The sequence below is a fragment of the Synergistota bacterium genome (genome assembly GCA_021159885.1).
Taxonomy (GTDB): Bacteria; Synergistota; GBS-1; order GBS-1; family GBS-1; genus AUK310.
The window spans coordinates 1-57671 of the sequence record JAGHDO010000033.1 but is presented as its reverse complement, the minus strand read 5'-3'; the positions used below and the strand labels follow the sequence as shown (position 1 = coordinate 57671).

General features: G+C 44.2%; 60 protein-coding genes and 2 other RNA genes (1 of these 62 running past the window's edge). 57 read left to right on the top strand and 5 right to left on the bottom strand.

Translation table 11 applies throughout. From position 1 onward, the window contains the following. Positions 1-530, top strand: the 3' portion of a protein-coding gene (locus J7M13_03310) for a transporter substrate-binding domain-containing protein (protein MCD6363014.1). 238 nt of this gene lie to the left of the window's left edge; 530 of the gene's 768 nt are visible here — the last part of the coding sequence; its start codon lies beyond the left edge, outside the window; it ends in the stop codon at positions 528-530. Between the two features lie 37 nt (positions 531-567). On the opposite strand, the gene J7M13_03305 is transcribed toward J7M13_03310, so the two are convergent. The 5 genes from J7M13_03305 to J7M13_03285 all read right to left on the bottom strand — a co-directional run bounded on the left by J7M13_03305 (position 568) and on the right by J7M13_03285 (position 6049). Further along, positions 568-1710 carry a pyridoxal phosphate-dependent aminotransferase gene (locus tag J7M13_03305; GenBank protein MCD6363013.1) on the bottom strand — a complete coding sequence of 381 codons (1143 nt, stop codon included), beginning with the start codon at positions 1708-1710 and terminating at the stop codon, positions 568-570. Then, complete coding sequence (locus tag J7M13_03300) at positions 1695-2348, bottom strand: amino acid ABC transporter permease (GenBank protein MCD6363012.1); 654 nt, start codon at positions 2346-2348, stop codon at positions 1695-1697. Before J7M13_03300 ends, J7M13_03305 begins: the two co-directional genes overlap by 16 nt. After that, positions 2345-3112, bottom strand: coding sequence for an amino acid ABC transporter ATP-binding protein (locus J7M13_03295; protein MCD6363011.1), 768 nt, complete (start codon positions 3110-3112; stop codon positions 2345-2347). The genes J7M13_03300 and J7M13_03295 overlap by 4 nt, the downstream gene beginning before the upstream one ends. Next, positions 3100-4947: a TRAP transporter permease gene (locus J7M13_03290; GenBank protein ID MCD6363010.1), complete on the bottom strand. Its 1848-nt coding sequence runs from the start codon at positions 4945-4947 to the stop codon at positions 3100-3102. The genes J7M13_03295 and J7M13_03290 overlap by 13 nt, the downstream gene beginning before the upstream one ends. Before the next feature lie 100 nt (positions 4948-5047). Next, positions 5048-6049, bottom strand: a complete 1002-nt coding sequence (locus J7M13_03285) for a TAXI family TRAP transporter solute-binding subunit (GenBank protein ID MCD6363009.1) — start codon at positions 6047-6049, stop codon at positions 5048-5050. A gap of 176 nt (positions 6050-6225) precedes the next feature. On the opposite strand from J7M13_03285, the gene fapR reads away from it, so the two are divergent. The 56 genes from fapR to J7M13_03005 form a co-directional block, all read left to right on the top strand. Next, a complete protein-coding gene (gene fapR / locus J7M13_03280; GenBank protein ID MCD6363008.1) occupies positions 6226-6819 on the top strand; it encodes a transcription factor FapR in 594 nt (197 codons plus the stop codon). Next, positions 6819-7817: a phosphate acyltransferase PlsX gene (gene plsX, locus J7M13_03275; GenBank protein ID MCD6363007.1), complete on the top strand. Its 999-nt coding sequence runs from the start codon at positions 6819-6821 to the stop codon at positions 7815-7817. The genes fapR and plsX overlap by 1 nt, the downstream gene beginning before the upstream one ends. A 1-nt stretch (position 7818) precedes the next feature. Then, complete coding sequence (locus J7M13_03270; GenBank protein ID MCD6363006.1) at positions 7819-8796, top strand: ketoacyl-ACP synthase III; 978 nt, start codon at positions 7819-7821, stop codon at positions 8794-8796. Beyond that, the gene (gene fabK / locus J7M13_03265) at positions 8790-9749 is read left to right on the top strand and encodes an enoyl-[acyl-carrier-protein] reductase FabK (GenBank protein ID MCD6363005.1); all 960 of its coding nucleotides are present in this window, start codon (positions 8790-8792) and stop codon (positions 9747-9749) included. The genes J7M13_03270 and fabK overlap by 7 nt, the downstream gene beginning before the upstream one ends. 6 nt (positions 9750-9755) lie before the next feature. Next, positions 9756-10700 carry an ACP S-malonyltransferase gene (fabD, locus tag J7M13_03260; protein MCD6363004.1) on the top strand — a complete coding sequence of 315 codons (945 nt, stop codon included), beginning with the start codon at positions 9756-9758 and terminating at the stop codon, positions 10698-10700. A gap of 1 nt (position 10701) precedes the next feature. Then, the gene (gene fabG, locus J7M13_03255) at positions 10702-11445 is read left to right on the top strand and encodes a 3-oxoacyl-[acyl-carrier-protein] reductase (protein MCD6363003.1); all 744 of its coding nucleotides are present in this window, start codon (positions 10702-10704) and stop codon (positions 11443-11445) included. Positions 11446-11462: 17 nt separating this feature from the next. Continuing rightward, positions 11463-11708 (top strand): acyl carrier protein, encoded by a 246-nt coding sequence (gene acpP / locus J7M13_03250; protein MCD6363002.1) that lies wholly within the window; start codon positions 11463-11465, stop codon positions 11706-11708. A gap of 7 nt (positions 11709-11715) precedes the next feature. Then, positions 11716-12957: a beta-ketoacyl-ACP synthase II gene (gene fabF, locus J7M13_03245; GenBank protein ID MCD6363001.1), complete on the top strand. Its 1242-nt coding sequence runs from the start codon at positions 11716-11718 to the stop codon at positions 12955-12957. Next, the gene (gene rnc, locus J7M13_03240; protein ID MCD6363000.1) at positions 12954-13634 is read left to right on the top strand and encodes a ribonuclease III; all 681 of its coding nucleotides are present in this window, start codon (positions 12954-12956) and stop codon (positions 13632-13634) included. The genes fabF and rnc overlap by 4 nt, the downstream gene beginning before the upstream one ends. A gap of 59 nt (positions 13635-13693) precedes the next feature. Continuing rightward, positions 13694-14896 carry a tyrosine--tRNA ligase gene (locus J7M13_03235; GenBank protein ID MCD6362999.1) on the top strand — a complete coding sequence of 401 codons (1203 nt, stop codon included), beginning with the start codon at positions 13694-13696 and terminating at the stop codon, positions 14894-14896. Between the two features lie 3 nt (positions 14897-14899). After that, positions 14900-15430: a biotin transporter BioY gene (locus tag J7M13_03230; protein MCD6362998.1), complete on the top strand. Its 531-nt coding sequence runs from the start codon at positions 14900-14902 to the stop codon at positions 15428-15430. 46 nt (positions 15431-15476) lie between these two features. Further along, positions 15477-15646: non-coding RNA, 6S RNA (ssrS, locus tag J7M13_03225), on the top strand. Between the two features lie 27 nt (positions 15647-15673). Beyond that, complete coding sequence (locus J7M13_03220; GenBank protein ID MCD6362997.1) at positions 15674-16864, top strand: replication-associated recombination protein A; 1191 nt, start codon at positions 15674-15676, stop codon at positions 16862-16864. After that, positions 16861-17910 (top strand): low-specificity L-threonine aldolase, encoded by a 1050-nt coding sequence (gene ltaE / locus J7M13_03215; GenBank protein ID MCD6362996.1) that lies wholly within the window; start codon positions 16861-16863, stop codon positions 17908-17910. The genes J7M13_03220 and ltaE overlap by 4 nt, the downstream gene beginning before the upstream one ends. Continuing rightward, positions 17895-19241, top strand: a complete 1347-nt coding sequence (locus tag J7M13_03210; GenBank protein MCD6362995.1) for a TldD/PmbA family protein — start codon at positions 17895-17897, stop codon at positions 19239-19241. Before ltaE ends, J7M13_03210 begins: the two co-directional genes overlap by 16 nt. 5 nt (positions 19242-19246) lie before the next feature. After that, entirely contained in the window at positions 19247-20869 is a 1623-nt protein-coding gene (locus J7M13_03205) for an N-acetylmuramoyl-L-alanine amidase (protein MCD6362994.1), read from the top strand. 15 nt (positions 20870-20884) lie between these two features. After that, on the top strand, positions 20885-21508 hold the full coding sequence (locus J7M13_03200) for a GerMN domain-containing protein (protein MCD6362993.1): 624 nt from the start codon (positions 20885-20887) through the stop codon (positions 21506-21508). 7 nt (positions 21509-21515) lie between these two features. Then, a complete protein-coding gene (rph, locus tag J7M13_03195; GenBank protein ID MCD6362992.1) occupies positions 21516-22259 on the top strand; it encodes a ribonuclease PH in 744 nt (247 codons plus the stop codon). Between the two features lie 77 nt (positions 22260-22336). Beyond that, an RNA gene (rnpB, locus tag J7M13_03190) (RNase P RNA component class A) lies at positions 22337-22686 on the top strand. Between the two features lie 54 nt (positions 22687-22740). After that, on the top strand, positions 22741-23169 hold the full coding sequence (mraZ, locus tag J7M13_03185) for a division/cell wall cluster transcriptional repressor MraZ (protein ID MCD6362991.1): 429 nt from the start codon (positions 22741-22743) through the stop codon (positions 23167-23169). Further along, complete coding sequence (gene rsmH / locus J7M13_03180) at positions 23160-24053, top strand: 16S rRNA (cytosine(1402)-N(4))-methyltransferase RsmH (GenBank protein ID MCD6362990.1); 894 nt, start codon at positions 23160-23162, stop codon at positions 24051-24053. Before mraZ ends, rsmH begins: the two co-directional genes overlap by 10 nt. Further along, a complete protein-coding gene (locus J7M13_03175) occupies positions 24050-24349 on the top strand; it encodes a hypothetical protein (protein MCD6362989.1) in 300 nt (99 codons plus the stop codon). The genes rsmH and J7M13_03175 overlap by 4 nt, the downstream gene beginning before the upstream one ends. A gap of 4 nt (positions 24350-24353) precedes the next feature. Beyond that, positions 24354-26012 (top strand): penicillin-binding protein 2, encoded by a 1659-nt coding sequence (locus tag J7M13_03170; GenBank protein MCD6362988.1) that lies wholly within the window; start codon positions 24354-24356, stop codon positions 26010-26012. Next, entirely contained in the window at positions 26009-27451 is a 1443-nt protein-coding gene (locus tag J7M13_03165) for a UDP-N-acetylmuramoyl-L-alanyl-D-glutamate--2,6-diaminopimelate ligase (protein MCD6362987.1), read from the top strand. The genes J7M13_03170 and J7M13_03165 overlap by 4 nt, the downstream gene beginning before the upstream one ends. Then, a complete protein-coding gene (murF, locus tag J7M13_03160) occupies positions 27448-28833 on the top strand; it encodes a UDP-N-acetylmuramoyl-tripeptide--D-alanyl-D-alanine ligase (protein ID MCD6362986.1) in 1386 nt (461 codons plus the stop codon). Before J7M13_03165 ends, murF begins: the two co-directional genes overlap by 4 nt. After that, the gene (locus tag J7M13_03155) at positions 28806-29753 is read left to right on the top strand and encodes a phospho-N-acetylmuramoyl-pentapeptide-transferase (GenBank protein MCD6362985.1); all 948 of its coding nucleotides are present in this window, start codon (positions 28806-28808) and stop codon (positions 29751-29753) included. Before murF ends, J7M13_03155 begins: the two co-directional genes overlap by 28 nt. A gap of 5 nt (positions 29754-29758) precedes the next feature. Continuing rightward, positions 29759-31117: a UDP-N-acetylmuramoyl-L-alanine--D-glutamate ligase gene (murD, locus tag J7M13_03150; protein ID MCD6362984.1), complete on the top strand. Its 1359-nt coding sequence runs from the start codon at positions 29759-29761 to the stop codon at positions 31115-31117. A gap of 5 nt (positions 31118-31122) precedes the next feature. Further along, complete coding sequence (gene ftsW / locus J7M13_03145; GenBank protein MCD6362983.1) at positions 31123-32196, top strand: putative lipid II flippase FtsW; 1074 nt, start codon at positions 31123-31125, stop codon at positions 32194-32196. Further along, entirely contained in the window at positions 32193-33260 is a 1068-nt protein-coding gene (murG, locus tag J7M13_03140) for an undecaprenyldiphospho-muramoylpentapeptide beta-N-acetylglucosaminyltransferase (GenBank protein MCD6362982.1), read from the top strand. The genes ftsW and murG overlap by 4 nt, the downstream gene beginning before the upstream one ends. Next, positions 33244-34581 (top strand): UDP-N-acetylmuramate--L-alanine ligase, encoded by a 1338-nt coding sequence (gene murC / locus J7M13_03135; GenBank protein ID MCD6362981.1) that lies wholly within the window; start codon positions 33244-33246, stop codon positions 34579-34581. Before murG ends, murC begins: the two co-directional genes overlap by 17 nt. Further along, on the top strand, positions 34578-35477 hold the full coding sequence (gene murB / locus J7M13_03130; protein ID MCD6362980.1) for a UDP-N-acetylmuramate dehydrogenase: 900 nt from the start codon (positions 34578-34580) through the stop codon (positions 35475-35477). The genes murC and murB overlap by 4 nt, the downstream gene beginning before the upstream one ends. After that, positions 35449-36159, top strand: a complete 711-nt coding sequence (locus tag J7M13_03125) for an FtsQ-type POTRA domain-containing protein (protein MCD6362979.1) — start codon at positions 35449-35451, stop codon at positions 36157-36159. Before murB ends, J7M13_03125 begins: the two co-directional genes overlap by 29 nt. Further along, entirely contained in the window at positions 36156-37412 is a 1257-nt protein-coding gene (gene ftsA, locus J7M13_03120; protein MCD6362978.1) for a cell division protein FtsA, read from the top strand. Before J7M13_03125 ends, ftsA begins: the two co-directional genes overlap by 4 nt. A gap of 21 nt (positions 37413-37433) precedes the next feature. Then, on the top strand, positions 37434-38531 hold the full coding sequence (gene ftsZ, locus J7M13_03115; protein MCD6362977.1) for a cell division protein FtsZ: 1098 nt from the start codon (positions 37434-37436) through the stop codon (positions 38529-38531). A gap of 185 nt (positions 38532-38716) precedes the next feature. Beyond that, on the top strand, positions 38717-39241 hold the full coding sequence (locus tag J7M13_03110; GenBank protein MCD6362976.1) for a hypothetical protein: 525 nt from the start codon (positions 38717-38719) through the stop codon (positions 39239-39241). A gap of 17 nt (positions 39242-39258) precedes the next feature. Further along, positions 39259-40017 carry a hypothetical protein gene (locus tag J7M13_03105; protein MCD6362975.1) on the top strand — a complete coding sequence of 253 codons (759 nt, stop codon included), beginning with the start codon at positions 39259-39261 and terminating at the stop codon, positions 40015-40017. 18 nt (positions 40018-40035) lie between these two features. Then, positions 40036-41478, top strand: coding sequence for an RtcB family protein (locus J7M13_03100; GenBank protein ID MCD6362974.1), 1443 nt, complete (start codon positions 40036-40038; stop codon positions 41476-41478). A 97-nt stretch (positions 41479-41575) separates the two neighbouring features. Beyond that, a complete protein-coding gene (locus J7M13_03095; protein ID MCD6362973.1) occupies positions 41576-43261 on the top strand; it encodes a methylmalonyl-CoA mutase family protein in 1686 nt (561 codons plus the stop codon). A 23-nt stretch (positions 43262-43284) separates the two neighbouring features. Further along, a complete protein-coding gene (locus tag J7M13_03090; protein MCD6362972.1) occupies positions 43285-43683 on the top strand; it encodes a cobalamin B12-binding domain-containing protein in 399 nt (132 codons plus the stop codon). After that, complete coding sequence (meaB, locus tag J7M13_03085; GenBank protein ID MCD6362971.1) at positions 43680-44633, top strand: methylmalonyl Co-A mutase-associated GTPase MeaB; 954 nt, start codon at positions 43680-43682, stop codon at positions 44631-44633. The genes J7M13_03090 and meaB overlap by 4 nt, the downstream gene beginning before the upstream one ends. Then, complete coding sequence (mce, locus tag J7M13_03080) at positions 44630-45034, top strand: methylmalonyl-CoA epimerase (protein MCD6362970.1); 405 nt, start codon at positions 44630-44632, stop codon at positions 45032-45034. Before meaB ends, mce begins: the two co-directional genes overlap by 4 nt. A gap of 6 nt (positions 45035-45040) precedes the next feature. Beyond that, positions 45041-46600: a methylmalonyl-CoA carboxyltransferase gene (locus J7M13_03075; GenBank protein ID MCD6362969.1), complete on the top strand. Its 1560-nt coding sequence runs from the start codon at positions 45041-45043 to the stop codon at positions 46598-46600. A gap of 14 nt (positions 46601-46614) precedes the next feature. Next, positions 46615-47013 carry an OadG family protein gene (locus J7M13_03070; protein ID MCD6362968.1) on the top strand — a complete coding sequence of 133 codons (399 nt, stop codon included), beginning with the start codon at positions 46615-46617 and terminating at the stop codon, positions 47011-47013. Then, the gene (locus J7M13_03065; GenBank protein ID MCD6362967.1) at positions 47006-47467 is read left to right on the top strand and encodes a biotin/lipoyl-binding protein; all 462 of its coding nucleotides are present in this window, start codon (positions 47006-47008) and stop codon (positions 47465-47467) included. The genes J7M13_03070 and J7M13_03065 overlap by 8 nt, the downstream gene beginning before the upstream one ends. Before the next feature lie 14 nt (positions 47468-47481). After that, positions 47482-48603: a sodium ion-translocating decarboxylase subunit beta gene (locus tag J7M13_03060; GenBank protein ID MCD6362966.1), complete on the top strand. Its 1122-nt coding sequence runs from the start codon at positions 47482-47484 to the stop codon at positions 48601-48603. A gap of 75 nt (positions 48604-48678) precedes the next feature. Next, positions 48679-49773: a uracil phosphoribosyltransferase gene (upp, locus tag J7M13_03055; protein ID MCD6362965.1), complete on the top strand. Its 1095-nt coding sequence runs from the start codon at positions 48679-48681 to the stop codon at positions 49771-49773. Continuing rightward, positions 49748-50605 (top strand): undecaprenyl/decaprenyl-phosphate alpha-N-acetylglucosaminyl 1-phosphate transferase, encoded by an 858-nt coding sequence (locus J7M13_03050; protein MCD6362964.1) that lies wholly within the window; start codon positions 49748-49750, stop codon positions 50603-50605. Before upp ends, J7M13_03050 begins: the two co-directional genes overlap by 26 nt. After that, a complete protein-coding gene (wecB, locus tag J7M13_03045; protein ID MCD6362963.1) occupies positions 50602-51714 on the top strand; it encodes a UDP-N-acetylglucosamine 2-epimerase (non-hydrolyzing) in 1113 nt (370 codons plus the stop codon). The genes J7M13_03050 and wecB overlap by 4 nt, the downstream gene beginning before the upstream one ends. Before the next feature lie 13 nt (positions 51715-51727). Beyond that, positions 51728-52984: a UDP-N-acetylglucosamine 1-carboxyvinyltransferase gene (murA, locus tag J7M13_03040; GenBank protein MCD6362962.1), complete on the top strand. Its 1257-nt coding sequence runs from the start codon at positions 51728-51730 to the stop codon at positions 52982-52984. A gap of 18 nt (positions 52985-53002) precedes the next feature. Beyond that, positions 53003-53851 carry an Asp23/Gls24 family envelope stress response protein gene (locus tag J7M13_03035; GenBank protein ID MCD6362961.1) on the top strand — a complete coding sequence of 283 codons (849 nt, stop codon included), beginning with the start codon at positions 53003-53005 and terminating at the stop codon, positions 53849-53851. Next, positions 53838-54404, top strand: a complete 567-nt coding sequence (locus J7M13_03030) for a uracil-DNA glycosylase (GenBank protein ID MCD6362960.1) — start codon at positions 53838-53840, stop codon at positions 54402-54404. The genes J7M13_03035 and J7M13_03030 overlap by 14 nt, the downstream gene beginning before the upstream one ends. Continuing rightward, entirely contained in the window at positions 54344-54784 is a 441-nt protein-coding gene (locus J7M13_03025) for a YjbQ family protein (protein MCD6362959.1), read from the top strand. The genes J7M13_03030 and J7M13_03025 overlap by 61 nt, the downstream gene beginning before the upstream one ends. Before the next feature lie 23 nt (positions 54785-54807). Further along, the gene (gene uppS / locus J7M13_03020) at positions 54808-55464 is read left to right on the top strand and encodes a di-trans,poly-cis-decaprenylcistransferase (GenBank protein ID MCD6362958.1); all 657 of its coding nucleotides are present in this window, start codon (positions 54808-54810) and stop codon (positions 55462-55464) included. Next, on the top strand, positions 55461-56258 hold the full coding sequence (locus tag J7M13_03015; GenBank protein MCD6362957.1) for a phosphatidate cytidylyltransferase: 798 nt from the start codon (positions 55461-55463) through the stop codon (positions 56256-56258). Before uppS ends, J7M13_03015 begins: the two co-directional genes overlap by 4 nt. A 35-nt stretch (positions 56259-56293) precedes the next feature. Continuing rightward, positions 56294-56887, top strand: coding sequence for a septal ring lytic transglycosylase RlpA family protein (locus J7M13_03010; GenBank protein ID MCD6362956.1), 594 nt, complete (start codon positions 56294-56296; stop codon positions 56885-56887). Next, positions 56827-57671 (top strand): 1-deoxy-D-xylulose-5-phosphate reductoisomerase (locus tag J7M13_03005; GenBank protein MCD6362955.1); only part of this gene is annotated, 845 nt, incomplete at its 3' end. The genes J7M13_03010 and J7M13_03005, both read left to right, overlap by 61 nt.

Sequence of the window (57671 nt, the reverse complement as noted above, 5' to 3'; positions counted from 1 at the left end):
CGTTTGATTCTCTCATCCCCGCGCTTCTCGCAGGTAAGATAGACGTGATAGCAGCTGGTATGTCTGCTACCAAGGAGAGGGCAAAGAGAGTTGCTTTTTCTATTCCTTACTATATAAGCCTTAGCTCGTTTTTGGTAAGGGCAGACGATAATTCTATAAAGAGCCTTAAAGATCTTGAGGGAAAAACCATAGCTGTTCAGCTCGGAACGGTTCAGGATACCTTCTGTTCATCCATACCCGGCGTTAAGATGAAGAGGTTTCAGAAATTCGATGATTGTGTTAGAGAGGTAGTTCTCGGTAGAGCCGATGCAACTCTTATGGATAAAGTTGTAGCTCTCAAATACTGTAAGAGCAAGGATTTTAAGGGAAAGGTGAAGATAGCCTTCGATCAGGTCATTACAGAGGCAGGTAAGGCTCTTGCTGTAAGAAAGGAGGATAAAGAGCTTCTCAAAGCTATCAATAAGGCTATAGAGGATATGAAGAAAAGCGGGGAACTTCAAGATTTGCTTGATAAGTGGTTTAAACAGTGAGTTTTAAAGGGGGAGGAGCCTCCCCCTTTTTTTATTTTTATAGCGCTTTAACCATTCTTTCTAAAGCTTTCCTAAGCTCCTCTTCTGATCGAGTTAGGGCTATTCTAAGATGCCCCTTTCCATCTGGTCCAAAGAACGGGAATCCTGGAACGGTTAAAACTCCTGCTTTTCTTATAAACTTTGTAGCTCTTTCCTTGTCTGTTATTTCATTTCCAAAGAATGGGAAAAGGAAAAAGCCCCCCTCCGGTTTAGCAAAGTTCAGGCCGCCTTTCTTAAGAGTTTGGTAAGCTGTATTTCGTCTCCTTTTGAACTCTTCTCTGAGCCTGGGAAGATACGGGTTTCCTTTCTTAAAGGCGTTTAAAACTCCGTACTGGGTTATAGAATTGGCACAGAAGCTAAAAGTGGATACCGCCTTCTTTGCTCCATGCGCGATTTCCTTAGGTGCTGCGATGAAACCGATTCGTAAACCTGTTATGCAATAGCATTTTGAAAAGGAACCTATAAGAACGGTTCTTTTCTTTCCTCCCTTGAGTTCTACAGGTAGGGGTATCTTCCCCTCATCAGTCAAAGCTTCATACGCTATATCCACTAAAATTATAAGATCGTTTTTCTCAGAAAAATGAAGAATTTTTTCAAAATCTTCGTGTTTTAAAACTGCTCCTGTCGGGTTATTTGGAGAGCATAGAAGTATAACCTTAGCATCCCTGGGAAGGTTGTTTAAGTTCGGCTCTATTGGAAATCCTTTATCGTATGTCTTAAAAGGGAAAGTTTTAGCTCTCAAAAGGTTTAAGGCTCTCAGATGTCCAGGATACCAGGGTGATTGGAGTATGGCTTTGTCTCCCTCGTTTAATAATGCTATGAGGCTTGCAAATATGGCTCCTGCTCCTCCAGGGGTGATTATTATCTCGTCCGGTGTATAGCTTACGCCATAGCGATGCTTTAGGTCCTCTGCTATAGCTTCTCTCAGCTCGAGGATTCCCTCGTCAGGGGTATACTTTGTTAGATCCCTCTCGAGAGCTCCTGAAATTCCTTCCTTAACACAGGGATCTGGTGGGAGATCTGGATCTCCCACGGTTAGATCAGTAGTCTCGGGGGTTGCTTCCATAGCAACTTCTAAAATGGAATGCGTTTCAAGCTCATTTATTCTTTTAGAAAGCAATTCTTTTATCTTACCTGCCACCTCCTTTCTACGTGCCTTACAAGCGTGCTAACCACGGTGGTTAAGGCGAGATATATTAAAGCTACCGTTATGAAAACTTCAAAAGAGGCAAAAGTTACGCTTCTAACTTGCTGTCCAACCATGGTGAGTTCCGTTATGGCAAGGGTTGACAGAAGAGCGGATTGCTTTACGAGCGTTACAAACTCATTTCCGAGTGCAGGAAGCATATTTCTTATGGCTTGAGGTAGAACTATATACCACATAGTTTGGAAGTAGCTTAATCCCAAGACCTTTGCTGCTTCAAGCTGTCCTTTAGGAACCGCTTCTATTCCTCCACGAACGATTTCAGCTACATATCCTCCGCTATTGATTCCCAAGCCTATAACGCCTGCTGGGAATGCCTCAAGCTCAATACCGAGGGATGGAAGTCCAAAGTAGATCAAAAAGAGCTGAACTAAAAGAGGTGTTCCCCTTATTACGTATACATATAGCCATGCTATGAAGTTTATGGGCTTAAGGGGTATAACTCGTCCTATGCCTACGATCGTTCCTATCGCAAGTCCAATGAGGATTGCCATTACGCTTGCCTCTATGGTTACCTTTGTACCCTTGAGAAACATCGGCAGATAGGGAATAACTATGGAAAAATCTAACTTCACTCCACATCCTCCTTGATCAAGGATTTTCCGAAATGGGGTAAGAGCCTGCTTAGGAAGGCTCTGGTTCTGGGATTCGATGGGTGGATGAATATGTGTTCTGGTGATCCTTCTTCTACTATAACGCCATCTGCCATAAAGATCACGCGATTAGAAATTTCCTTGGCAAAGAGCATTTCATGAGTTACTATTATCATGGTCATCCCTTCTTTAGCGAGCTTGGCTATAACATCAAGAACCTCTCCAACGAGCTCTGGATCAAGAGCAGATGTTGGCTCATCAAATAGCATTATATCGGGTTGCATTGCCAAGGCTCTTGCAATAGCCACTCTCTGTTGTTGACCTCCAGATAGCTGTGAAGGGCGGTGATCTATCTTATCACCGAGTCCCACTCGTTCAAGGAGATCCTTAGCAAGTCTTTCAGCCTCACTTCTTTTCATACCCTTAACCTTCATAGGAGCTAAGATGACGTTCTCCAGTGCCGTCATGTGTGGAAATAGATTAAAGCTTTGAAAAATCATGCCTATCTTAGTTGCGAGATGCCTATGGCTGAACTTACCTAGCGTGAGCTTCTCCCCATTTATATATATTTCTCCCGCGTCTATTTTTTCCAATCCGCAAAGGCATCTTAGCAAGGTGCTTTTCCCCGACCCGCTTGGTCCTATAATTGAGAGAACCTCGCCCTTTCTCACAGAGAGACTTATTCCTCTGAGAACCTGTAGCTTTCCAAAGCCTTTATATATTCCTATTGCCCTCAGCGCTTCCATCTTTCCTTAAACATTAAGGTGATAAGTAAAATTATTCCGTATATAGAGGACATCTTTATCGGTAAAAGAAGCAAAACAGCAGCGATTATAAATAAAGTTCTTTCCCATAAAGGAATTTCTTTCCAGAGATAGCCAGAAGCTCCTATAGCAAGAGCCCATACTCCTATAATACACTCTCCTATCGATTTAAGGAAGGGGAGAAGAGAAATATTTTGAGCCAATAGCATGGGATTGAACGTGTATATAAACGGAATAATGAATCCCGCAAGAGTTAATCTCAGGGCGGCTAAAGCAGTTTTTGCGGGTTCAGAGCCTGCTATTCCCGCTGCCGTATATGAAGCAAGGGCTACTGGGGGAGTTACATTGGACAAGGCCCCGAAATAGAAAACGAAGAAGTGAGCTGCTAACGGCAGGAACTTCAGCTTTATTAAAGCTGGTGCTGCAACTGTAGCTACCACTATATAAAGTGCTGTTGAGGGTAACCCCATGCTCAAGATTATTGCCGTTGCCATAACCATGAAAAGGGAAATGAGAGGTATGCCACCGGAAAGCTCTATAAGGTGATACGCTATTACGGAGCCTATACCTGTAACTGCTGCGACTCCTACGATTATTCCACAAGCTGCACAAGCGATTCCCACCTGTATAGCTGAATATGCGCCTCGCTCAAGGGCTCTTAAGAGTTTTCTGGGGGTAAACATTGTTTCCTTTCTCAGGAAACTCACAAGTACAGTGGTTATAATTCCTGCGAAACCTGCCATTAGAGGAGTTCTTCCTGTGAGTAGATAATATATTATAACTATAAGCGGAGCTATCATCTGGCCTCTCTTTAAAAGAACCTCTCTAAGTGATGGGAGTTCCTCTTTCGGTAAGCCTTTGAGCCCAAGCTTTTTCGCTTCGAGGTATATGTTAGCTGCTATCGCCAGGTAGTATAAGAATGCGGGAATAAGACCCGCTATCATTATTTGAACATAGGATATCTGAAGAAATGAAGCCATGACAAACGCAGCAGCTCCCATTATAGGAGGCATGATTTGCCCTCCCGTTGAGGAGGCGGCTTCAACTGCGCCTGCAAAATATGGTCTATAGCCGACTCTCTTCATTAGAGGAATTGTAAAACTTCCTGTCGTTGCTACGTTTGCCACCGCACTTCCGCTTAGGGTTCCCATAAGAGCGCTTGCTATCACTGCGACGAAGGCGGGACCTCCACGCTTTGATCCCGCTATGGCTAAGGCTAGATCGTTAAAGAAGTCTGCTGCGCCTCCGGCTTCGAGAAAAGCGCTAAAGAGAATGAACAAATATATAAAGGTAGATGATACTGACAGTGTTATCCCAAAAATTCCCTCAGATGTTAGATACATTCTGTAAAGCACTCTCGTCCAGTGAACGCCTGGTTGCTGGAAAAGCCCTGGAAAAATATAACCGTATCTCACATAAAACAGAAAGAAGAGAACCAATCCCGTGAAAACCCATCCTACGCTTCTTCTTGCTGCTTCAATCAGTAGAACGATGCATATTACAGCGAATATATAGTCTCTTGTTATAGCTATTCCCATTCTGTTAAAGAGATCGTCGTAAAAGAAGAGGATATAAAGTCCCGTTGATAAGCCAAGGGCGGCTAATATTATGTCCAGCTTGCTGGGCTTTTGAGTATCTGACCTTTTCGTCGCAGGGTGGAGTAGGAATACCAGCATAAAAAGAAAAGCTAAATGAATAGCGTTTCTCTTTATATCAAGCATTATTCCAAAGCTGTTTACCCACAGCTCAAATACTGAAAAAGATATTGCTATTAAGGCTACGATGGTTTTGTATTTGCCCTCGAGCTCTCTTCTCATGGTTTATCTCCTCCAATCCTTAAAGGGAATTTAAAAGAGGACGGGTATATTATAACCCGTCCTCTTTTAAAAAGCGAAGGTGCTTTTAAGATTTTAGGGGCTATTTCTTCAGCTCTGGTGGAACGAGATAATCAGGTATCTTCAAGCCCTTCTCTTTGTAGTACTTGTAAGCCCCGGGGTGAAGGGGAACCGTTAAACCGCTAAGAGCATTCTCAAGCTTGAGGAACTTACAAGCTTTATGTACCTTGAGCATATAATCAAGGTTTTCCCACAGGGTCTTGGTAAGCTTATAAACGACATCTGCGGGAACGTCCTTTCTGGCGGCGAGCCAGTTCGGCTGAGCGGCTGTTCTTATCGGCTCTTTCTGATTTGGATAGGTTCCTGGCTCTATGATATAGCGGAAATAGAACGGAAGAAGCTTCTGAATCTTCTTTAACTGTTCATCTGAGAATTCAAGAACTTTGATTTTAACGCCGCCGGGAGCTGCGAAAAGCTGGGTTACGGCAGATACGGGTGGCCCACCAACTATGGAAGCGCCATCAAGCCTTCCATCCAGTATAGCTCTTGCTGCTTCGTTGTATCTCACGAACTCGGGTTTAATGTCTTTTAAGGTTAAGCCAAGGGCTTTCATTATGTATGTGGTAGACATGAGGGTTCCGCTTCCCGTTGCTCCTGGACAGAAGTGTGTTCCCTTTATGTCAATTACGGTTCCGGTCTTAACCTTGCTCTTTACGAGAATGAAGTGCTCAACATTGGGCCATAGGGCAGTTATGGATCTTAGCTCCTTGTAGGGATGTCCCTTGAACATGCCTTTCCCTTCCCACGCGAGAACTTGCGCCAATCCCTGCATGATTCCAAGCTCTGCCTCGTGCTTCCTCATTATATCGACATTTTCGACCCATCCGGCGGAAGACATCGCCCTTGCTTTGATGCCCTGGCTTGCAAGCTTTTCAGTCCAGAGCGTAGCCATTCCGACTCCTACAGGATAGTAAGTTCCACCTGTCGTAGCGGTGGTAATCCTTATGAACGTTACGGCTCCCGCTACGCTACATATACCAATGATCAGAGCTACAGTAACTATAAGCCACCCCCACTTCCGCATACCGCGACCACCTCCTGGTTAGATTTAGTATACTTAGTATACCTTTATAACCTGATTATATCAGAAAAGGTTTCTTAAGTTAAGTCCCAAATGCACGAGCAGCTTGAAAAAAGGGGGGTGGTCTGTTATAATTTGGGAGCAGTTAATAACACCTGCTATTATGAGGTGCTTTTAGGTTGAAGAAAACATCTGCAGGTCTTTTAAGAAGAACGAGAAAAATTGAGAGGGAAAAAAGCCTGAAAAGGTTGATATCGGAGAATCCTCTTCTTACTGATGAGGAACTTGCAGAGAGGCTTAATGTCAGTGTTTCCACGATAAGGCTGGATAGAGCGAGGTTGGGCATTCCCGAGGTTAGAGAGCGTATGAGAAAAATGGCTGAGGAAGCGCGTTATAGACTTAGGTCTATAACTCCTGATGAGATGATGGGAGAGCTTGTCGAGCTTGAGATAAATGAGAGAGGAATCTCTGTCCTTGAGACGACAAAAGGGATGGCTTTTAAGAATAGCGATATTATAAGGGAAAGCTATACTTTCGCTCAGGCAAGCTCTCTTGCTATCGCTTTAATAGGTTCTGAGGAAGTACTTATAGGCAGAGCGCGAGTGAGCTTTAAATCTCCTGTAAGAGTCGGAGATAGGATAGTAGCACGGGGTAGAGTGGCTAAGAGAAAGGGAAATAAATTTTTGATATCAGTTCATTCATTTGTGGATGATAGAGAGGTATTTGTGGGACACTTTATAGTTGTTTCCCTTAAAAGGGGGGGAGTTAAATAATGAGAATAGCTCTTGATGCTATGGGTGGAGATTATGCTCCTGAGGAGATCATAAAGGGGGCTTTTATGGCATTAAGGGAGTTAAACGAAAACATAATTCTCATTGGAAATGAGTCCTCTATAAGAGAAGCGATGAAAAGGATGGATTTATCTTTAGAGGAAGGAATTGAGATATACCATGCTCCGGAGAGCGTGGGAATGGGAGAATCTCCGGTAGATGCCATACGGAAGAAAAAGCGATCGTCAATATGGGAGGCGATGAGGCTTCTTAAAGGTAGGGAGATCGATGCTTTCGTTTCCGCAGGTAATACTGGCGCTATCGTAGCGGCTTCCCTGCTTGGCGTTGGAAGGCTTAAGGGAATAGATCGTCCCGCGTTAGGAGTGGCTATCCCCACGCTTGAGGGAAGAACTCTCCTTATAGATGTAGGAGCTACGATAGGCTGTAAGCCTAAGAATCTTTATCAATTTGCTTTAATGGGAAGCGTGTATATGTCTGTGATCCTCAATATAGAGAATCCGAGGGTTGGGCTTCTAACGGTTGGGGAAGAAAGGGGAAAGGGAGACGAGATAATAAAGGAAGCCTATGAAATTCTTGCTTCTTCACCTCAGGTCAATTTTATCGGAAACGTGGAAGGAAAAGATATCCCTTTTGGGGTAGCTGATGTAGTGGTATGCGATGGTTTTGTTGGAAACGTGATGCTCAAATTTATAGAAGGCGTGGCTGAAGCGGTTTTTAAGCTTCTTCATGAGGAGATAAGTAAGAGGCTCCTTCCGCGAGTTGGGATTTTGTTTATGCTTCCCATGCTTAAGGAACTGTGGCAGAAGTTTGATTATGAAGCTTATGGAGGAACACCCCTTCTGGGTATAGATGGGGTTATTATAGTTGCTCACGGAAGGTCTAGGGCAAGAGCCATATTTAATGCGGTGAAAGTTGCAAGGGAATTTGTCTTGCAGGAAGGACTTGACAGGATAAAGAAAAAGCTTAAAGGTGGTGATTAGCTTGACTCGGGTTGGCGTTGTCGGGGTTGGAGCATATTTACCAGAGAAGATCCTTACAAACGAGGATCTTGAGAAAATGGTGGATACGTCAGATGAATGGATAGTAACGAGAACAGGCATAAGAGAAAGGAGGATAGCCCCTCCGGGAGTCTCTTCTTCTCATCTTGCATATGAGGCTGCTAAGAGAGCTTTGGATGATGCTGGGATCTCAGCTGAGGAAATAGACATGATAGCGGTTGCTACAAACTCGCCTGACACTCTGTTTCCTGCCACTGCCTGTAGGGTTCAGGCGATGCTTGGGGCTTCTCGTGCTTGTGCTTTCGATCTTCAGGCAGGTTGCACGAGTCCGATTTACGCCATGGCGCTCGTTGAGCCGGGAATAATGAGTGATCACTGGAAGAATGTTCTCGTGATAGGGGTAGAAACGCTATCTCGCGTGGTAAACTGGGAAGATCGCAACACTTGCGTTATTTTCGGGGACGGAGCGGGTGCGATCGTTATGAGGAAAGTTGAAACCGGGGGAATTATAGATTTTGATCTAAGAGCAGATGGAACCAAGGCGGATTATATCGAGCTCCCTGCTGGATTGGCAGCCATGCCTGCTTCTGAGGAGACAGTGAGGAAAAAACTCCACTCCGTTCATATGAAGGGAAATGATGTCTTTAAATTTGTGGTCAGGGTTATCCCTCCGTTTATGAAAGCTTTGCTTGAGAGGAACTCTATGTCGCCTGAGGACATAGATTGGTATATATTCCATCAAGCGAATATAAGGATAATGGATGCCGTTTTGCAAAGATTTGGTATAGGAAGGGAGCGGGCGATAATCAACATAGATAAGTATGGGAATACCTCAGCGGCTACTATTTTTATCGCTCTTGATGAGGCGGTCAAGGATGGAAGAATTAAGAAGGGAGATAAGCTCATGCTCGTTAGTTTCGGATCAGGAATGACCTATGGGGCGGTGATTTTGGAATGGTAAGGAGGTTTAAGACGCGCATCACTGAAATGCTGGAGATAGAGCATCCTATTTTTCAGGGTGGAATGGCTTGGGTGGCGAATGCTGATCTCGCTGCTGCAGTTTCTAACGCTGGAGGATTGGGAATAATAGGCGCTGGAAACGCTCCTCCAGAATGGCTTGAAAAGGAGATAAAGAGGCTGAAGGAGCTTACGGATAAGCCTTTTGGCGTTAACATAATGCTTCTTTCGCCGTTCGTTGATGATATCATAGAGCTCCTTAAGAAGGAGAGGGTCCCTGTGGTTACTACTGGAGCGGGTAGCCCTCAAAAGGTAATAGATGCCTTGAAACCTCTTGGGACAAAGGTTATTCCTGTTATAGCTTGTGTGGCTCACGCTAAGAGGGTTGAGAAGCAAGGTGCGGATGCAGTTGTGGCGGAGGGAACAGAATCTGGAGGGCATATAGGAGAGCTTACTACTATGGTGCTAATTCCTCAGATAGTTGATGCGGTGAACATTCCAGTTGTGGCTGCTGGGGGAATAGCTGATGGAAGAGGTTTCGCTGCGGCTTTGGCTCTCGGTGCGGAAGGGGTTCAGATGGGGACGAGATTTGTCTGTGCAGAGGAAAGTCCTGCTCATGTAAAGTACAAAGAAAGAATAGTAAAAGCTGGGGACAGGGATACGGTTGTTACAGCGAGGATTACAGGGCATCCTGTAAGGTGTCTTAAGAATAAACTATCCCGTGAGTTTGACAAACTTGAGGCTGAAAGGGCGCCTATTGAGGAATTTGAAAAGCTTGGAACTGGGAGACTTAAGGCTGCGGTGGTAGACGGTGATGTGGAGTGGGGATCAGTGATGGCGGGGCAGATAGCCGGGCTTGTCAAAGATATAAAGCCCGCTAAGGAAATAATTGAGGAAATAATCGAAGAAGCGTATGAGATATTGAGGAAACTTTCCGTTAAATATCTTGAGGGGTGAGATTGGATGAAGTATGCCGTGGTATTTCCGGGACAGGCTTCTCAATATGTGGGTATGGGAAAGGAACTTGCTGAGAAGTTTGAGATAGTGGATAAGACTTTAAGCGAGGCGGATGAGGCTCTTGGAATACCCATAAAAAAGCTTTGTTTTGAAGGGCCTGAGGATGAGCTTAAAAAGACTTATAATACTCAACCTGCTATAATGGCGGTTTCAATCGCGTTTTGGAGACTGCTGGAAGAGCTCAGGCTGGGGATAAAGCCTTCATTCTTTGCGGGACATAGCCTGGGGGAATACACAGCTTTAGTGGCATCTTCTTCTTTAAATTTTGCTGATGCGCTCAGACTTGTTCGGAAAAGGGGAGAGTGGATGCAGGAAGCGGTGCCGATAGGCGTTGGAGCAATGGGGGCTATTATAGGTCTTCCTCTTGAGGTTGTGGAGAATATATGCTCCGAGGCTTCAGAGGGAGAGGTTTTAACTTGTGCCAATATAAACTCCCCCAAGCAGATAGTCGTTTCCGGCCATAGATCTGCTGTCGAGAGGGCTCTTAAGATGGCTAAGGAACGCGGAGCTAAAAAGGTCGTGGAGCTTAAGGTGAGCGCTCCCTTTCACTGTGAGCTTATGAGAAGCGTGGGAGATAAGCTGTTTGAGGAGTTTCAAAAGGTTGAATTTAAGGACGCTGAAATACCTATTATAGCTAACGTGGATGCTGAACCCACGGTTAGGGCAGAAGACATAAAGAGGAAGCTTAAGGAGCAGACCTTCTCTCCAGTAAGATGGGTAGAGTCGGTTCAGAAAATGATATTTGAGGGCGTGGAAGCGTTTATAGAGGTCGGACCTGGAAAGGTTCTAAGTGGGCTTATAAGGTCGATAGACAGGAAGGTAAAGATATTGAGAATCGAAGATGAAAAAACGCTTAAAGAAACCCTTGATTTTTTAGAGGGGGTTATTTAAAATGAGCTTGCTTCAGAAGGTAGCTCTCGTTACGGGTGGATCTCGCGGTATAGGAAGAGCTATAGCCATAGAGCTTGCTCGAAGGGGAGCCAGGGTAGCTATTAACTATGCGAGAAATCGCGAGCTCGCGGAGAATGTCGCTAAGGAAATTGCTGAATTTGGTGGGACGGCGATCGTGGTGAAGGCTAACGTAGCTTCAGAATCTGAGGTTAAAGCCATGTTTAAGGAAATTTCTTCTAAATTGGGAGATGTCGAAATTCTCGTTAACAATGCCGGGATAGTTAGGGATACGCTTCTTTTAAGGATGAAGCTCTCTGATTGGATTGAGGTCATCGATGTGGACTTAAATGGCGTATTCCTGTGCTCGAGAGAAGCTGTAAGAGGGATGCTTAGGAAGAGATGGGGCAGGATAATAAATATATCTTCGATTATTGGTGAGATAGGAAACGTTGGACAGGCTAATTATGCTGCTGCTAAAGCGGGGGTGATAGGTTTTACCAAAGCTCTCGCCAAAGAGGTCGGTGCACGAGGAATCACGGTTAACGCTGTTGCTCCCGGTTTTATAGAGACGGACATGACCGCTAATTTGCCTGCGGAGATAAAGGAGCGCTTTCTTGAAGGAACCGCTTTAAGAAGAGCGGGTAAGCCGGAAGATGTAGCGAAGCTGGTGGCATTTCTCGCTTCGGAAGAAGCGAGTTATATAACGGGGCAAGTAATAAATATCGATGGAGGACTGGCAATGTAAGAAGGGGGGTGAACATGGTGGAGGATATCCTTGAAAGGCTGAAGAACATAGTTGTTGAAAAGCTTGGAGTGGATGAGGCTGAGATTAAGCCTGAAGCTTCCTTTGTGGATGACCTTGGAGCAGATTCCCTTGACATAGTGGAGCTCATCATGGCTATAGAGGAGGAATTTGACATTGAGATTCCCGATGAAGACGCGGAGAAGCTAACTACCATTGGAGCGGCTATAGAGTATATCAAGAATAAGTTGGGTATAGAAGAGTAAAAGAGGGGTGAAGCTCTTGCGAAGAGTCGCTATAACTGGCGCGGGTGTTGTTTCCCCAATAGGTATAGGAGTAGAGGAGTTCTGGCGAGGATTAAAAGAGGGGAAAAACGGTATAGATAGAATAAGCTCCTTTGATCCTTCCAACTATGACTCTCAGATGGCTGGAGAAGTTAGAGATTTCGATCCCTCTCCTTATCTTGAAAGAAAGGAAATAAAGCGCTTGGATAGGGTAATACAGTTTGCATATGTTGCTTCTGAACTCGCGATGAAGGATGCAGGTTTGGAGCCAGACAACCTTGAGCCAGAGAGATTCGGCGTATGTATAGGAAGTGGACAGGGTGGGATAATCACTTCCTTTAATCAGATTAGAGTTCTTCTTGACAGAGGACCGAGTAGAATTAGTCCCTTTTTCATACCAATGATGATAGTTAATATGTCTGGTGCATATGTGGCTATAAAATATAATGCTAAGGGGCCAAACTATGCGATAGTAAGCGCATGTGCATCTGCAGCGCATTCGATAGGAGAAGCTTTCGAGATAATTCGTAGAGGAGATGCGGATGTTATACTTGCCGGGGGAACTGAAGCTGCTGTCACGCCGATAGGCCTTGCTGGTTTTTGTGCTATGAAGGCTCTCTCTGTTAGGAATGACGAGCCATCCAAGGCCTCCAGACCCTTTGATAAGTTGAGGGATGGTTTCGTTATGGGGGAGGGAGCTGGTGTAATCGTCCTTGAGGAAATGGAGAGGGCAAAGGCGCGAGGTGCTAAAATATACGCTGAGCTGGTAGGATACGCTGCGAACTGCGATGCTTATCATATAACCGCTCCCCCTCCGGGTGGAGAAGGAGCGGCGCGTGCTATGCTGAGGGCTCTTGAGAAAGCAGGCGTTTCTCCTGACGAGGTTGACTATATAAATGCTCATGGTACATCAACGCCGCTGAATGATAAGACGGAGACAATGGCGATAAAGAAGGTTTTCGGAGAAAGGGCTTATGAGATTCCCATAAGCTCCACGAAGTCAATGATAGGGCATCTGTTGGGAGCAGCGGCATCTGTTGAGGTCATAGCTACTCTTCTTGCTCTCTATGAGGGTGTTGTCCATCCGACCATAAACTATGAGGTTCCCGATCCAGAATGCGACTTGGACTATGTGCCCAACGAGGCACGCGAGATGGACGTTAAAGTTGCAATAAAGAACTCCTTTGGCTTTGGAGGGCATAACGCGGTTCTGGTTCTCAAGAGGGCATGATTGAAGATCTCGAGCAGAAGATATCTTACAGCTTTTCTAAGAAGGAGCTTTTAAGGGAGGCTCTTACACATCCTTCCTATGCTCATGAGAAAGGTAGCGTGAGACATAGCGAGAGACTGGAGTTTCTGGGAGATGCTGTAATTGGACTGGTCATTACTGATTATCTTTTGCGAAAATATCCTGATAAGCGTGAAGGGGAGCTTGCGAGAATAAAGGGACATTTGGTCAGCAAAGGGACCCTTGCCTATCTTGCGAGGAAGATAGGCTTGGGTCCTTTTATTTTCTTGGGGAGCGGAGATGAAAAACATGGGCTCAGGGAGAGGGAATCCACATTAGCGAACGCTTTTGAAGCGTTGATAGGTGCTATATACTTAGATGGGGGATTTGAGGAAGCTAAGGGCTTTCTTCTTAACCAGTTTGAGTCGATTTTAAGCGAGATGGAAAAGTGTGTGTTTAGGAGAAAGGATCCAAAGACAGAGCTACAAGAAATTCTTCAGAAGAGGCATAAAGCGCTTCCCAAGTATGAGATCGTCTCGGTGAATGGTCCTGAGCATGAGCCTATCTTCAAAGTAAGAATCGTTTTTAAGGGAAAGGTTCTCGGCATGGGAACGGGTAGGAATAAGAAGGAGGCAGAGAAAAACGCTGCGAAGGAGGCTTTGAGTACACTGGATAGGTAAAATCCTGAGGTTGGTGCTATAATAAACTTAAAAATTTCTTGAAGGGAGTGGGAATTGCCGTGCTTGGCATTGAGGAACAGTTAAAGCTTATAAGAAGAGGGACAGTAGAAATAATAAACGAGGAAGAGCTTATAAAGAAGCTTGAGAGGGGAGAGCCTCTCGTGGTTAAAACCGGCTTCGATCCTACCGCTCCGGATCTTCATCTGGGACATACAGTTCTACTTAGGAAGATGATGCACTTTCAGGAATTAGGACATAAGGTCATTTTCCTCATAGGCGATTTTACGGCGCGCATAGGTGACCCCTCAGGGAGATCTGAGATGAGAAAACCTTTAACTCCGGAGCAGATAGAGGAGAACGCTGCGACTTACAAGAAGCAGTTCTTCAAGGTTCTTGATCCCGAAAAAACGATAGTTGCTTACAACAGCGAATGGCTTGGTAAGCTTTCATTTGCGGATATAATAAAGCTCGCGGGAAGGTTCACTGTCGCTCAATTTTTGGAGAGAGAGGACTTTGCTAAGCGCTTCTCAGAGGGTAGACCTATAGGCATCCATGAGCTTTTATATCCGATTGCCCAAGCTTATGACTCCGTTGCTCTAAAAGCTGATGTTGAGCTTGGCGGAACGGACCAGAAATTTAATCTTCTCGTTGGTAGAGAGCTTCAAAGGTATTTTGGTCAGGAGCCACAGGTTGCTATATTAATGCCTATCCTTGAAGGGCTTGATGGGGTTCAGAAGATGAGTAAAAGTCTTGGGAACTATGTAGGGATAGATGAACCACCTTTTGAGATGTTTGGGAAACTTATGTCCATTCCGGATTCCCTTATGATGAAGTACTTCGAACTCCTTACGGATTTTACGATGGAGGAAATAGAAACCTTCAAAAAGAATCTTGAAGCTGGTAGAGTGCATCCGAAAGATCTTAAGGCTAAGCTTGCTTTCAATATTGTCAAAACATACCACTCTGAGGAAGATGCTATCAAGGCAAAGGAGGAATTTGAAAGAGTATTTTCCAAGAAGGAGCACCCAAGCGATGTTCCACTAAAGGTTTTTCCCGAGGATGAGAAAAGGATAGTAGATCTTCTCGTTGAAGGAGGGCTGGTTTCAAGCAGAAGCGAGGCAAAGAGGCTGATATCTCAGGGAGGGGTTAAGGTAGACGGTTTGAGAGTGGAAGATATCGGTCAAGTAATAGACTTAGGCAAGGAGAGATTTATTCAAGTTGGAAAAAGAAGGTTTTTAAGAGTGAAGGGGGGCAAGGTCTGAGAGATGAGGTCGCGAGATATCACCTATGTGGCTCTCTTTACCGCCCTTACAGCTTTGGGAGCTCAGATATCTATACCTATAGGTGAGGTTCCTATAACGCTTCAGGTTCTATTTGTTCTTCTATCTGGTATGATGTTATCTCCTAAGTTGGCTTTTTTGAGTCAATTCTTTTATCTTCTGCTCGGTGCTATTGGTTTTCCTGTTTTCGCCGGGTTTAAAGGAGGAATAGCTCATCTTTATGGTCCTACGGCGGGGTATCTTTGGGGCTTTCCGCTTTCTGCACTTTTCGTAAGCTATCTTTTTGCGAGAAGCGAGGGGTATGGACGCAAACTGATTTCAGCCATGAGTGGTGTAGGAATCATATATTTCTTAGGCTGGCTTAGACTTGGCTTCTTCTTGAACGGTGATTTCTTTAGCGCCCTTAAGATAGGGGTTTTGCCCTTTGTGGGGATAGACATTCTAAAGGCTATTATAGCTGTGGGAGTGGCTGAAAAGGTTCTCGTTCTGCTACGTGTAAAAAGCAATAGGATTTAATTTACTTGCTATATTTTAGTTTTTGTGATAAAATTCTAAGTGAAGATTATCCCTGCGGTGTGCGTGTGTAAAGCTTGAGGGTTTTGAGCCAACACCAGAACCAAAGGGAGCTCTGCTTCCATCGTGGAAGCGTTCCGGCGCGGAAGCGATGGAGGGGGCACCCACCATGATGGGGCTGGGTTCAAAACCTCGGGCATGCGGCACCGCGGGGTTTTTAGTTTAGGCTTATGGGGTTGATATCTTATGGAAAGGTCTCTTTCCTGTAGGCTTGCACCAAGAAACTTAGATGAAATTGTGGGGCAGGAGCGTGTTATTAAAGCCCTCCGTAGCTTCATAGCGGAGGGCTTTTTGCCTTCCATGATTTTCTATGGACCGCCAGGGGTTGGAAAAACCGCTGTTGCGAGGGCGCTTGCTCGTGAGATCAAGGCTCAGCTTTTCGAGCTTAACGCTGCAGTTGTTGGAATAAAAGAGCTTCGGGAGGCTATAGGTAAGGCTATATCGACTCGTAAAATGGGGCTTAAAGCAATCTTGTTTATAGATGAGATATATCACTTTAACAAGCTACAGCAGGATATCCTTATGCCTTATCTTGAGAGAGGAGATATAACTCTGATAGCCACGACGGTTTATAATCCTTTCTTTGAAATAAACGCTCCCATAATATCCCGAGTTCTCGTGCTAAATTTTGAGCGTTTGGCGCCAAGCGATCTTAAGAAGGTGATATCCAAAGCGATGACGGACCCCCGAGGTCTTGGTGGGCGAGGCATAGGTATCTCTGAAGAGGCTATCGATCTTCTTATCAGGTTCTCTGGAGGTGACGTGCGTGCTTTATTGCAGAGATTAGAAGCATCTTTTTACATAGCAAAAGCGCAGAAAAAGCGCTTAATAGAGAGGGATCATGTTGAGCTTGCGTCAGACGTTAATATAGTCTATGATAAAGATGCGGATATGCATTATAGGATTATATCTGCCTTTATAAAAAGCATGCGTGGTAGCGATCCCGATGCTACACTGTATTGGCTGGCGAGACTTATATCATCTGGTGAAGATCCACGTTTCATTGCAAGGAGAATAGCCATATGTGCTTCGGAAGATGTGGGTAATGCAGATCCGATGGCTTTGCTTGTGGCTACCGCTGCAATGGAAGCGGTCGAAAGAATAGGAATGCCGGAGGCTAAAATTCCCTTAGCTCAAGCGGCGCTCTATGTGGCTCTTGCTCCCAAGAGTAACTCAGCTTATATGGGAATAAAGAAAGCACTTGAGGATATAAAAAGCGGTGAAATACAGGATGTTCCTAAGCATCTTCACCCGGGTTCTGAGGATTACAAATATCCGCATGATTATCCCGAAGGCTGGGTGGATCAGGAATATATGATAGAGGGAAAAAAGTATTATTACCCATCTGAGTGGGAGAAGGGTGGTGTGAAAAAGTGAAGGTCATAGACTTAAGGAGTGATACGGTTACGGTTCCTACGGAGGAGATGAGGGAAGCCATGATGAGGGCTGAGGTTGGGGATGATGTTTATAGAGAGGATCCAACTGTAAGGGAGCTGGAGGAGCTTGCTGCTTCTATATTTGCGAAGGAAGCGGCTTTGTTTGTCGTTTCTGGAACCATGGCTAATCAAGTTGCAATTATGACTTATACTCAACCTGGAGATGAGGTTATAGTTGGAAGACACTCTCATGTCTATAATTATGAAGTTGGAGCCATGGCTGCTCTTTCGGGAGTTCAGGCTATGCCCATAGATGATGAGAATGGAACTTTTAACTTGGAGGAGCTTGAAGATGCCATAAGAGGTGAGAATATCCATTTCCCGAGAACAGCGCTTATAACCTTGGAGAACACCCATAACAGAGCGGGAGGAACGGCCTTATCGAAAGAGTACATAGATGAGGTAGCGGATATAGCTGATAAGTATGGAATACCCGTTTATTTGGATGGTGCCAGAATATTCAACGCTTGTATTGCTCTTGGGGTGAAACCCTCCAAGATGGTAGAGAGGGTAGATGCTCTTATGTTTTGTCTATCCAAGGGGTTATCCGCTCCCATAGGTTCCGTTATAGTAGGTAGAAAGAACTTTATAGAGCGAGCGAGGAAGATGAGAAAGCGCGTGGGAGGCGGTATGAGACAGGCTGGAGTCATAGCTGCGTGTGGAATAGTGGCTCTTACTAAGATGATCGATAGATTGAGGGAGGATCATGAGAACGCAGAGCTTCTTGCGAGAGAATTATCTGATGTAAAAGGCATAATTGTGGAACCAGTGCCCGTGCGTACCAATATGGTATACTTTATGTTGTTGCCTGGTTCCCTGGATGCATATGAGCTTGGTAGAAGGCTTGCAGAGAAGGGCGTTAAGGTTAGCATAGTTTCTAAAAGAAGGATAAGACTTGTTACTCATAAGGATGTTTCGAGAGAGGATGTCATTACCGCTGCGCGGTTGATAAAAGAGGTGATTGAATCCACATGGCAGGAAAGATAGATCTTGATCTCTTAGATGAGCTGTTAAACTATCTTAAGAGGAAGGGAGCTCCCATAGTTGAGTTATATGCCGCTTGGGGTGAGGATTTTTCCGTATCAATGAGTGAAGGTGAGCTTGAATATCTTGAGAGATCTGAAGGTGGGGGAGTGGGGATAAGAATTCTCGATGAGGAAGGAAGAATGGGATTCGCACATGCTAATAATTTGGATTTAACGGAGCTTAAGAAGGCAGGGGAGGAGGCTTTAAGCAAGATGCCTCTTTCCTCTTCAGATAGATTTCGAAAGGTTCTCCCACCGAAGGGAGATTATCCGGATCCCCAGGTTTTTGATGATGGCATATTCTCCATATCTGAGGGAGAAAGACTCTCGTTTGTTAAGGAAATACATGAAAAAGCGAAAGAGGCTCATCCTCTTGTCCAAAAGGTACGAAGAGCAGAGTATAGCGATGGATGGTATGAGACCGCGCTTCTTAATAGCTTTGGAACGAGGCTTCTTAAGAAGGGGACCTATTTTTCCTGTGATCTCGCTGTTTTGGCTTCAAAGGGTAAGGACAGGGAAATGGGGTATTACTCTCAGGAAAGAAGGTTTCTTAGAGAGCTTGATGTTGAAACCGTAATTCACAAAGCGGTGGATAGAGCAGTCAGCCTGATAGGTGGTAAACGTTTGAAAACGCGAAAGGCCTCTCTTGTTTTCTCGCCTGAAGCTACAGCTGATTTTATCTCTCTTCTTTCATCTCTTATTTCTGCTGAAAACGTTCAGAAGGGGAAATCCCTTCTTATTGGAAAACTTGGTAAGAGAGTTGCCTCAGAATGTGTTTCCATCGTTGATGATGGCACACTTGATGGTGGTATCGGGAGTGCCCCCTTTGACGGAGAAGGCTTCCCTACAAGAAGGAAAATGGTCATAGATAGGGGAGTTCTGATGACTTATCTTCACAATACTTATACTGCTGCTAAAGACGGCGTTGAAACAACGGGGAATGCGGTTAGGGGATATTCTTCTGTTCCCGCAGTTGGATCCACAAATCTCTTTATTATGCCTGGTGAGAGGAATTCAGCGGATATCCTTGGAGACGTTAAGGAGGGATTGTATGTTCTTAGCGTAATGGGGCTTCACACGGTGAATCTGATTTCCGGGGATTTCTCTCTGGGCGTTTCTGGTTTATGGATAGATAATGGAGAAAAGGTTTTTCCTGTGAGAGGGATGACCATTGCGGGGAATCTTCTTGAATTTTTTAATAGCGTTGAAGAGGTGGGCAATGATCTTCAGTTTTTCAGAAGCGTTGGAGGAGCTACTCTGAAGGTAGGTGATTTGACGATTGGAGGAGAGTGAAGATAGTGAGAAAAAAGCGGTGTGTCATTGTCTTTTTGTCTCTCTTCTTGGTTTTGCTTCTTTCCTCGGTGGGGATTGCAGCAAACACACCAATTTTCATTAACGGGAAAAGGAAAGGAGCAGTTCCTACCTTTACCGTTAAGGGGATAAGATACGTCGCTATTAAGGATCTCGTTCAGACTTTGGGAGGAAAGTTTAAGTATAAGCCTGAAACTGGGGCTTTTAGCTTTGTACTTGGCGGTAAGCTTTATCAGCTTCAGCTGAATAATCCTACTGCTCTGGTTAATGGAAAGATAAGGCTACTTGACTATTTTCCCAAAGCGGTCGGAAACAAGATCTGCATTCCTCTTAACTTTATTCTATCGAATACATCTTTAAGGTTTGATCCCAAGCAGAACGTTTTATATGTGGGAGCGAAGCCTGCCGTACGTCAAGTTCCTTCTCTGCCAGGCAAGCCACCTTCCACTCCTGTCTCAACTCCAGCTATAGAAGTAAAGCCGGCGAAACCACTTGTTGTCGTTCCTCCGGCGAAAAAAGAGCCCCTTGTTTTTCTATCCCGGGTCAGGTATTACTCTTCCAAAACATATACGCGCATAGTTCTCGATCTTTCAAAGGTACCGAATTATAAGATAAAGGGAAACAGGGACCTTATAATAGTTGATTTGAGTTCTACGAAAGCACCAAGGAGAGAAACCTACAAGATAAGGGATGGCTTGGTTGGGGACGTTGAGGTCATTCCGGGGGAGAGGAACTCGCAGATAAGGATAAAAGTAAAAGGTTTTCCTCCTTACAGGGATTTTACTCTCAAACAGCCACCGAGACTTGTGATAGATGTTTTAAGAAAGGCTCCTCAAAAACCTCCTACTCCGGTGGTTCCTGAAACACCGTCTCGGCCTCAGAAGCTCTCTCCGCGGGGAGAAAAGGAGACCATTAAGATACGTCCTCAGGGTAAAGGGAAGTTTTTAATTGTTGTAGACCCGGGACACGGTGGCAAGGACCCTGGAGCCGTAGGTCCTCGAGGGACGAAGGAAAAAGATATAGCCTTAAGGGTGGCACTGTATCTGAAGAATGAGCTCATTAAGAGGGGCTACAGGGTGATATTGACTCGTAATAAGGATGTTTATCTATCCTTAAAGGAAAGAACATACATTGCTAATAGATCTCGGGCTGATGTTTTTATAAGCATACATTGCAATGCAAGCTTCTCTCCATCAGCGAGAGGAAGCGAAGTTTATTATATGGCTCTCCCGAGCGACTCGAGCGCTATGAGTGTTGCTCTTAGGGAGAATATGGAGATCGGATTGACGGGAGAGGAAGTAAAGCGCAAGACAGATATGCTTGTTCGAATACTTGCTGATATGATGAAGAACGCGAAAATAGACGAGAGTGCGAAATTTGCTGAGAGTCTTTATAGATCGCTTAAGAGAGGTTTAAGAATCCCCGTTAGAAGAATAGCGCAAGCACCGTTTTTCGTTCTGAGGGGAGCTGTTATGCCTGCCGTCTTGGTTGAGCTTGCTTTTATCACCAATCCTCGGGAGGAGACCCTGTTGAGAAGAGCCTCTTGGCAGAGGAAGGTGGCTATTTTGCTTGCTAAGGGTGTGGAGAACTACCTTTCCTCTGTGAGATGATGGGAGGATCTCGGTATGAAAAGATCTGAAAGGAGAAAGTATAGAAAACGAATATTGTGGGGAAGGGTTATATTAGCCATAATAATAGTTTCTTTAGCAGGTTGGGGAGGATATCATCTCGTTGGCTATCTTATGAAACGTACCCTTTTCTTAGGAGAGGAAGGGGGAGCATCGCATCCGTCGGTGGGGAAAGCGAAGCCGGCTGAGATTTCTCAAAAGCCTGAGCTTGCCAAGAGGCTTATTTATCTTTATCTTCCTGATCCTCAGAGAACGAGATTGATTAAGAAGGAAAAAGAGATAGTGGAAGGAAGCTTAGAAGACATGGTTAAGGAGGTTTTCAAGGATCTTGCGTCCGCTAAAGAGCAAGTTATTCCCTCAGGTACTGAGCTTAAGCATATCTTCATAGGGCGAGGAGTACTCTTTCTTGATTTTTCTAAGGAGATGGTTAGGAATCACCCTGGAGGTAGCAATGCGGAGATGATGACGATCTATAGCATAGTTAATTCTATTTGTGGGAGCTTCCCAGAAATAAAGATGGTCCAGTTTCTTATAGAAGGTAGGATTATGGATACTCTGAAGGGGCATATAGATATCTCTCTTCCTCTTGAGCCTTCCTGGAAGCTTAGGACGAGGGAGTGATCTTAAGTTGGATAGGATCGATGGAAGAAGCCCGGATCAGCTTAGACCCATAAGGATAGAGAGAGATTATTTAATTTATCCAGAGGGCTCAGTAAGGATAGAAATGGGCAAGACTCAGGTGATATGCACTGCGAGTGTGGAGGACAAGGTGCCGCCTTTCCTTAGGGGGACAGGACAGGGATGGGTTACTGCAGAGTACGCTATGCTTCCGAGAGCAACGCAGACTCGAACTCCCCGAGATTCAATGGTGAGGGGAAGACCTGCAGGGAGGTCCTTTGAGATCCAGCGAATGATAGGTAGATCTCTCAGAGCAGCAGTGGATCTCTCTAAACTTGGGGAAAGAACGGTTTGGATAGACTGTGATGTCATTCAGGCGGATGGTGGCACGAGAACTGCTGCTATAACTGGAGGCTTTGTAGCTCTGGTTGAAGCTATATACAAGCTTTATGAGGAAGGAATTATAGAGGACTTTCCCGTGAATTCTTTTGTTGCAGCGGTGAGTGTAGGAATAGTCGATGGAGTGAAGCTTTTGGATCTCTGCTTCGATGAAGATTTTAAGGCTGATGTGGACTTAAATGTGGTCATGAATGATAGAAGCGAGTATATAGAGATACAGGGGTGTGCAGAGCACAAACCGTTTTCGAAGAGGGATCTTGATGAGCTTCTTGAATTAGCATGGAAGGGAATAAAGAAGGTCATCGGGATTCAAAAGGCCGTTTTGGGCAGTATATCCAGGAAAATAAGCTCCTGATAGATGGGGACAGGTGTCCCTTGCAAGTCGGCCCCTTGGAGATATACAATTTTAATGGAACCTTGAAAGCATGGGGTGGAAGCAACTGGGTAGCCGCGGGGGAGACCTCACTCCCCTGAGGAAAGTCCGAGCTCCACAGAGCGGGATGCTGGGTAACACCCAGTGGGGGTGACCCCAAGGAAAGTGCCACAGAAAACGGACCGCCTCGCTGAGAAGCGGGGTAAGGGTGAAAAGGTGGGGTAAGAGCCCACCAGCTATCAGGGCGACCTGATAGGCTTGGCAAACCCCATCCGGAGCAAGACCAAATAGGAGGGATAAGGGGTTGCTCGCCTCTCCCTCGGGTAGGTCGCTTGAGGAGTGGAGCAATCCGCTCCCCAGATAGATGGCTACCTATAAACAGAACTCGGCTTACGGGTTGCTTCCGCCCCATATTTTTTTACCCACATGTGGATAACTCTGTGGGTAAAAGTGGTGAGAAGTGGTGAAAACCTTTGTGGGAACTTATTTCTTCAATGTGGATAATAAGGGGAGGGTCTTTATCCCTTCCAATATGAGAGAGAGCCTTGGGAAACAGGCAGTTTTGACACGGGGGCTCGATAAGTGCCTGTTTCTTTTCCCTTTGGAAGAATGGCAGGGGGTTCTCGAGAGTTTTAATTCTCTTTCCTTTACTAAGAAAGAAGTAAGAGCATTCTTAAGAATGCTTATGGCTGGGGCTTCGATGGTAAATTTAGATTCCCAGGGGAGAATTCAAATTCCATCGATGCTCCGAGAGTATGCAAAGCTGGAAAAGGAAGTCGCTATAATAGGCGTTGGAAATAGAATAGAGATCTGGGCTAAGGATAGATGGATCACGTATGAAAAGGATGTACTCCCAAAGTTTGAGGAAGTGGCGGAGGAGATATTTGCTTGATTCATACACCTGTTATGCTTAATGAGGTTTTAAAGGCATTTGAACCAAATCCTGGGGAAATCTATGTGGACGCTACTGTGGGGCTGGGAGGACATGCTAAAGCGATATGGGAACGAATCTTACCGGGTGGTATGGTAATAGGGTTGGATAGAGATAAGAAGGCGCTTGAAATCGCGAGAAAGGTTCTTGGGGAAAAGGGTGTGAAGCTCGTGAGAGCTAACTTCAGAGATATAAAAAGCGTTTTAGAGTCGCTAAAGGTTAAGAGTGTAGATGGAGTGCTTTTTGATCTGGGTGTTTCGTCTTTACAGCTTGAGGATGAGGAAAGAGGCTTCAGTTTTATGATGGATGGACCGCTTGATATGAGAATGGGAGAGGATGGGAAGATTAAAGCCAGGGATCTTGTGAATAGAATGAGCTTAGAGGAGCTTTCATACATATTTAAGGTTTATGGGGAGGAGAGAAATGCCCGTTTAATAGCGAAGGCTATAGTTGATCATAGAAAAAAAGGAGAGATAAGGAGCACATTAGAGCTCGTTGGTATCATAAGAAGAGCTTTACCAAAGCCGGTGCAGAGAAAAATGGGTAAGCATCCTGCAAGAAGGGTATTTCAGGCGTTGAGAATAGCGGTTAATGATGAATTAAGATCTCTCACAGAGGGCTTAAAAGAAGCTTTTGAGGTCTTAAAAATTGGGGGAGTAATTTGTGTGATTTCATATCATTCTCTTGAAGATAGGATAGTTAAACACTATTTTAGAGAGCTGTGCGATGCTGGGAAGGCAGAACCCATATTTAAGAAAGCTTTACGTCCTTGTCGCGAGGAGATTGCCCGGAACCCGCGCTCGCGAAGCGCTCGGTTAAGGGCTATAAGGAGGATAGCGAGATGAGGTGGATCAGGGTAATTTTTCTCGTCTTTATCTTAGGAGGAATAGGGGTCGTCTTCTTTCAAATAATGAGTCTTAAGGCCGGATATGAGGTTGATTTTCTACAAAAGAGATTAGATAGGCTCGCAAATGAGCGTCAAGATCTGCTTCTAAAGCTCAGCGAGCTTACCTCTATAGAAAGGATTCGAGATTATGCTAGAAAAAACGGCTTTGATTTTCCTAAAAAAGTGATGTTTATAGATATCGATAGAGAGGTTAAGGACCTTATAAAAGCGGAAGCTTTCACACTTTTGAGATAGCTCGATGGATGATAGATCTATAGTAAAAAGGGGTATTGTCTTATTACTGCTTCTATTTTTTGCTTTTGGAATAATAGGAGCACATCTTTTTACCCTTCAGATAGTAGAGGCAGATAAGCTAAGGTCTTATGCTTGGAAGGAGCATAATGCCGTTGTAGTTTTCTCCCCCCGAAGGGGAGAAATTCTTGATGTGAGAGGTAGGCTTCTTGCTTTGAGCGTGCCGAGTTATTCTATTTATTATTTTCCCGCTGGGGGGCAGCTCAGCGAAGAGAAGCTTAAAAAGGTTGCTTCTCTTCTTTCGGTTTCACTTAAGAATCTTGAAAAGAGAATAGGGAAAGGAAACCACTTCGTGTGGATTAAAAGGCGTATGCCCAAGGAGGAAGCTCAAAGGATAAGAGCAGAGCTAAAAAGGCTTAAGCTTAGATGCTTTGGTTTTGTGGAAGAAGATAGAAGATTTTACCCTAACGGGAAGCTTGCTTCTGCAGTTTTGGGATTTACGGGCATAGATGATCAAGGTCTTGCAGGCGTAGAATATGTGTACGATGATTTTCTAAAGGGAGGAAGAAAAGACATATTTCTGAGAAGGGACGCTGGAGGAGGAACTATACCCGATGAAAAGCTACTTGAGCTTCCTATAAAATCCTCGAAGAGAGAGCTGTTTCTAACGCTCGATTCAAGGCTTCAGGTGTTTTGTGAGGATATTCTGGAAAAAAGCGTGCTTAGAAATAGGGCTAAAGGAGGGTGCTTAATAGTTCTTGGAGCTAAAACTGGTGAGGTTAAGGCAATGGCGGTTTACCCCCCTTCACGAGAAAGAAATCGTGCTATTTCTTGGATATTTGAGCCAGGATCTACCCTAAAACCATTTCTCGCTTCAGCGGCTTTGGAGGAGGGGCTTGCATATCCTTCTATGAGGTTTAAGTGCCCGGGATACATAGTTTACGCTGGTAAGCGTGTGAGAGATGTTCATGCTCACGGTTTGCTGGATCTAACCGGCGTTATAAGAGAATCATGTAATGTTGGAATGATAACCCTTGCATTAAAAATGCCAGCTGAGATTATATACGAATATTTGAGGGGCTTTGGTTTTGGAGATTATACTGGAATAGATCTACCTGGTGAGGAGAAGGGATTATTGAGGGAGCCGGATAAATGGTATGGTTTAACGAGAGCTGTAATAGCCATAGGTCAGGGTATCTCGGTTACTGCAATACAGCTTGCTTCTGCCATGGGAGCTATAGCCAATAATGGTGTTTTGCTCAAACCCTTCGTGGTGAAGGAGTTAAGAAGCGATGATAAGGTGGTTTATAAAGCTCGCGTTAGGATAGTAAGAAAGGTCATATCTTCGGATACGGCTAAGATGATGAAAAAGATGTTAGTGGAAGTTGTAGAAAAAGGAACGGGAAAGAAGGCAGCAATTCCTGGAATCAAGGTGGCGGGTAAAACCGGTACTGCTCAGATACCTGGAAAAGGAGGATATGAGAAGGGAAAATATCTTTCTCTATTTTTGGGATACATGCCTGCTGAGAATCCTCGTTGGGTAATACTTGTGGTTATAGAGGCTCCTTCTGCTGGTAAATACTATGGTGGAGAGGTAGCTGCCCCCGTTTTTTCAAAGGTGGGGCAGGTTTTAGCTAAGCTATATGGCTTGGAGGTGGGAGATTGAAGTTAAGCGAGATTGTAAATAGACTAAGGGATGTCGAAGTTAAAGGTGAGGGGCTTGATGCTGATATCACTGGAATAACATACGACTCGAGGAAAGTAAAAAGTGGCTACCTTTTCGCATGTGTTCCTGGTTTTTCCACAGATGGACATCTCTATATAAACGATGCGAAAATGAACGGGGCAGTAGCTGCCTTAGTAGAAAGGTTTTGCGACTCGAGTATAACGCAGCTTAGGGTTGAATCTGTTAGAAAAGTCCTGTCATTCGTAGCATCATGGATCTATGGAAATCCCGCTGAGAAAACGTTTAATGTTGGTATAACTGGAACCAACGGGAAAACGACGACTACCTTTCTGATCAGATCCATCTTGGAGAATGCTGGGTACAAACCTATGCTTTTTGGAACCATCCTCTATAGCTTTGGAGCCAAAACTATCCCCGCCTCAAGAACTACGCCTGAGGGACCGGATATAATGGAGTTTATCAGAGAGGGAGTCCTTGCTGGAAGTGATAGCTTGGTTATGGAAATTTCCTCTCACTCATTGGAGCTTCATAGAGTTGATGCTATAGAGTTTAATATAGGAGTTCTTACTAATATTACTCCGGAGCATCTTGATTTCCACGGCACGTTTGAAAGTTATAGAGAGGCTAAGGCAAAGCTGTTCAGAAGGTTGAAAGATGTGGCGATTCTTAACGCTGATGATGAAAATTACTCTTATTTTAAGAGTGCTTCCTCAGTTCCGGTGATATCGTATGGAGTAAAGGTATCAGAAGCAGATATTAAGCTTATTGAGAGTAGTCTTAGGGTAGATGGTATGAGCTTAAAGATAGCGACGTCATCTGGGATTCTGAAAATAAATAGCGAACTAATAGGACAGTTTAACGTTTATAACATACTGGCTGCGGTTTCCTTTGGAATAGCCAAAGGGATTGATCTTGAGATCATAAAGCGAGGCATAGAGAGCATTCGTGGCGTACCAGGAAGAATGGAGGTCTTTAAGAGGAAGGGATTTCCCATAGTTATCGTTGATTATGCTCATACTCCTGATGCACTCAAGAATGTGTTGTACACAGTTAAGAAGCTCAAGCCGAGGCGTATTTTCAGCGTGTTTGGGCTTGGGGGAAATAGGTATGCTGGGAATCGCCCAGCCATGGGTAGAATAGCTGGATCTATAGCCTATAAGGTTTTTATAACTTCCGATAACGCTCGATGGGAAAATCCACTGGAGATAGCGCATCAAATAGCGAAGGGATGTGAGGAGGTAAAAGGAAGGTATGAAATCGTCTTGAATAGAAAGCGGGCTATAGAGAGAGCTATAGAGGAGGCTTCTTCTAAAGATGTAGTGTTAATAACAGGTAAGGGGCATGAAGATTACTTTGAGATCCGAGGAAAAAGAAGGCACTTTTCTGACAGAGAGGTTGTGGAGGAGATAATGGGTTGAAAGTTTCTGAAATAATAAAAGGATTAAGGGCGGGATACAGAGGGAATGTTGACCTCAGTTATGAGGTAAAGGGTTTCTGCACGGATTCAAGGGATGCAAAAGAGGGGTACATATTCTTTGCGCTTAAAGGAAGTAAGCTTGATGGGCATGATTTCGTTAAAGATGCCCTTGATAGAGGAGCTATAGCTGCTGTGGTTAATGTCTCTCGGTTCGCTTGGGAAGAGGAACTGCCCATTATAACGGTGAATGACACCTTTAATGCATTAAAGTCCCTTGCTAAGATCAAGTTAAGTAGGTTGAGTGCCAAAACTGTAGGAGTTACGGGAAGCTGTGGTAAAACCACGACGAAGAATGCTATAAGGCATTTTTTAAGCGGGAGATATTTGGTTCACTCTTCCCCCAAAAGCTATAATACTGAGGTTGGCATATCTCTTACGATACTTAACGCACCAGAGGATACAGAGATCATCGCTCTGGAATTGGGAATGAATCATCGGGGTGAAATATCTAAACTGGTAAGTATTGCCCCTCTCGATATTGGGGTTATCACTAACATCAGACCGGTTCATATAGGGAATTTTGCTTCCTTTGAGGAGTTGAAGGAAGCAAAAGCGGAGATCGTAGGGGGATTGCGAGAAAAAGCTTATCTTGTTTTTAACGCTGATGATAAAAACTGCCGTTTTTTGAACGATAGATGGGAAAGAAAGCTTCTTTTTGGAATAGAGATGGGAGATTGCAGAGCAATTGACTTGGCGATTCTTAGGGAGGAAATATCCTTTGCTATAAGCTTTCGCGGGAAGAAGCTTGGAAGGATAAACTTAAAGATCCCTGGAAAGCATAATGTTTATAACATTCTTGGAGCTTTAAGCGTTGCTTTGCTTTTAGAAGTCCCTTTTGATGAGATACGTGAGCTGGCGGGCTCATTTAGGCTTCCTCCTATGAGGCTTGAAACGCATAATTTGAATAATGGCGTGATTTTGATAAACGATGCTTATAATGCGAATCCATTTTCGATGAAGGAGGCTATAGATTATCTATCTCGCTTCAAGGGTAGAAAAATAGCGGTTTTGGGAGATATGCTCGAGTTGGGAGATTATTCTCACCAGGCGCACTTTGAGGTTGGTAGACAAGTCGCTGAATCCGAGGTGGATCTTCTTCTCGCTCTTGGAAAATATGCAGATGATTATGCCAATGGAGCTTTAAGCGCTGGCATGGGAGCAGATCAGATTGTAAAATTTGGTTCTCGCGAGCTGCTTGCAGATTTTCTCAAAGATGAGATTTCGCAGGGAGATATCGTCCTTTTTAAGGCTTCAAGAGCATGTGGTTTTGATGAAATATTTAAGGAGGTTAAAAGGTGCTTGGAGCTTTCCTGCTCTCGCTGAGTTTAGCCCTGCTTTTGGGCTATCCCGTGTTGATTTTACTTAGAAAAGTGCGTGTCTTTCAGCCGATAAGAGATGATGGACCTAAGAGGCATATGGAGAAATGGGGTACTCCGACAATGGGGGGTATCGTTATACTATTTTCTTTCTTCATATCAGCATTTCTCCTCTCAGAGAAAATTTCAAGGGAAATAGCATTTATCATGCTCTCCTCGAGTCTCTGCGCTTTAGTAGGGCTTATAGATGATATAAACAAGCTTAAGGTTGGTGATAGAGGGCTGAGGGCGAGGAATAAGTTCATCCTGCAAATTGGTGTAGCTTTCCTTATAGTCCTTCTTCTTTTCAAGCTTGATCTATATGATTCGCGTGTATGGTTTCCCTTCATATCGAGTGTAGAGTTCTCGACTTTCTATGCTATTTTTGTTGTTTTCCTATTTGTTGCTTCTATGAACGCGGTTAACATTACGGATGGTCTTGATGGTTTGGCTTCTGGGAGCTCTGCTATAGCTCTTTTCTCTCTTTTCTTAATAGCGCTGTGGCGGGATGAAAAAGATGTAGCAGTTTTAACTTTAGCCATTATAGGAGCGGTAATGGGTTTCCTTTACTATAATCGTTATCCTGCCAGAATGTTTATGGGAGATACCGGTGCTATGTTTCTAGGAGGCTTTATAGCAGGAGTTAGCGTAATTCTGAAAGTAGAAATGCTTATGCCGTTCATATGTGGAATATTCCTTATAGACACTCTTAGCGTGATAATTCAGGTGGTTAGTTACAAAACGAGAAGAAAGAGGGTCTTTCTGATGAGCCCTCTTCATCATCACTTTGAGTTAAAGGGCTGGGATGAGCCTAAGGTTGTGAAATTTTTCTGGGGAATTGAAGGATTGCTTTCCAGTTTGGGCTTGATTCTTTATAAGATAGGGTGATGATCATGTTTGATTCTCTCTGTGGAAGAAAGGTATCGGTGGTAGGAGCTTCTCGTAGCGGGCTTGCTGTTTCTGCTTTACTTAAGCTGAAGGGAGCGCAAGTTTTCGTTAGTGAAATTTCCCCCGCTGATGAGAAAAAGGAGGCGGTAGAGGAACTCAAAAGGCTTGATATATCATTTGAGTTTGGAGAACATAGTGAGCGCGTTTTAAACTCAGACTTTATAGTGGTCAGTCCTGGAGTTGCGCTTGATATTCCGATTCTCCTTGAGGCGAAAAAGCAAGGAATTCCAGTATATAGTGAGATAGAAGTTGCTTCTTGGTTTGTCAAGGTTCCGATATACGCTATAACAGGCACGAATGGGAAAAGCACCACGGTTAATTTGCTTCATAGAATGCTCCTTAAGTCGGGACTTAAATCTGTTCTTGCGGGAAACATAGGATATCCATTTTCTAAGGCGATACTGGAGAATAAGGAGGTAGACTGTTTTGTTCTTGAGGTTTCGAGCTATCAGCTCGAAACGATATATAAGTTTCGCCCAAGGATAGGAGCGATCTTGAATTTGACTCCTGATCATCTTGATAGACATAAAACGATGGATAGTTATGTTAATGCTAAGCTTAGAATAGCTATGAACCAGAGGGAAGACGACACAATTTGGGTTAACGCTCACGATAGGGCACTTCGTGAAGCTCGCTTTATCTCACGCAGATATTTCTTCGATAGAGAAGGAATTCCTCTGGAAGGAGCAGGTGTTGAAAATGGAAGGATGATCGTCTTAGGTATGGACATTATAGGAGTGAATGAGATTAAGCTTAAGGGTCCTCATAATCTTGAAAACTCTCTTTGTGCTTCTGGAATGGCGTTTCAAGCCGGAGCTTCTCCGAAGGCGATAGCGGATGTCTTAAGGGAGTTTAAAGGACTTGAACATAGAATGGAATTTGTAGCTGAAATAGATGGCGTGAAGTATATAAACGATTCCAAAGGAACTAATGTTGTTTCTACGCTCATGGCTTTGGATTCTTTCAAAGAGCCCATCATACTTATAGCGGGTGGCAGAGGAAAGCGAGCTGGGTATGATAAGCTCGCGAGAAGGATAGTGGAAAAGGTTAGATTTCTCATAGTTCTCGGAGAAGATGGTCCCCTTATAAGAGAGGCAGCGTTGAAAGAAGGATTTAAGGAAGAGAATATAGTGAGTGTCTCAAGTATGAAAGAAGCCGTTGAAACTGCCAGGAACTTGGCAAAAAAGGGGGATTGTGTGCTTCTTTCTCCCGCGTGTGCGAGTTTTGACATGTTTTCGAACTTTGAGGAAAGGGGGAGGGTCTTTAAACGAGAAGTGTTGAAGCTTCAACAAAGTTCCTTATAGGAAGCGTGTTGATTCTAATAGCTATTGGTACGCTTGAGGTTCTTAGTTCTACCGCTCCTCCGGGATACAAAGGAGGAGAAGGTTTATTCCTGTTCAGAAAGCATATTCTTTCTATACTTTTAGGTTTTGGGGTCTTGTTGGTTTTAAGGAAGGTCGATTATGAGGTATTCTTCAGGCTAAGTAAGCCTATCTTTTTCGGCTCACTGGTGCTTCTTTTGATGGTTTTTCTCAAGGGCATAGGAGTGAGAGGAGGAGGAGCCAGTAGGTGGATAAGAATTGCACCTGGCTTCGCTTTTCAACCTGCGGAGCTCTTAAAGCTTTCAATGATAATCTATACGGCTTCTTTCCTATGTAGAAAGAGGAATTTGCTCGATGATTTTGGAAGAGGTTTCCTCCCTCTTGCGCTGTTAACCTTTGGAACTGCGGCTTTGCTTCTGGCTCAACCCGACATGGGGACAGCGGTAGTGATAATAGGGGTTGGGGTAATGCTATGGTGGGTTGGTGGCATGAAAACCATGAGAATAGTGAAAGTTCTACTTCTTCTAATAGCTCTGGGCGCTTTATTCATATGGATCGAGCCATATCGAAGGGAAAGAATATTGGCTTTTTTAAATCCTTGGGCTGCACCTCATGGTTTTGGATATCAGATAATTCAGGCTTTGCTTGCCTTTGGTGTAGGTGGTTTCTGGGGGGTTGGTTTGGGAAGGGGATTGCAAAAGTTTTACTATCTTCCAGCTCCCCATACGGACTTCATCTTCGCGGTTATAGGAGAAGAGCTTGGCTTCCTTGGAAGCATTGCAGTTTTGGTACTTTACATGGCTTTAGGATGGGCTTCTTTTTCTATATCTAAGCGGGCGCCAACCTGTTTTGGCAAGCTTCTTGGCATGGGTATAACCTTTCTTATACTGCTTCAGGCTCTTATTAATTTAGGTGGGGTGACGAACTTTATTCCTTCTACGGGTATACCATTACCCTTCGTTAGTTATGGAGGAACTTCAATGGTTGTAAGTCTCTCATGTGTTGGAATACTGCTTAACATAGCTTCTAAAGTAGGGGGAGAGGAAGGATCAGAGTTTTGATTGCTGCAGCTGGGACGGGAGGACATATTTATCCTGCGATAGCCTTGGCAGATTTCCTGAGGGAGAGGAGCGTCGAGGTCTTCTTTATGACCTCCGATAGAGGAGAGGGAGAAATTATTAGGAATCATGGATATAAATGTGAGGAGTTTTCATACAGAGGATTCTATAGAAGATTCACGCTTGAAAATTTCAGGAGATCTATTAAGATATGTGTGGTTACCTTTAGAAGCATGTCTTTAATAAGTAGACTTAAGCCTCGGGTGATCATTGGAATGGGAGGGTATGGGCAAGTTCCTGCGGTTTTATCTGCGAAATTTTACGGGATTCCCGTCTTGATCCACGAGCAGGATGTGAAGCCTGGGCTCTCAACGCGAATTTTGTCGATTTTTGCGAGTAAGATAACTCTTTCCTATGAGAAAACTTTAGATTTTCTTCCTCGATGGATGAGGAAGAAATGTCATATTACCGGAAATCCCGTTAGAAGGTCCGTTTTAAGCGTTGTCCCTGGAAGCCTTAAGAGCGTATGGGGATTCAATAGGGATAAAAAGATTCTACTTGTATTTGGGGGAAGCTTGGGAGCGAGAAAGATCAATGATGTTATCGTTGATCTTATCAGCAAGAGAGAAGAATGGGAACGAACGCTTAGGGATTGGGGTATCCTTCTTATAACTGGTAAGCAGGACTTTTCCAGAGTCATGAGGGAAGTAAAGAGCGTGGGTTTTAGATCTATCGTTATTCTTCCGTATCTGGAGCACATGGAGAAAGCTTATGGAGCTGCTGATCTCGTCTTGTCTCGAGCTGGCGCGAGCACGGTAGCTGAGCTGAGAGCCCTTGGTTTGCCTGCTATTTTAGTTCCATATCCGTACAGTACAGGTAATCATCAATGGTATAATGCAAAGCTTTTAGAGCAAGAGGGACAGGCAGTGGTCGTTGAGGATAGCGAACTTACTTCTGCTAAGATCTTGGAAATTCTTAAAACGGGGCTTTCAAAGGGCTCTGCGAGGGGAAAAGATGCCTCAGAGCGCGTTGGGAAGGTGGTTTTGGAGCTTGCTCAGATTGGATGATAAATATCACTTCATAGGAATTGGTGGGGTTGGAATGAGCGCTTTGGCATTTCTCTTGCTTGAAATGGGGGTTGAGGTATCTGGTTCTGATATAGGAGAATCGGTTTTCATTAATCGTTTGCTTGAAAGAGGCGTTAAGGTATTTCGTAGGCACGATCCTTCTAACCTAAATGGGGCAACATATGTTGTTTATTCTTCGGCCATAAGCGGGGAAAATCCGGAGCTCAGAGAAGCTTTAAGAAGAGGTCTTAAAGTTATGCATAGAGCGGATCTTCTTGGAATGCTGATGAGGCCATATAAGGGTATAGGCATTACCGGAACGCATGGTAAGACAACCACATCTGCTATGGCAATTAAGGCTCTAAGCGATGTGGGGTTAGACCCTGTGGGAGTGGTTGGTGGAGATTATCCCTATATAGGTGGCAATTATAGATGGGGAAAGGGAGATTTCTTCATTGCTGAGATAGATGAAAGCGATGGAAGTTTTCTTAAATTACCCCGTCTTTATTGCTTGTTAATCACGAATCTTGAAGAAGAACATATGGAGCATTACGCTGATTTTAATGAACTTAAGAATAAGGTTAAGGAGCTCGCAAGCCTCGCAGAAGTCGTCGTATTTAACGCGGATGATCCCGTTATCGGAAATATGGACTTGGAAGGGTTGTCTTATGGATTTGATTATGGCATGATTAGAGGTAGAGTTATTGATCTTTCATCTCTGCGTATAGAAGGGTATGGGGATTTAAGACTGAAGGTTGTGGGAAAGCATAATCTTTATAATGCTTTAGGTATAGTAGCGTTAAGTAAAGCTATAGGTTTGAATGTGGATATGGTTGCACAGTCTCTTGCGGAGTTTAATGGAGTTAAGAGGAGAATGGAAGTTATAGGGGAAGCTCAGGGAATAGTCTTTATGGATGATTACGCTCATCACCCTACGGAGATAAAGGCGGTCCTGGAGACGATTCGCTCAATGGAAGGGAAGAAAAGATTGGTAGTGCTTTTTCAGCCTCATCGCTACTCACGCACTGCTCGCATGTATGGAGAAATAGCGAATTCCTTGAAGCTCGCTGACTGGATTGGAATAACCGAGATATATCCCGCTGCGGAAACGCCCATAGAAGGCGTAAGTGGAAGATTGATCTACGAAGTTTTGTTCCAAAAGAGAAAGGACGCTGTTTTTTTCTTCAAAACACTTGATCAAGCTAAAGAGGCTTTAAAGAGTGAGCTGAAAAGAGGAGACCTTTTTCTTACAATGGGAGCGGGTGATGTGTATAAGATTGGAGAAACCCTATTTGCCGAGTTTAAGGAGGGTTGTTCATGAAGATTAGGCGTCTTCTTAGTAAGATAAAGGGAACCGTTTTAAGGGAGGAACCTTTAAGTAATCATACTTCTATAGGTATAGGAGGGCCTGCGGATTACCTGATTATTCCTGAAGATGTGGACGATGTGCGAAGGGTTATCTCGTTCTCGGCCGAGGAGGGGCTTAAGCTTCTCTTCCTTGGCCAAGGAAGTAATGTCTTAATAGGTGATGATGGATTTCGAGGTATAGTTCTTAAATTTGCGGAAGTAGGGAACTTTCAGTGTGTGCGTCTTCTTAACGGCTGTAAGCTGGAAGCGCAAGTGGGTACCTCCTTAAAGAGATTAATAAATCTGTCCCAAGAAAAGGGGTTGTCTGGGCTTGAGTTTGCTATAGGTATTCCAGGATCTCTTGGAGGAGCTATATGGACCAATGCGGGGGCAAACTCTCATGCTATAGGAGACCTTGTTGAGAGAATATTTGTCGTTAAAGAAGATGGGGAAGTAAGCGAGCTTAATGGGAATGATGTAAAGTTTTCCTATAGGTATTCTACTTTTCAGCAAAGAAAATGGTTTATATGGAAAGCGGTTTTAAAGCTTCAGCCTTCCACGCCTGCGAATATCGCGAAAAAGATTAGAGCGTTTTGGGAGAGAAGGAGAAAACAGCCCTTCGCTTACCCAAGCGCTGGATGTATATTTAAGAATCCACCCGGTGATTTCGCGGGGAGATTGATAGAAAAAGCGGGATGCAAAGGTCTCGTTATAGGAGGAGCTAAGGTTTCTGAGAGTCACGCAAACTTCATAATAAATATCGGTGGAGCCAAAGCAAGCGATGTTCTTCAACTTATGGAACTGATAAAAAATAGAGTTCGCGAAAAGTTTGGTATAGAGCTTGAGCCAGAGATCGCGCTTTATATTTAGAGTTCTTCTTATTGCGGGGTCAGCTATAGGTTTATACATATTCCTCTTTCACTCGACCTTTTTCTCTCTTAAGAATTTGGAGATTCAAGGAAGGACATCGATTTCGGTTGAGCTGATTAAACACACTATCTCTATTCCATGGGGAAAGAATATCTGGTGGATTAATAGAAGAGCTATCGCTTCGGAGATAGAAAGAAATTGGTTCGTAAAAGTAGTTGGTATAAAGAGAAAATTACCGTCTACCTTGGTTGTTAAGATACGAGATCAGATTCCTGTGGCTCTTGTGAAGTCCCAAAATGGGACGTGGTTGCTTAGCGGAAGTGGTTTATTATGGCCTTTGCTTAAGGAACCGTTCGTTAATAAGTTTTCTAATCTATGTAAGATAGCTTATCCAGAAGGCAAGATCTCATGGTTTCCAGGGAAGAAAACGGGGGATAAGAATTTGAGAATGGCCCTTTCTCTCCTTCGCTCTTTGGGAAGAATCGAGGAGCTCAAAATAAGCGATAGTGATATTACAGTGTTTTTTCTAAACTTTAAAATAATTTTTCCAAGAAGCGGGAGTTTAGAAGATAAGCTGAGGAACCTTAAGGCCGTATTAGATAGATTTTCCTCAAGGAAAGGCAAATGGGTTATAGACTTAAGGTTTAGAAATATGGTTATAGTAAGGGAGAGGGGTAAATGAGGTCAAAGCAGGGCGCGATTGTGGGACTTGATGTAGGAACTACAAAAATTTGTGCTCTTGTGGCTGAGCCTACTGAAGAAGGCGGTTTGGAAATAAAGGGGCTCAGCCTTGTTAAGGCTCAGGGCATGAGAAAAGGAGTAATAGTGGACCTTGAGAGTGCCATTAAGAGCGTTGAAAGGGCAGTAGCAGAGGCTTCTCAAAGAACGGGGGTTCAAATAGCAAGTGCGTTCATAGGGGTTGCTGGTTCTCATATATCTACAATGCGTAATAGGGGCGTTACATTGATAAGTGGGGAAGCGCGGGAGATAGGGAGAGAGGATCTAAATAGGGTTATGGAGGCAGCGCAAGCGGTATCTATTCCTCAAGATAAGAGGGTTATTCATGTACTTCCTATGGAGTTTATAGTTGATGGCCAGAGGGGAATTAAGGATCCACTTGGTATGGCTGGCATAAAGCTTGAGGCTGAGGTTCTTATAATATTAGGTTCTTATACTTCTATACAAAGTACTATAAATTGTGTTGCAAGAGCGGGAGTCGAGGTTGAGGGAACTTTGCTAGAACCACTTGCCTCCGCAGAAGCTGTCCTTTATCCGACAGAGAGGGAGCTCGGGGTTCTGGTTATAGATATAGGTGGAGGTACGACTGACATAGCGGTTTTCCTTGAGGGGAATATAAAACATACTGCTGTTATCCCAGTGGGAGGAGATCACATAACAAATGATATAGCTACTGTATTTAAAGTGCCTTTGAGCGTTGCTGAGGATATAAAAATAAAGCATGGATGTGCTTCTGTGGATATGGCAGAGGCTGGCCTGGATATAGAGTTGAAAACTCCGGCGGGAAAGGGAGAGGGTAGTGGTTATATCCCTCATCGGGAGCTATGTGATGTTATAGAAGCAAGAGTGGAGGAGATGTTTATTCTGGTTAGAAAAGAGCTCAATAAATCTCAGTGTTCTGCGTATCTTCCTGCGGGAGCGGTTATAACTGGAGGAGTGGCTTTGCTCAAAGGCATAGATGAGGTAGCGAGAAGAGTATTAGATCTCCCAGTTCGAATAGGTAGACCGCTCGATGTAGGAGGATTATCGGACATGGTTGCGAGTCCGATTTTCTCAACTGCAGTGGGTCTCGTTAGATATGGGTTTCAACAGAGGGTTTCTGGTGGGAAAACTTTTAAGAACAATCCGACCCTTAGGGGGAGCTGGTTAGATAGATTAAGGGAAAAAATAGTGAGGATATTTGTTGATTTCTTCTAAGCCTTTAGGAGGGGATTAAGGATGATAGAAATACTTAAGGACGAGGAGAATAGGAGAATTGGTGCGGAAATACGAGTTATAGGGGTGGGAGGAGGAGGAAATAACGCTTTAAACAGAATGATAGAAGCGGGGCTTAATGGTGTTAAATTTATAGCTGTAAATACCGATCTTCAGGCTCTGAATCTTTCCAAGGCTCCGGTGAAGCTCCAGATAGGAGACAAGCTTACGAGAGGGCTCGGAGCAGGAGCAAATCCAGAGATAGGCAAGAAAGCTGCGGAGGAGGATAGGGATAAGATAGCTGAGGTTCTTAAGGGAGCGGATATGGTCTTTATAACTGCCGGCATGGGAGGGGGAACCGGAACAGGAGCTTCTCCTATAATAGCGGAGGTGGCTAAAGAGCTCGGTGTATTAACGGTAGGGGTAGTTACTAAACCTTTCCTTTTTGAGGGACGTAAGAGAATGCTTCAGGCAGAGGAGGGAATTAATCTTCTTCGTGAAAAGGTTGATGCACTTATTGTTATACCTAATGATAAGCTTCTCGATGTTGCTGACAAAAATACTCCTCTTCTTGAGGCTTTCAGAATGGCTGATGATGTTTTAAGACAGGGAGTTCAAGGGATATCTGATCTTATAACTATTCCTGGTTTGATAAACGTTGATTTTGCTGATGTTGAAGCGATAATGAAGGAAGCCGGTTCTGCCCTTATGGGTGTTGGCTATGGAAAGGGAGAAAGTAGAGCTTTAGAAGCTGCTAAGGCTGCTATCTCAAGTCCATTGCTTGAAAGTTCAATAGAAGGGGCCAAGGGGATACTTCTCAATATCTCTGGGGGGGTTGATCTAACCCTTAAGGAAGTTCACGATGCTGCTGATCTTATAACCAAAGTAGCTGATAAAGATGCTAACATAATCTTTGGAGCCGTGATAAAAGAGGACATGAACGATGAAGTTATGATAACGGTTATAGCTACAGGTTTTGACTCTAAACCCAAGAGAACGAGAGCGCCCATAGATATAGAGAGTTTTGGACCTATTATAGACTCTGAAGATATAGATATCCCGCCGTATCTCAGGAGAAGGAGAGAGGGAAGTGGATCATCTGCTGATATAAATCTTAGATAATGCTCTGGGAATGGAGGAAAGAGGTTCTTAAATATAAAAGGGAAGAGAGATGGCTTGATTCCTTCTGGAAGCCACAGGGTAAGATTAAATGGGCTTTAATTTACCCTAATGCTTATAGTGTTGGTATTTCAAACTTGGGTTTCCTATTTGTATACAGAATTTTAAGTGAAATAGGGAGTATCTTTGTGTCAAGGTTTTTTAAGTGGAAGGGCTTTCCCCCTCTCTCCTTTGAGGAGGGGAGAGCCCTTCTTGAGTTTGATGTTTTAGCGTTTTCCCTTTCATATGAGCTGGATTTACCCAATCTTGTAGCTATGTTAAAAGAGGGAGGAATTTCTCCTCTACGGAAAGAGAGGAGAGAAGAGGATCCACTGGTGGGGGTAGGTGGAGCTTTCGCTTCTCTTAATCCATTACCTCTCTTTCCTATAGCGGATTTTATAGTTTGTGGTGAAGCAGAGGAAAGCTTAAAGGAGATAGCCGATATATTTTTATCCTCTCCTAAAGGTGGGAAGAGAAAGCTGCTTGAAGAACTTTCAAGCATAGAGGGAGTTCTCGTTCCAGGTATTAAAGAACGTACACGCCGAAGATGGATAGAGGAATTAGACGTCTACTCCTCGGGAGCTCCTCTCTATACTTCTTTAAACGAATTTGGGGGAGCGCTACTTATAGAGCTTAACAGGGGGTGTAAAAGGAACTGTTTTTTTGTCCTGTGAGGCAGTGCTATAAACCAGTGAGGTTTAGATCGCTTAACAATATATGTGCGTTTATTGATAAATTATCGCCGGATTTGAAGCTTGGTTTGGTGAGCCCCGTTGCCACTGACTATCCCTACTTTGATCACCTTGTTGATTTTTTACTTAAGGAAAATAGAAGGGTTTCGTTCGGTTCGTTCAGGGTGGAAGGCATAAACGAAAAACTCTTGGATTTGCTTAATATGAGTGGTCAGAGGACCATTACACTTGCTCCTGAAACGGCAGATGAGGAGTTAAGACGGAGTATAGGTAAAGATTTTTCAAATGACTTGCTTGAGGAAAAAATATCCATGATATATAAGCATGGATTTAGGAGACTCAAGCTTTATTTTATGATCGGTTTGCCTGAAGAGAGCCCTGCCAATGCTGAAAAGATAGGCTTAATGATTCGAAGTTTGAGAGATCGTTTTCGAGGATTGGAGGTCATAGCTACCGTAACTCCCTTTGTTCCTAAGCCTTTTACCCCCTTTGAGAGGGAAGACTTTCTTTCTCTTTCTGAGATTTCTAAGAGACTAAGAATAATAAAAAAGGCTTCAGGGATTGGTATAAGAAGTGATGGAGTTAAAAATGCTTGGCTTGAAGCTCTGATATCTCGAGGCGATGAAAAAATAGGATTAGGAATATGCTGCTTGGGGAAAAAAGTTTTTTCAATAAAAGCTTGGGAATCGATTCTTGACTTAGGGATTTATATGAGATACCGAGAAGAAACGCCTTGGAGGATAACGATAGAGAATTAAGAAGGGAGGTACGAAAAAATGGGTATAGAATCTATTTTGAAAAAGATCGATGATGTTAGATGGTTGCTTCCTGAGAATTATAAATCTGGGATGCGTGTTCCAGGCATGATTTTTGCAGATAGGGAAGTGCTGAAAAGCTTAGAAAAAGAGAAGGTTTATGAGCAGGTTGCTAATGTTGCTACTCTTCCTGGCATAGTTGGATACTCCTTTGGTATGCCTGATATTCACTGGGGATATGGTTTCCCCATTGGAGGAGTAGCTGCCATGAGAGTTGAAGACGGGGTCATTTCACCAGGAGGGGTTGGTTACGATATATCTTGTGGAGTGAGGCTTCTCGTAAGTCAGCTGGGGAGAAAAGAAGTCGAATCGAGGATAGATGTCCTTATAAATAGGCTTTTTTCTGCTATACCCTGTGGTGTGGGAGGTAAAGGTAAGATAAAGCTGAAGCCACGAGAGCTTGAAGATGTTTTAACGATGGGGGCTCATTGGGCAGTTGAAATGGGATATGGTGAGAAAAGCGATCTTAAGTGTATCGAGGAAGGAGGAAGAATGAAAAGAGCGAACCCGGATAAGGTGAGCAGAAGGGCGAAAGAAAGAGGTGCTCCTCAGCTTGGTACGCTTGGTTCAGGAAATCACTTTTTAGAGGTTCAGTATGTTGAGGAAGTGTATCTTGAAGATGTCGCTCGGAAGTGGGGACTGGAAAAGGGAATCGTTACGGTTATGATACACTGTGGTTCCCGTGGACTGGGACATCAGGTATGTGATGACTATGTTAGGGTTATGAGGAATCGCATGAGATCCTATGGCATAAACGTTCCGGATAAGCAACTTGCTTGCGTTCCAATTAAATCGAAAGAAGGAGAGGATTATATACAGGCTATGTCTGCAGCTACTAACTATGCTTTTGCTAATAGGGAGGTCATTACGCACTGGGTAAGGGACGTCTTTTATAAAACCTTTGGGAAGGATATCTACCTAAGACTCCTTTATGATGTGTCTCACAATATAGCTCATGTAGAAAAGCATGTATGGGATGGTAAGGAAATAGAGGTATGCGTTCACAGGAAGGGAGCGACGCGAGCCTTTGGTCCAGGATCAAGGTACGTGCCTGAACCTTATAGGGATATGGGTCAGCCGGTCATAATTCCAGGCAGTATGGGTACACCTTCATATGTACTTTTGGGAACGAAGCGAGCTGAGAAAGAGACTTTTGCTTCTACCTGCCATGGGGCTGGTAGAGTTATGAGTAGGCACGCAGCAGTTAGGGGACTCAGGGGAAGAGATTTGACCGGAGAGCTTGCTGAAATAGGGGTGAAGGTCAAAGCAAGGGATAGAGGAACCTTGTATGAAGAGGCTCCAGAGGCCTATAAGGATATAGACAAAGTAGTTGAAATAGTGGATAAAGCAGGTATCTCGAAGAAAGTTGTGAGACTTAGGCCTTTGGGAGTTATAAAGGGTTGACACTTTTTCCTTTTGGAGGTATAAATTATTTTGCAACAGCGTGGAAAACTTAATTGACTGTTTTATTTAGAAAGCTACCTACAAGGGGGGATAGGGGTTGTTTAAGGAGGAAGCGATAGAGAAGATAAAGAAGAAAAAGGCGGAATGGAAGGAGAAGGTGCTTGATAAGACCCTTGCTAAGAGGCCTGAGATGAGAGAGGAGTTTAAAACGGGGTCTAATATCCCCGTTGAGCGCGTTTACACTCCTGAGGATATAAGCGAGATGGATTATGTTGAGGATCTTGGATTTCCTGGCGATTACCCATTTACTCGTGGCGTTCAGCCAACGATGTACAGAGGCAGATTCTGGACGATGAGGCAATACGCCGGTTTTGCAACTGCGGAAGAATCTAACAAGAGGTATAAGTATCTGTTAGAACAGGGGCAGACGGGTTTAAGTGTTGCTTTCGATTTGCCGACCCAGATAGGTTATGACTCTGATCATCCGCTTGCTCAAGGAGAAGTTGGGAAAGTGGGGGTTGCAATAGACTCTCTTGAGGATATGGAGATACTTTTCGATGGGATTCCTCTTGATAAGGTTAGTACCTCTATGACCATAAACGCACCGGCTGCAATTTTGTGGGCTATGTACATGGCGGTTGCTGAGAAGCAAGGTGTATCGTTTGATAAGCTAAGGGGTACTATACAGAATGATATCCTTAAGGAATATATAGCGAGAGGAACTTATATATTCCCTCCCAAGCCTTCTATGAGACTTATAACCGATATTTTTGAGTTTGGTAGTAAACACGTGCCTAAATGGAATACTATAAGTATAAGCGGTTATCACATAAGGGAAGCGGGGGCTACTGCGGTTCAGGAGGTAGCCTTTACGCTTGCAGATGGTATAGCTTATGTCGAGGCTGCGATGAAGAAGGGACTGGATCCTAACGTATTTGGTCAGAGATTATCTTTCTTCTTCAACGCTCATAATGATTTTCTTGAGGAGATAGCGAAATTTAGAGCTGCGAGGAGACTCTGGGCTAAGATAATGAAGGAGCGTTTTGGAGTTACGAATCCTCGGGCTATGATGCTTAGATTCCATACTCAAACGGGAGGGTCTACTTTAACCGCTCAGCAGCCATTAAATAACATAATAAGGGTTACTATTCAGGCTCTTGCGGCGGTGCTTGGCGGTACGCAATCTCTTCACACTAATTCCTATGATGAGGCTCTTGCTCTTCCCACGGAGGAATCTGTTCGCATAGCTCTAAGAACCCAGCAGATAATAGCCTATGAAAGTGGGGTAACAAATACGGTTGATCCATTGGCAGGTTCTTATTATATAGAGTGGCTGACCACCAAAATAGAGAAAGAAGCCATGAAGCTGATTGAGAAGATAGATGAGCTCGGTGGTATGGTAGAGGCAATAGAAAAGGGATTTGTGCAAAAGGAGATTCAGGATAGCGCGTATAGATATCAGGTAGAGGTTGAGAAGGGTGAGAAGATAGTCGTTGGGGTTAATAAGTTCCAGATAGATGAGGATTTAAGCGGGCTTAAGCTCCTTAAGGTTGATCCCTCGATAGCGGAAAAGCAGGTTAAGAGACTGCACGAGCTTAAGCAAAGAAGAGACAATATCAGAGTTAAGAGCGTTCTTGAGGATTTGAGAAAAGCCGCTCAAGATGAAAGCGTGAATCTTATGCCCTACTTCTTAGAAGCCGTGAAGGCTTACGCTACCGAGGGAGAAATCTGTGACGTTTTAAGGGATGTTTTCGGCGTTTATGTGGAGAAGATAGTCCTTTAAGCTTTCGGGGAGGGAGAATAAAGATGATCGATAAAAAGATAAGAGTTTTGATAGCTAAGCCGGGGCTTGACGGGCACGATCGGGGAGCAAAGGTAGTGGCTCGGGGACTTAGAGATGCGGGTATGGAGGTAATTTATACAGGGTTGAGGCAAACTCCAGAGCAAATAGTTCAAACTGCGATTCAGGAGGATGTAGATGCTATAGGGTTAAGTATTCTTTCTGGGGCTCATGAGTATTATTGTAGAAGGGTGATAGAGCTTCTTAAGGAAAAAGGAGCGGAAAACATCTTAGTAGTGGCGGGTGGGGTTATTCCCCCTGAGGATGTTCCTGCTCTTAAGGAGATAGGAGTAGCGGAAGTGTTTGGTCCCGGAACGCCCATATCAAGAATGGTAGAATTTTTAAGGCAGGCTGTTAGGAAGTGAGAGAGCTAATTAGAAAGGCTCTTGCCGGAGATCATATTTCCATAGGCAGAATAATAACAATAGTTGAAGGCGGAGGAGAAGAAGGGATAGAGCTCCTGCGGGAGCTCTATCCTTTTACCGGCAGGGCTTATTATTTGGGTATAACGGGCGCTCCGGGCGTGGGAAAAAGCACGCTCGTTGATAAGCTAATATATCATTTAAGAAGAAAGAACAAAAAAGCAGGTGTTATAGCTATAGACCCTTCCAGTCCCTTTACTGGAGGAGCCTTTCTTGGGGATAGGCTTAGAATGCAGCGACATGCCACGGATCCGGGTGTTTTTATAAGGAGTATGGGCTCAAGAGGGGCTTTAGGGGGGCTATCGAAAGCTACCGCTGATGTAGCTAAGGTTCTTGATGCCTGTGGATTCGACTACGTTATCATAGAGACGGTGGGAGCTGGTCAAAACGAGGTAGATATAGTTAAGACCGCTGATACCGTTATACTTGTACTCGTTCCTGGTATGGGAGATGAAATTCAGGTTATAAAAGCTGGCATAATGGAAATAGGTGATATATTTGTTGTCAACAAATCGGATAAAGATGGAGCTGATAGGCTTGCCAAGGAACTAAAGGTCTGGCTTGAATTCGGTTATGGGGAGTCTGAATGGATTCCACCGGTTATTATGACCATAGCTGAGGACGGAACCGGTGTGGATAAGCTTGTAGAGGAGATAGATAGTCACGTACGCTATCTCCGCGAGAGTGGAGAGCTCTTAAAAAGAAGGAAGAAGCGTGTTGAATCGGAGCTCAGGATAGCCCTTGAAGAAAAAATAAGAGAGCGAGTGGAAAAATTGTTGAGGGGAGAAACCTTGGATTTGTACGTGGAACAGATCCTTAATAAGGAGATAGACCCATATGCTCTTGTTAGTGAAATTATAGGAAAGGTTGTGAAGGGGGGTCAGATAAAATGAAGGTTATAAAGGTGGATCACATAGGCATAGCGGTTAAAAGTATTTCGGAGGCACTGAAGCTGTACGAGGAGACTCTCGGAATTAAGTGTGAAGGTGTTGAAGAGGTTCCTGATCAGAAGGTTAAGACTGCTTTTCTCCCCGTTGGGGATACGGAGATTGAGCTTCTTGAATCTACGGCTCCAGATGGTCCGGTAGCTAAGTTCATTGAAAAGCGAGGAGAGGGTCTTCACCACATAGCTCTAAGGGTAGAGAATATAGAGGAAGCTTTAGAGGAACTTAAAGGAAAGGGGATAAGACTGATAGATGAAAAGCCCAGGAAGGGGGCAGGAGGAGCCCGCATAGCTTTTCTTCATCCGAAGGCTACAGGCGGAGTTTTGCTTGAAATCTGTGAGAGGGGGTAAATTTTGATGACCGAGAGGACGATAGAGGAACTTATTGCGGAACTTGAAGCTAAGCAGACGGAAATCAAGGCTATGGGGGGACCTAAAAGGATAGAAGCTCAAAAGGCAAAAGGAAAGCTCACCGCTCGTGAGAGAATAAACCTTCTTTTGGATGAGGGAAGCTTCGTTGAAGTAGACATGTTTGTGGAGCATAGGTGCACGGAATTTGGGATGGACAAGGTAAAGGCTCCAGCAGATGGGGTTATAACGGGTTATGGAAAGATAAATGGGCGTTTAGTTTTCGTATATTCCCAGGATTTTACGGTAGTTGGAGGATCTCTTGGGGAGATGCATGCTAAGAAAATATGCAAAGTTGCGGATATGGCTCTAAGAATGGGAGCTCCCCTGATTGGTATAAACGATTCCGGTGGAGCCAGAATTCAAGAGGGTGTGGACTCTTTAAGCGGATATGGTCAGATATTTTTCAGAAATACGATCGCTTCTGGTGTTATACCTCAGATAGCAATTATCGTAGGACCTTGTGCGGGAGGAGCTGTTTATTCTCCTGCTTTAATGGATTTTACCTTCATGGTAAAGGGAATAGGGATTATGCATATTACCGGTCCCCAGGTTATAAAAGCGGTTACAGGAGAGGATGTCTCCTCAGAAGAGTTGGGTGGTGCCATGGCTCATAATCAGAAAAGCGGGGTTGCGCACTTTGCTGCCGATACGGAGGAAGAATGCTACCAGATGGTTAGGAAGTTGCTAAGCTTTATTCCTCAGAATAACATGGAAGATCCTCCTTATCAGCCCTCTAATGATGATCCCGCGCGTGTGGAGATGGAACTCAGAAATATTGTTCCCGTTCATCCAAACAAACCGTATGATGTTAGAGATGTTATAAAGCTCGTTGTTGATAATGGCGATTTCTTTGAGGTCCATATGTATTATGCCCCGAATATTGTGGTTGGTTTCGCTCGTTTGGATGGTTATCCTATAGGAATAATAGCGAATCAACCGAGGCATTTGGCAGGGTGTCTTGACATAGATTGCTGTGATAAGGCTTCGAGGTTTATAAGGTTCTGTGACGCATTTAACATTCCAATAGTCAACTTTGTCGATGTTCCCGGGTATCTTCCAGGAACAGCTCAGGAGTGGGGTGGAATAATAAGACATGGTGCCAAGATGTTATACGCTTATTCTGAAGCTACCGTTCCTAAAATTACAGTAATTTTGAGAAAGGCCTACGGTGGAGCCTATCTTGGAATGTGTAGTAAGGATTTAGGGGCAGACGTTGTTTTAGCATGGCCTCAGGCAGAGATAGCGGTTATGGGGGCTGAAGGAGCGGCTAACATAATCTTCAGGAAGGAAATAAAATCTGCGCCTAATCCGGAGGAGGTTAGAAGACAGAAGATAGAGGAGTATCGTAAGAAGTTTGCTAATCCCTATGTTGCTGCTAAGCGTGGATTTGTAGATAGGATCATAAAACCTGAGGAAACAAGGCTCGCTTTGGTTGAGTCCCTATCCATGGCTCTGACGAAGAGAGAAGGAAGACCCAAGAAGAAGCATGGAATCATGCCAGTTTAGAGGTGGTGGTTTGAATGGAGTCCATCAATACTATGGGAGGGGCTTTGGGGCTTTCTATAGTTGCGATGAGCATAGTGTTCTTGATATTAGGGGGGCTCGCCCTCATGATGGTTTTTATAAAACATCTCGCCAAGGCTATCGAGAGGGTGCCGGTGTCTCCCGTAAAGGAGGGAAGAGTTTCCTCTCCTTCTAAGGTTGAAGAGGTTTCAAAGCCCGTTTCTAAGGAGGAAGAAGCTCCTACGCCAACTTTTACTGACTTTGAAAAGGATGTAGCCGCTATAGCGGCTGCTTTAGCTGTCTTTCTTGGCAGAAAAACGATAAGAATTTGGAGAATAGCTGGTCCTGTAAGAACCACATGGAAAGAGGCTAGTAGAATAGAATCCATTATGGGGGGGTATGAGGGCAATGAATAAGAGGATTTTTAGAATAACCGTAAATGGTAGAGTTTATGAGGTTGAGGTTGAGGAAATATCTGCGACTTCGATTGGAGCGCAGGCTCCTCAGATTACAAGTGCGCCTTCGGTTTCGGCGCCTTCAACGCCATCTCCATCAATATCACCAGCTCCACCTAAGAAGCTCGAAACCGCGCCTGCTCCCACGCCTTCTCCCGCACCTACAGTTGAAAAGAAGCCTAAGGCTCCTGCACCCGAGGGAGGCACAAATGTTTCAGCTCCCATGCCTGGTAAGATTTTGAAGGTTGCCGTTAAGGAAGGAGAGAGCGTTTCAAAGGGAGATTTGCTCGTGGTATTGGAAGCTATGAAGATGGAGAATGAGATATTTTCTCCTGCAGATGGAGTCGTTAAGCAGGTTGCTGTATCTGCTGGGGACTCGGTTAACACTGGAGATCTTCTCGTGGTAATCGGTTAGGGGGTAGAGATTATATGGAGGGGCTTTTGGCAAAGGCTGCTGCGGTCTTTCAAATGTCGGGATTCGCGGGATTTACATGGGGAAATCTCGTTATGATAATGGTAGGAGGACTGCTTCTATGGTTCGCGATAGCAAAGGGATTCGAGCCGTTGCTTCTCGTTCCTATAGGATCTGGTTGTATTCTCGCTAATCTTCCGCTTTCTGGAATAATGGAACCAGGAGGGTTATTTTATTACCTCTTTTTCGGAACGAAGCACGAGATTTACCCGTGTCTTATTTTCTTAGGAGTAGGAGCTCTTACAGACTTTGGCCCATTGCTTGCTAATCCCATAACGTTTATACTTGGAGCCGCTGCTCAGCTCGGGGTTTTCGTGGCGCTTATAGGTGCAATGCTTATGGGATTTACTATAAAAGAGGCGGCTTCGATAGGCATAATTGGGGGAGCAGATGGCCCCACTTCCATATATCTTGCTGTTAAACTCGCGCCTCAGATATTGGGACCGATAGCAGTTGCCGCTTATTCTTACATGTCACTTGTTCCTTTAATCCAGCCTCCAGTGATATATCTTCTGACCACCCCTGAAGAGAGAAAAATGGTTATGGAACAGCTAAGACCCGTTTCTAAGCTTGAGAGAATACTCTTTCCTATATTAACTATGATAGTTGTTGGTTTAATACTTCCAGCTTCTGTTCCATTGATCGGTTTGCTGATGTTTGGTAATCTTCTTAGGGAGTGTGGGGTTACGGAAAGGCTTTCTAAGACCGCTCAAAATGAGCTCATAAATATAGTTACGATAATGTTAGGCTTGACCGTTGGTGCAACTATGGAAGCACGGTCGTTTTTGACTGTGAGAACTATTGAGATAATCCTGCTTGGTCTAATAGCCTTTATGGCAAGTACGGCGGGGGGTGTGCTTTTCGGAAAGCTCCTTAAGGTTTTAACGAAAGGGAAGGTAAATCCTATTATAGGAGCTGCCGGGGTTTCTGCCGTTCCCATGGCAGCTCGAGTCTGTCAGAGGGTGGCACAGAAGGAAAATCCAAGCAATTTCTTGCTAATGCATGCTATGGGACCTAACGTTGCGGGAGTTATAGGTACCGCTGTTGCAGCAGGTGTCATGCTATCGGTATTGCAGTAAGGCTTTTCATAAGGTAAACTGATAGCCAGTGGCTTAGCTAAGCCACTGGCTATTTTTTTAAGGAGGTGTTCTTATATGGATAGAATAGCCTTGGGCGCGGATCACGCAGGTTATGAGCTAAAAGAAGATATAAAAGCTTTCCTTCGTGAGGAGGGATACAACTTTGAAGATTTCGGTACTTTTGATACAAGACCTGTGGATTATCCTGAAATAGCATCCAAGGTGGCTATGCTCATATCCTCGGGAGAGTTTTCCCGAGGCATATTAATATGTGGAACAGGTATAGGTATGTCTATAGTTGCCAATAAATATCCCGGCGTCTATGCAGCCTTATGTCATGACATATTTACCGCCAGGGCCTCAAGAGCGCATAACAACGCTAATGTCCTTGCTTTAGGGGGGAGAAATACCGGGCCAGAGCTTGCCAAGATGATCGTTAAGGAGTGGCTTCAGACATCGTTCGAGGAAGGAAGACATCTTAGAAGATTTCAGCGAATAAAGGCGCTCGAAGAGAGATTAAGCAGGGAAAGAAGAGGCGGGAATGGAAAGCTCTTTATAATCGATCATCCTCTTATACAGCATAAGCTTTCTATAATACGGGATAAGAACACCGGCGTTAAGGAGTTTAGAGAGCTGGTGGCGGAGATGGCGGGGCTCATGTTGTATGAAGCGACGAGGGATATTCCCCTCGTTGAGACAGAGGTAGAGACCCCTATAGCTAAGGCCAAGACGTCTGTGATAGCGGGTAAAAAGCTGGCACTGGTTCCCATACTGAGAGCAGGGTTAGGCATGGTGGATGGTGTTCTGAGGCTTATGCCTGCTGCTAAAGTAGGGCATATAGGCTTATACAGAGATCCAAAGACGCTGGAGCCGGTAGTTTATTATTGCAAGCTTCCGTCGGATATAGCGGAAAGAGATGTTATAATACTCGATCCTATGCTTGCTACGGGAGGATCGGCAGTCGAGGCTATAAGGTTGGTCAAGGAAAAAGGAGCGACTAGCATAAAATTCCTGTGCATTATAGCTGCTCCTGAGGGTGTCGACAAGGTTCATAAAGCACATCCTGATGTGGAGATATTAACCGCTGCCCTTGACGAGAGGCTCAATGATCACGGTTATATAGTCCCAGGACTAGGTGATGCGGGTGATAGAATTTTCGGAACACGTTAAGGCTTTCATCTTATCGTTTTTGCTATCTTTCTCCTTGGGCTTTCTCCTTTTGAGATTATCGTATAGGTATAAGCTTTTAGACTTGCCCTTTGGGAGGAAAAAGCACTTTTCTCCAGTAGCTCTCGGCGGAGGGATCACCGTTTTCCTTTCTATGGCTATGTGTTCAATGGCATGTGGAAGCAATCTTGAGCTGCTCACGATCGCTTCTCTTTTAGTCCTCGTGGGATTTGTAGATGATGTTTTCGATATCTCTCCCTCCCTCAAGCTTGTATTTCAGATCGTATCTGCAGCTATTTGGATTTATCTGAAGCGTCCACTGATCTTTGGAAACGCCTTTATGGATTCAGCTCTTGGTATTTTTTGGATAGTTTCAGTAACAAACGCTTTTAATTTTGTGGATGGAATAGATGGACTTGCTTCTGGGGTTGGAGCTATTACCTTTTTGGGACTTGCTATTAGAGGTGTGGAGGAAGCTTTTCCTCTTGTAGGAGCAGCTTTGGGCTTTTTTCTTCTAAACTATCCGCCGGCGAGGATCTTTCTTGGGGATGCGGGAAGTTATCTTTTGGGTTTTTTATCGGGGGCTCTTACCTTAGATCTTCTTAATGGTTTTGATTTTATAAATGGAACGGGTGTTTTTCTCCTCGTTGCTTTTCCTCTTGCGGATCTCACTTGGGCGGTGTTGAGAAGATGGGCTCATGGAAAGCCCATAACGGTGGGAGATGATCGTCATATTCACCATCTCCTTAAGGGTGCTCTTGGTGATAAGGGAGCTTTACTAAGTCTTCTTACAATTCATGCTTTTCTTGTGGGAATAGGAGTGTTTGTGCTATGAGGAATGCAAAGGTTATACTGATTTTTGGGACTCGTCCAGAAGCCATAAAGATGGCCCCTGTTTATGATGCTCTGTCGAGAAGAGCGGGATTTGATATTAAAATACTCGTGACTGCTCAACACAGAGAGATGCTTGATCAGGTGCTGGAGATATTCTCAATAAAGCCAGATTATGATCTTTCCATAATGCGAGAGGGACAGACTCTAACTTACATAACCAATGCAGCTCTCTCTGGCATAGTGGAAATTCTGGAAAAGGAGCGTCCTGATGTAGTCTTGGTTCATGGCGATACGACTACCACTCTCGCTGGGAGCTTAGCTTCTTATTACTTGAGGATTCCTTTGGGACATGTTGAGGCAGGTTTAAGGACTGGAGATATATATAGTCCCTTTCCGGAGGAGGTCAACAGAAGAGTAACGGATATTCTTTCAACCTTTTGCTTCGCTCCGACCAGAAGATCTGCCTTTAATTTGATAAAGGAGGGAATATCTGAGGAGAAAATATTTATAACGGGAAATACTGTTATAGATGCTCTCCTCAAAGTTGCCTCACTTAAGTTTGAGTTTTCAGGTGAACTTAAACGAGTTTCTGCATGGAATGGGCGTGTAATTCTTGCGACCTTTCATAGAAGGGAGAGCTGGGGAAAACCATTGATGGAAATATGCTCAGCTCTGAAAATAATTCATGATAAATATGATGACATCCTTATAATCGTTCCCCTTCATTTGAACCCAAAGGTTAGAGAAACAGCTTTAGGAGTTCTTCGAGGGGAAAGATTTCTTTTTACTGATCCCCTTCCTTATTTGCCATTCGTTCATCTTATGAAGGCTTCCTATCTCGTAATGAGTGATTCTGGTGGAATTCAGGAGGAAGCTCCCTCTCTTGGCGTTCCCGTTTTGGTTCTAAGAGATAAAACGGAACGTCCCGAAGCGGTAGAAGCGGGCACCGTAAAGCTTGTTGGAAGGAATAGAGAAAGAATTGTTGAGGAAGCGAAGCTACTCCTTGAAAACGAAAAGGCTTATGATAAAATGAGAAAAGCGGTTAATCCCTATGGGGATGGGAAAGCTTCGGAGAGAATAGCTACTGTTTTGGAAGCGCATTTTCTCTGAGAGGAGGGATATGATGTCCAAGATAGTTATAGATGGAGGAACCCCTTTGGAAGGAGCTCTTACTGTTCAAGGTGCTAAAAATGCAGCTCTTCCGCTGATGGCAGCCTCGCTCCTGATGAGCGGAGGAGAAAGGCTAATTTTAAAGAATGTTCCTGAACTTAAAGATGTAGATACGATGATAAGCATTCTGAAATCATTGGGCTTTTTAGCTTTACGTAATGAAAAAACCTTGGAAATATCAAGCCCGTACGAAATAGGTGGAGATGTACCGTATGATCTAATGAGAAAAATGAGAGCTTCTGTTTTAGTCTTAGGACCCCTCCTTGCAAGAAAAGGAAGAGTTGTTCTCCCTATGCCTGGAGGATGTCCCATAGGGACGCGACCGATAGATCTTCATCTTAAGGGATTATCTTTGATGGGAGCAGAGATAACCATTAATCATGGATATATAGAGACGAGGGCTGATAGATTGAAAGGGGCTAAGATATATCTTGACTTTCCCAGTGTAGGGGCTACGGAGAATCTTTTGATGGCGGCGGCGCTTGCTAAAGGTACCACGGTTATAGAAAACGCTGCACGTGAACCTGAAATTTCAAATCTTATGGATCTTTTGAGGGAAATGGGTGCCGGAGTAGAGAGGGATGGAGATAGTACTATTGTAATTGAAGGCGTAAGCGAGCTTGGGGGAGCTAACTTTTCGGTCATTCCGGATAGGATAGTTGCGGGAACATATATAATAGCCGGTATCATAAGCAGGGGGAAAGTTAGAGTTAATAGTGTAATCCCGCTTCACCTTGAGGCTTTGCTTGCCAAACTTGAGGAAGCAGGGGTGAGTGTGAATCAAGGTGAGGATTGGATAGAGGCTCGTTTTATCGGGAGGCTTTCTGGTGTAAAGGTTACCACATTGCCCTATCCTGGTTTTCCTACCGATTTGCAAGCCCAGATGATGGCGCTTCTCTCTGTAGCTGATGGAACCAGCATAATTACTGAAACCATATTCGATAACAGGTTTATGCACGTTCCTGAGCTCCAAAGAATGGGAGCAAATATAAAGGTAGAAGGAAGGAGCGCTATAATTAATGGAGTAGATAGCTTAAGTGGGGCTCAAGTTATGGCTACGGACTTGCGCGCGGGAGCGGCTTTAGTGCTTGCGGGGCTTTCTGCGCGAGGGAGAACGGTCGTTTCAAACGCAGAGCATATAGATAGAGGCTATGAGAATTTCGTGGAGAATTTATCCCATTTAGGGGGTAATTTAAGGAGAGAAGATTAAAGGTTGGAGAGATCCGTAATGGAAGTGTATGCTTTTATAGGTCCGAGTGGTACTGGCAAGAGCCAGCGCGCTCTTCCGGTTGCTTTAAGCTACGGGATAAGGTACATAATAGATGATGGTCTGTTTATAAGGAGTGGAAGGATAATAGCAGGAGTTTCTGCAAAAAGCGAAAGTAGCAGAATAAGAGCGATAAGGAGAGCGTTGTTTCAGTTTGAGGATCACCGAAAGGCGGTTAAGGAAAAAATAGAGGAGGAAATGCCGGATAAGATACTCCTTATAGCCACTTCTGAGGCAATGGCTTTAAAGATATGTGAAAATCTTGGATTACCTCCACCGGTGAAGTTTATTCATATAAGGGATGTTGCTTCGCTTGGTGAGATAGATCAGGCAAAAAAGGAGAGGGAAAAGGGAGGAAAGCATGTTATTCCAGCTCCTCTAATAGAGGTAGAAAGGGGTTTTAGAGGACAGCTCGTTGGTAGAATAAAGTTCTTTTTTTCTGGAAGAAGGGAAGAAATAGGAGAAAAGGTAGTAGTAAGGCCTCCATTTAGCTTCTACGGTAGGCTTTCTATCTCGGAAAGCGTTTTTAGGAGATTGATACGCATACTTGTTAAAGAGCATTCACCATATGTTTTCGTTAGGCATTTGAGCGTTCAGTTCCCAGAAGAAGGCGATCTTGAGATCTCGCTTAAAGTTGATTTAGTTTACGGGGTTTCCATAAAGCCCATACTTGAGGGTCTTCAAGTTTACCTTAAAAATAGGTTGGAAGATATGACGGGTATTCTGGTGACCCGCGTTGATATAGAGGTGGTGGGATTACAATTAAATGTTGGGATTGAAAGAAAGGCTCGAGCTTATGGAAGAGGTTAAGAGAGAGTGCTTGAATTGTAGGAGGTGCTCTCTTTCCCAGCTAAGAACACAGGTTGTTTTTGGGGAAGGAAAGATAGATACGGACATAATGTTTATTGGAGAGGCTCCAGGGGCTGAGGAGGATCTACAGGGGAAGCCTTTTGTGGGAAAGGCAGGACGACTTTTAACGAGGATATTAGAATCCGCTGGTATAGATAGAGATGATGTTTACATTACGAATGTTGTAAAGTGTAGACCTCCTGGTAATAGAAATCCTACACCTCTTGAGATAGCTACCTGTTGGCCCTTTTTGGAAGCACAGATAGCTATTATAAAACCCAGGATAATCGTTACCTTAGGGAGCGTGCCAACGCAGGCGATCCTTAAAACCAAGGAGTCGATAACAAAGGTGCGAGGAAAGTGGTTTGAATGGATAGGGGGAATAAGAGTTTTCCCCATGTTTCATCCGAGTTTTCTGTTGAGGAATCAATCCCGGGCTAAGGGAAGTCCTCGATGGTTAACCTGGGAGGATATAAAGGAGGTAAAGAGAGCGTGGAAGGAGTTAAGAAAGTAATTTCCTTAAGAACTTCTTCTAAGGAGGAATTGATTGACATTACGAAAGAGGTGAATAAGGTTATAGTAGATGCTTCCTTTTCGGAAGGACTGTGCTTTCTTTACGTTCCACACACAACCGCTGCCATCTTTGTTAATGAGGGATATGATCCATCTGTTGGTGTGGACGTACTCGAGACCCTGAGAAGGCTTGTCCCTCAGTCCATAAACTATGCTCATCTGGAAGGCAATAGCCCTGCTCATATAAAATCGTCCATAGTGGGTGTCAGTCTCGTTTTGCCTGTTGAAGGAGGAAAGCTCTCTCTTGGAAGATGGCAGTCTGTCTTCTTTGCCGAGTTTGATGGCCCCAGACGGAGGGAAGTTTGGGTTTGGCTACGTTAGTCCCAAGGCATATTGCGATTATAATGGATGGCAATGGTAGATGGGCTCAAAGGAAAGGATTGCCGAGAATAGCAGGTCATCGAGAGGGAGTTAAAGCTGTTGAGCGCGTTATATCTGCTTGCCTCAAGAGGGATATTGAGTACCTCTCCCTGTATGCCTTTTCCACGGAGAACTGGAAGAGACCTGAGTCAGAAATAAGAGGCTTAATGACGATATTAAGGTTATATTTTCTGGTAAAGCTTAGAAAGCTTAAGTGGGCAGGGGTTAGAATTCGGGTTGCTGGGAGATGGTGGGAGCTTCCTTATGGTGTGGATAGGTTTATCAAGCTTGCCATGGATGAGACCAAGAATAATACCAAAATGCAAGTCATTCTTCATCTCAATTACGGAGGCAGAAGAGAGATATTAGATGCAGTGAATGCCATGATAGGGAAGGAGGATCTGGGGGAGGTTACAGAAGATATATTTAAGAGTTTTCTTTATATCCCTGATCTTCCCTATCCTGATCTTTTGATCAGAACGAGTGGGGAAAAACGGATAAGCAACTTTCTGCTCTGGCAAATAGCCTACACGGAACTTTACTTTACTGATACTCTTTGGCCTGACTTTGGAGAGGATGAGCTTGATATGGCCATAGCTGACTATAATAAACGTAAAAGAAGGTTTGGTGGGCTGGGTTGAGAGAGTGGACTAAGCGTCTTCTAACTGCGATAGTTGGAGCGCCTCTGGTGCTTCTCGTTTGTTGGTGGGGAGGATATCCTTTTCTTGCTTTCATCCTCATACTTGGTGTTTTGGGAGTTATGGAGTTTTATGATCTCGTTGCATATAAGGGTGTCAGAGCATCACGCGGAGCAGGCATAATAGCGACGCTTATCCTCCTTTTTTATGCTTTTACTGATAATGAGCAGAAAGTAGTTATTCCCACATTTTTGGTTCTTTTCCTCTTGGTGGGTCAGGTTCTCAGGAAGGGGAGGAGGTCTCCCCTCGTTTCCGTTGGGGCTACTCTCTGGGGATTTTTCTACGTAGGGTGGCTTTTAAGTTATGTTATCCTTCTGAGGAACCTTGAGGATGGTAGGTTTTGGACTATTGTATTAGTGCTTTTAACTTGGTCAACGGACACCATGGCTTATTTAGTTGGAAAATCGATGGGGAGAAAAAAGCTTGCTCCAGCTGTGAGTCCAGGTAAAACTGTGGAAGGTTTTTGGGGAGGAGTTTTAGGAGCCATTCTGTTTATGAGCGTCTTAAGCTGGCTTTATGCTCTTCCTCCTCTCTGGGCATTAACGCTTGGCGGAATTGCTGGAGTTTGGGGACAACTTGGGGATCTCGGAGAATCTCTCTTTAAGAGAGAGGTTGCTCTTAAGGACATAAGTGGTCTTATCCCGGGACATGGAGGTGTGCTTGACAGATTTGATAGCTTCCTATTTAACGCTCCTATGCTATATTACTATCTTTTTTGGACGGGAGTGATCGATTAGTGAGAAAGTGGGTTTTCCTTGCCTTGTTTCTTTGCATGATTCCTCTTTCGGGAGAAGCTCATGCTAAAAAGTTTGTTCAATATGGTTGGGCTTCTTGGTATGGTCCGGAATTTCATGGTAAGAGAACGGCAAGTGGAGAGCCATATAATATGTATGCCTATACGGCTGCTCATCCAACTTTGCCTTTTGGAACCTACCTCATCGTGACGAATCTTTCCAATGGTAGAAAGGTTATAGTGAAGGTGAATGATAGGGGACCTTTCAAAAAAGGGCGCATAATAGATCTGTCCTACGCTGCTGCTAAAAAGCTTGGAATAGTCGGGAGCGGTACTGCTTACGTAAAGATAGAAATTTTTAGACTTCCGTCAGGGGCGAATCCTTTCCTTGAGGTTAAGTACTACTCTGTTCAAGTAGGAGCCTTTAGAGATATAAGAAATGCACGAAGATGGAAAGGAAAGATAAGGGGATTAATATGGTGGAGAATAGGCATGCCCTTATTCATAAAGAGGGAAGGAGAGCTTTATAAAGTACTTGTGGGGAGGTTTAAGAGTAGAGGGAAGGCGGAAAAATGGCAGAGATTTTTCAGAAAAAGGGGAATAAACTGCATGGTAATAGCAATTTACCGTTGAGGTTGGCTGTCCTCGGAGCCACGGGTAGCATAGGCAAGGCAGTGATCAGCGTTAAAAGGGCTTTCCCCGAGCTGATAGAGTTAGTGGCTTTAACAGGCGGGAGAAATGTAGATAGTATGTTTAGTCTTGTTAAGGAGCTCTCGCCGAAAAGGGTTGGAATGGTATTTAAGGATGCGGCTGAGAAACTTGAGAAGATATTGGGATCTCGGGTTTATGCGGGTGAGAGGGAAGCCCTTATAAAGATATGGAAAGATTTTGATGATATTGATGCTATTGTCGTTTGTGTAGTGGGCATAGCTGGATTTTTACCTACGTATGAGGCTTTGAGATTGGGCAAGAAAGTCTTTCTATCTACGAAAGAAGCGCTTGTGGTTGGAGGAGAGTTTATAGTGAAAGAAGTGAAATCTCGTGATCAGCTTATTCCTCTCGATAGTGAGCACTGGGCTATATTTTCGTGTATAGATTCTGATGATGAAGTGGAGAAAGTCTATCTTACAGCTTCTGGAGGGGCTCTGAGAGACTTTTCTCACGATGAGAGAAAGTGTGCATCCGCTCGTGATGTTCTTAATCATCCTGTTTGGAAAATGGGAAGGAGGATAACCGTTGATTCGGCTACCCTGATGAATAAGGGATTTGAGGTTATAGAAGCTTCCTGGCTTTTTAATCTACCTCCCGGTAAAGTTAAGGTTATAATCCATAGGGAAGCCTGGATTCACGGGGTAGTCGAGTTTTTAGACGGATCTCTTAAAGCTTTTGTTAGTTATCCTGATATGCGTCTTGTAGT

Bases quoted from the DNA above. Each gene is read 5' to 3' on its own strand.
- J7M13_03295 (MCD6363011.1), bottom strand. From the start codon at position 3,112: ATGGAAGCGCTGAGGGCAATAGGAATATATAAAGGCTTTGGAAAGCTA.
- J7M13_03290 (MCD6363010.1), bottom strand. From the start codon at position 4,947: ATGAGAAGAGAGCTCGAGGGCAAATACAAAACCATCGTAGCCTTAATA.
- J7M13_03285 (MCD6363009.1), bottom strand. From the start codon at position 6,049: ATGCGGAAGTGGGGGTGGCTTATAGTTACTGTAGCTCTGATCATTGGT.
- plsX (MCD6363007.1), top strand. From the start codon at position 6,819: ATGAGAATAGCTCTTGATGCTATGGGTGGAGATTATGCTCCTGAGGAG.
- fabK (MCD6363005.1), top strand. From the start codon at position 8,790: ATGGTAAGGAGGTTTAAGACGCGCATCACTGAAATGCTGGAGATAGAG.
- fabD (MCD6363004.1), top strand. From the start codon at position 9,756: ATGAAGTATGCCGTGGTATTTCCGGGACAGGCTTCTCAATATGTGGGT.
- fabG (MCD6363003.1), top strand. From the start codon at position 10,702: ATGAGCTTGCTTCAGAAGGTAGCTCTCGTTACGGGTGGATCTCGCGGT.
- rnc (MCD6363000.1), top strand. From the start codon at position 12,954: ATGATTGAAGATCTCGAGCAGAAGATATCTTACAGCTTTTCTAAGAAG.
- J7M13_03230 (MCD6362998.1), top strand. From the start codon at position 14,900: ATGAGGTCGCGAGATATCACCTATGTGGCTCTCTTTACCGCCCTTACA.
- J7M13_03220 (MCD6362997.1), top strand. From the start codon at position 15,674: ATGGAAAGGTCTCTTTCCTGTAGGCTTGCACCAAGAAACTTAGATGAA.
- J7M13_03210 (MCD6362995.1), top strand. From the start codon at position 17,895: ATGGCAGGAAAGATAGATCTTGATCTCTTAGATGAGCTGTTAAACTAT.
- J7M13_03200 (MCD6362993.1), top strand. From the start codon at position 20,885: ATGAAAAGATCTGAAAGGAGAAAGTATAGAAAACGAATATTGTGGGGA.
- J7M13_03175 (MCD6362989.1), top strand. From the start codon at position 24,050: ATGAGGTGGATCAGGGTAATTTTTCTCGTCTTTATCTTAGGAGGAATA.
- J7M13_03170 (MCD6362988.1), top strand. From the start codon at position 24,354: ATGGATGATAGATCTATAGTAAAAAGGGGTATTGTCTTATTACTGCTT.
- murD (MCD6362984.1), top strand. From the start codon at position 29,759: ATGTTTGATTCTCTCTGTGGAAGAAAGGTATCGGTGGTAGGAGCTTCT.
- murB (MCD6362980.1), top strand. From the start codon at position 34,578: ATGAAGATTAGGCGTCTTCTTAGTAAGATAAAGGGAACCGTTTTAAGG.
- ftsA (MCD6362978.1), top strand. From the start codon at position 36,156: ATGAGGTCAAAGCAGGGCGCGATTGTGGGACTTGATGTAGGAACTACA.
- ftsZ (MCD6362977.1), top strand. From the start codon at position 37,434: ATGATAGAAATACTTAAGGACGAGGAGAATAGGAGAATTGGTGCGGAA.
- J7M13_03100 (MCD6362974.1), top strand. From the start codon at position 40,036: ATGGGTATAGAATCTATTTTGAAAAAGATCGATGATGTTAGATGGTTG.
- J7M13_03090 (MCD6362972.1), top strand. From the start codon at position 43,285: ATGATCGATAAAAAGATAAGAGTTTTGATAGCTAAGCCGGGGCTTGAC.
- mce (MCD6362970.1), top strand. From the start codon at position 44,630: ATGAAGGTTATAAAGGTGGATCACATAGGCATAGCGGTTAAAAGTATT.
- J7M13_03075 (MCD6362969.1), top strand. From the start codon at position 45,041: ATGACCGAGAGGACGATAGAGGAACTTATTGCGGAACTTGAAGCTAAG.
- J7M13_03070 (MCD6362968.1), top strand. From the start codon at position 46,615: ATGGAGTCCATCAATACTATGGGAGGGGCTTTGGGGCTTTCTATAGTT.
- J7M13_03065 (MCD6362967.1), top strand. From the start codon at position 47,006: ATGAATAAGAGGATTTTTAGAATAACCGTAAATGGTAGAGTTTATGAG.
- J7M13_03060 (MCD6362966.1), top strand. From the start codon at position 47,482: ATGGAGGGGCTTTTGGCAAAGGCTGCTGCGGTCTTTCAAATGTCGGGA.
- upp (MCD6362965.1), top strand. From the start codon at position 48,679: ATGGATAGAATAGCCTTGGGCGCGGATCACGCAGGTTATGAGCTAAAA.
- wecB (MCD6362963.1), top strand. From the start codon at position 50,602: ATGAGGAATGCAAAGGTTATACTGATTTTTGGGACTCGTCCAGAAGCC.
- murA (MCD6362962.1), top strand. From the start codon at position 51,728: ATGTCCAAGATAGTTATAGATGGAGGAACCCCTTTGGAAGGAGCTCTT.
- J7M13_03035 (MCD6362961.1), top strand. From the start codon at position 53,003: ATGGAAGTGTATGCTTTTATAGGTCCGAGTGGTACTGGCAAGAGCCAG.
- J7M13_03030 (MCD6362960.1), top strand. From the start codon at position 53,838: ATGGAAGAGGTTAAGAGAGAGTGCTTGAATTGTAGGAGGTGCTCTCTT.
- J7M13_03025 (MCD6362959.1), top strand. From the start codon at position 54,344: ATGGTTAACCTGGGAGGATATAAAGGAGGTAAAGAGAGCGTGGAAGGA.
- uppS (MCD6362958.1), top strand. From the start codon at position 54,808: ATGGATGGCAATGGTAGATGGGCTCAAAGGAAAGGATTGCCGAGAATA.
- J7M13_03010 (MCD6362956.1), top strand. From the start codon at position 56,294: ATGATTCCTCTTTCGGGAGAAGCTCATGCTAAAAAGTTTGTTCAATAT.